The following is a 43,630-nucleotide window of genomic DNA, read 5'->3' on the forward strand; positions in this document are numbered from 1 at the left end:
CAGGGCTGTTTCATGTTTGAAAATTATAGCCTACTTTTGGGCCATAATTCTCAAACATGATAGCTATTTTCCGAATAATTAATATTTCATATAATTGCTATATTAATATTAATTATAGGAGATATCATCTAAGCAACATAAATATTCTTATTCCCTACGGAGTAAGACTTACATTCCCAACTTTTGTCTATTTTTCCTAAATTAATTGCTCTATTTTTTCGTTTTTAACTTTCGGATTAAGAGATGGCCACTAATTTCTCCCAATGATTTCCTAACCACCTTCTTCCCTCTGTTATTGACCAAAATCCTAAACCTCTGAAAATATTCAATCCTAGGGTGTTGAGCAGTGCCCAATTAGTCGCCGCTTGTACTTGATGAATTTTCATACTATCCTCTTTAAATAACACATCTTTTACCCAATGAACTTGATTCTCAATCCCCCAATGCCCTTTAATCTTTTGGGCAAAAAAATCTGCCTTTTCCCAGATACTACTTATATAATAAACCGTTTCTTTATAAGGCTTTTTTCCTCTATATCCCCACCGTTCTACCTGAATTATACTTTCAATATGTTCCCAAGGGCTTTCAAATTTTATTGATTTTTTAAACACTGATACCCGACGAGTTGTTTCTCGTCCATGACCCCGCTCTTTTTGAGTATCTATACTTTCAGCTTTCATCGTTTTTGTGATTTTTTCAATTTGATTATACAGTTTGATTTGATTCTTCTTAACCGCGATTAAATAATCGTTTTCACTCTGCATAATTTTTCGGGCTGTGGTGACATTACAATGTAACGCATCCGCAGTTATTAACTTTCCTTTTAGACCACATTCTCCTATTATACATTGGGCTACAGCTTGTTCTGACCCGGTTTTACTCTCGAACTTTTCCGTCGCTAATACTAATCCGGTTTCTTGACTAAATAGAGATACCATTATTACCATGTTTTGCTGCTGATTTCCTGGGTCTTTTACCGTACTTCTTAAACTTTTTCCATCTATTGCTAATCCCTCTATTCCCTTTAATTTAGGAGAATTCTCTCTTGACCATTCTTTTACTATTTTGCTTAAATCCTTCTCGTCTACTCCTCTCATCACTCTCCTTCTTGTTGAATAAGATGGCATTCCTTGGCTATAGATATTGAATGTTCTTTTCAGGATAACTTCGTTGGCTTTGACAAAATATTCCATCTCTCGATATCCTTGATGCCCTGACATCACCCCTAAAACTACTACTAATAGCACTTCCCATAAACTATACCTTTTTCCCTGACTTTTTCGGAAATCCTTGACTTCTTTTAAATTTTCTATTAAACTTGTTAGCATCTTTATTTTAGAAAAAAATGGCGATCGCTCTCCATTTTATCAGGTGGCGATCGCTCTTTCTTTACTCTTTTTCACCTGACTTTGAAACAGCCCTGCCCTGCCCCCTGCCTCCCCTGCCTCCCCTGCTTCCCCTGCTTCCCCTGCTTCCCCTGCTCCCCTACCTCCCCTGCCCCGACCTCCTCCAACTGTGTTATGCTCAGAAGATTGGAGTGTTGTTGAAGACGAGAGCAGCGTTATAAGCAGGTTCCTAACACCTTTATTTTTGTTTTTCTTTACTTTTTGCTATGGCTACTAAAAACCCGTCCTTTTCTCTTGATGATTTTGCCAAAGCCCTAGATCAACAGAATTATGATTTACATAAAGGGCAAATCGTTAAGGGTCAGGTAGAATCCTATACCAGTGATGGTGCTTACATTGATATTAAAGGAGCTAAATCTCCTGGTTTTATTCCTAAAAAAGAGATTTCAGTTGTAGAAGTTGAGGATATTTCTGAAATTCTTCCCTTAAAAGAGGAGCGAGATTTTTTAATTATTAGAGAACAAAATGCCGATGGTCAAATATTACTTTCCATCCGACAATTGGAAATGAAACAAATTTGGGATCAACTCCTAGATGCTCAAAATGGGGGTCAATCTTTACAAGCTAGAGTGACCGGAGTAAATCGAGGCGGTGTCACCGTTGAAGTTCATTCTTTACGAGGATTTATTCCCCGATCGCATCTTTTAGAAAAAGACGACCTAGACTCCTTAGTTGATCAATCTTTAAGTGTCAGTATTTTAGAATTAGATCCCGAACGAAATAAAATTGTTTTATCCCAAAGATTAGCCTCTCAATCCATCGGTTTTAGTCAATTAGAAGTCGGTCAACTGGTGGAAGGGAAAGTCATGGGTGTTAAACCCTTCGGCGTGTTTGTGGATATTGAAGGAGTAACCGGATTAATTCACATTAAAGAAGTCAGTCAGAAATATGTTGAGTCTTTACCCACCCTTTTCCCCGTTGGTCAAATTATTAAGGCGATGGTAATTAGTTTAGATGAAGGTCGCCATCGGATTTCCCTCTCTACCCGAATATTAGAAAATTATCCGGGTGAAGTAGTCGAGAAGTTATCAGAAGTGATGGAATCTGCTGAAGCTCGTTCAGAAAGAGCCAGAAAGCTAATTATTCTGTAACTTTAAATTTCCCCCTATTATTATTATTTTAGGGGGATTATTTTTGACAAAGACTAATCCAGCACACCTATATGGTAAAGTCTTTTCCGGTGTTCCGGTGTTCCGGTGTTCCCTACTATAATTTTAATTGTCAAACTTCTCATGATTCATGTTTTAGGGATTGATGGCGGCGGTTCTAAAACGGTTTGTGTGTTAATGAGTGCCGATGGTAAAATATTAGGATGGGGAAAAGCCGGGCCATCCAATTATCAAACAGTCGGAATTGATACAGCTAAAATCAATATTATTTCAGCCATTAAACAAGCAGTTGATCAGAGTTTTTTAGCCTTAGAAGGCTTAGTTCCCATTCAAGGAATTAGTTTAGGATTAGCGGGGGTAGGGCGTGCTGAAGATATTGATTTAATCCGCAATTTGATCCAAGAAATTCAAACTGATCCCGAATTATCTATTGACTGGAAATTAACCCCCAAAAATATTATTATTCATGGTGATAGTTTAATTGCTTTAGTCGGAGGTTTAGGTCACTCCGTCGGTATAGTTGTAATTGCCGGAACAGGTTCCCATATATTCGGAAAAAATAGTCAAGGAATCACAAAAAGAGTCGGTGGTTGGGGTTACATTTTAGGGGATGAAGGCAGTGGTTATGATATTGCAATTCAAGGGTTAAAAGCCGCCTTACGTTCCCATGATGGTCGCCTAGAATATACGAATTTAATTCCCCAATTTAAAGACAGTTTAAAGTTAAATTCCATTGAAGAATTAATTCCTATTATTTACCGTCAAGGATGGGATGTGAAAAAAATCGCCAGTTTAGCACCCCTTGTGGATCAAGTAGCCGCGGAGGGTGATTCGGTGGCTCAAAATATTATTAAAAATGCCGTTAATGAATTAGTATTAGCTACAGAAGTCGCCATCAATGCTTTATTTGAACCGACAGAATCCTTTGAAATTGTAGTGACTGGAGGAGTGTGGCAAGGATTAGCTAATTTTCGCCATCAATTTGAAGTTGAAGTTAATGCGATCGCTCCTTCAGCTAATATTATTTCTCCTCGTCATGAACCTGCCTATGGTGCGGGATTGTTGGCATTAGAATAGGCTAAAATCCAAAGATTCCTGATATCTGATATGATGAGCGCATAGTTTTTTGTTGTCATGAGGTAGTATTTACCGATGTCATGGAGTTCTCCAGTTTTTAGTGTTTGTCCATTGGGTAATTCTTGGTTATGGGCTGCATGGAGTAGTCCCCAAGATGCTTATGATTTTCTAAAAAAGCCTGACAAAGATTTAGCGATGGACTGTCTATTTCATGCAGAAGCATCTTCCAAGGAAGCTGCAATAAAAACGGCTAAAAATCTTTTAGGTGCTGACCTGAAAGAATTAGATAGTCAGTTTGCAGCAGCAGTTTGTCAGGAACTTGCTCAGAAATCTAAGATTGATTCTAATAAGATTGATTCTAATAATATTGATTCTAACGAACCTGAAATTGTTATTGATGATCTCAATGAATGTTTAAATAAACTTCAGGCACTAACTGGCTTGAGTGCAGTAAAATCCACTGTTCAGGAATTGGTCAATATTGCAAAAGTAGCCCAAATGAAGGCTAAAACGGGTATTAAAGCACCTGCAATTACCCGACATCTTGTATTCACAGGCAACCCCGGAACAGGTAAAACTACTGTAGCGAGAATTTTAGGAGAGATTTATAAAAATCTGGGTGTTTTATCAGAAGGGCATTTTATTGAAGTAGACCGCAGTGATTTAGTAGGAGAATATTTAGGACACACAGCACCCAAAACTACAAAAGTAGTTGAATCTGCGTTAGGGGGTATATTGTTTATTGATGAAGCTTATTCTCTAGTCCCAGAGGGTCGTCAAGATATTTTTGCTCAAGAAGCCATCAATACTCTCTTAAAAATGATGGAAGATCATCGAGACGATTTAGTAGTCATTGTTGCAGGATATAAAGGTGAGATGTCTCGATTTATTAACTCTAATCCTGGGCTAAAATCAAGATTTTCCAGATCAATTCATTTTGCAGATTATTCTCCTTCTGAGTTGACAGAAATTTTCAAACTCAACTGCGAACAGCATGATTATCTAATTTCAGATCAAACCCTAGAAGCATTCAATCATCTCATCAATCAGTTTGAGCATCAAATTGGAGAACTGGGAAATGGTCGATTTGTCAGAAATGTCTTTGATCGCTGTATTGCTATTCAATGTAATCGTTTAGCGGTATTATCTAAACCCTCAACGGAAGACTTAAAAACTTTTTTGCCCGATGATATTCCGACTAATGAGCAAATCGTTGAATCTCTCCTTTAAGGTTATTTGTTAACAGGAGCCTAACTCGGTAAAACTTAGTATCATAGGACTTACGCAAGCACGCTATATATAGCTTGTCAGAAGTATGCGATCGCATACCAATGATCATAGCAATCGCCCTAAAAAGTCCTAATTATTTATTTCCCCCCAATGTTGGGGGCTAGGGGGCTAGATGGCTTGTTCAAATGTATACTGTTTAGAATGATCAGGTTATAAAGGATTGAGCAGCAGTTTTAGAGACTATTTCTCAAGCAGCAATATTTGCCCCCTAAATCCCCCAAAATTGGGGGACTTTAAGAGGTTGTCCTGTTAAAACGATCTCGTTTGAGTTACGAGCGCGAGCGCTAACTCATTAGTACGCTACATATAGCGTAATTGCGTAAGTCCTGTATCATAGAAGCGATCGCATAAAATAAAACAAACTTCCGCTAATCATCTTGATCATCATCAGATAAAATATACTCATCCTCAAAAACCTCTGACCAAGAAAGGGAAGTCAAGTGACATTTAACTTTCTTCATTTCGATTTCAGCATCTTTCACCGCAGCTTGAAAACATTTATCCCAAATTGATTCAATAAAATCCCGATTCAAACTTGGAACTTCTTCCTGAATATCCTCTATTTCTCGACGAGCGGAACGAATACTCAAAGCCCAGCTATCAGTCCGTTTTTGAGGTTGACATTTCCATTTAATAACATGAAGCATTAAACGAATTAGCTGACTTTTTACGGCTCGTCGATCATTTCTTCCCATCGCTTCAATTAGAGATTCTAAGCCCTCGGTTGCTTCCATAGATTTTCCTTCCTTGAGAAGTGTATGGACTGTTACAGCCGTTTGATAATGAGAACATACTGCTAACCAGTCCCAATCTTGTTTAGTCAGCATTGTTAATTCCTTGATATTACTCTCGGCAGAATTGACTACTATAAAAACAAACCCCGCATCCATTTAAGTTTGCGAGGTCTATTTTTATCTAATTTGGTGGCGGGGAGGGGATTTGAACTCCTGACCTTCGGGTTATGAGCCCGACGAGCTACCAGACTGCTCTACCCCGCGTTGCTTTTCTTCCTTTTGTATTATAACCACAACCTTCTGGATTTGGCAACCCCTTTTGGAAAATATTTTTTTTGGGGGTAGGCACTTCGACCCTTCGGCAAGCTCAGGGCATCGCAGGCTCAGTGGCCGCAGGGAGGCAGGGGAGGCAGGGGAGGTATAAGGGGGAAGAAATAATAGCCCATTTTTAGGCGACAAAAGCAATCAAGAGTAGGGAAGTTACCAGGAGTGCAGCAGCAGCGGCTTGAAGTGCATAGCGACTTTGCTGTTCGGGTGAGGGGTACTCAGCAAAATAAAGTTTGGGTTCGGTAGCGTAGTTATTTAGGATGCCGTTTTCGTTGGTGGTTCTCATGGTGTTTTCCTGTACTTGGCTTATGTAAACAAATATAACGGAATGTTAAAGATTGTTACAGTGACTTGACTCAGGAACCTTGGTGATGTTCGTCACAGGGAATTTGACCATAATCTATTGATGGGGTAAAGATGAATTGATCAGGACTTACGCATCACCGCTATCAATAGCAGGGGGTTTTCATTTTCCCAAATGCGATCGCTATCTTCAAAAAAAATTATCAATTTTTCCGATCAAATTCTCTCTAATTTTCATCAGATAAGTGGGAAATATTAAGAATGAACAATTTTCATATTTATTAACAGCAAAAGATAGCCATTGTCTTGATTAATAAGACTTTATGACTATTTATTATTAAATATTTTGAATGTTTTTTTAGAAAAATAGTTTTAAAAACTTAATTAATTCAGGCGATCGCTAAAATCTTTTCCCAATTATTTCCCAACCATGACTGTCCCTCTTTTATTGAGCTAAAACCCAAACTTCTGTATATATTCAAAATTAATGTTACTAATAACGAGAATTTTCCGGCTACGTCTATGCCTTTTATTCTTGATTTATCTTCATTAAAATTCACATCTTTGACCCAATGTACTTGATTTTCAATTAACCAATGTGCTTTAATTTTTTCTGCAAATGTTTTCGCACTTAATTTCTGACTACTAATATAATATAAAGTCTCATTATATTCTTGATCACCCCGAAAACCCGTTCTTTCTACCTGAATAAAACTTTGAAGATGAGGATAATTTTTATGGTTGACATTTTGGCTATCAAATACTGATACTTTTCTGCTAATATTTCGCCCATGACTGACATCTTTTTCTTCATATACCGTTAAAGGTTTTTCGATTTCTGCTAAAATCTTGATCCGATTGTGCAATTTAATTTGATTCCCTTTTACCGTAATTAAATAATTATTTTTGCTCTCAATTATTGCCTGAGTTGTTTCCTTACTACAATGGAGAGCATCGAGGGTAAATACTTTATTTAATAACCCGCATTTTTCTATCATAGACAGAACTTTAGCGTTTTCAGAACTTTGTTTACTTTCAAAACTTTCCGATTTAATTACTAACTTTGTTTCTTGACTAAACCAAGATACCATAATTAACATATTTTGTTTCTGATTTTCATAGTTAGTCAGGGTGTTTTTTAAAGATTTTCCATCGATCGCAATCCAATCAACGCCTTCTTGTTGCCAATAATATTCCTGGACTATTGACTGAAAAACCAACTGAATTTCTATTGAATTTATTCCGAGCATTACTCGTCTTATGGTACTATAAGACGGCAATTTTTTAGTGTTAGTTTCTAATAATTTAATTAGCTTATTTTCTTCATTTTTTCTAAAATTATCTATTTGCTTATAAGTAACATTGCCAGTTAGCAGTGCTAAAACAATGATAGTCAACACTACCCATAATTCATGTCTTTTACCACGATTTTTCCGAAAATCCTTGACTAACTTCAGTTGTTCGATTATACTGTTTAACATAGTTTTTTAAAATCAAATAAAAGTGATCTTTCTTTGATTTTACCAAAAAAAGATCACTTTTATTTTCTTTTTTACCCCCGACAATGAAAACACCCTGCTATCAATAGTAGGGGTAATTCATGAATTACCCCTACATCTAGGGTTACATCCCCAAATTTGCGTAAGTCCTATTGATGCAAAAATCCAGGCAGTGTTTTTAATTCAAATTGGGCTGCAAGTACCAGAACCAGAGAAACCTCAGTTATAAGTTTAATGAAATCCGGTACAGGAATTGTCAATGAACCCTTAGACTGAAGTTTGACAAGCAACTCAATTGGAAGCTGAACGAATCTGCATGAGCAGCAAGTTAGGGCAATAATGGCGAAAACCAGTAATAGTAAAACCCAAGACAACGGAACCTTAGAGCAGAAGCTTTGGAAATCTGCCGACAAGCTGCGAAAAAATATGGATGCAGCCGAATATAAGCACGTTGTTTTAGGGTTGATTTTTCTTAAATATATTTCTGATTCCTTTGAAGAATTGCACCAACAATTAATTGATGGTGAGGAACAATACGCCGGAGCCGACCCCGAAGATAAGGACGAATATTTAGCGGAAAACGTCTTTTTTGTGCCTCTAAAAGCCCGTTGGTCATATCTACAAGCCCAAGCAAAACAGCCAGAAATCGGGAAATATGTTGATGAGGCGATGATTGCCATTGAACAGGAAAATCCTGGTTTAAGAGGGGTGTTGTCTAAGGTTTACGCTAAACAAAATTTAGATAAAACATCATTGGGCGGGTTGATTGATTTAATTGGTAGTTTTAAATTAGTTAGTGATAAGAAAACGTCATCCGAACAGTTAGAATTAGATTTGGAAGAGAATGTTAAAAAGCTACAACAAGCGGATGTTCTAGGGCGGGTTTATGAATATTTTTTAGGACAATTTGCCCTAGAAGAAGGCAAGAAAGGCGGACAGTTCTACACCCCTGAACCGATTGTTAAATTATTAGTAGAAATGTTGGAACCTTACAACGGACGGGTGTTTGACCCTTGCTGTGGTTCAGGTGGGATGTTTGTTCAAAGTGAAAAGTTTGTAGCCAATCATCAAGGGCGGTTAGATAATATTTCCATCTACGGTCAGGAAAGCAACGAAACTACTTATCGACTCTGTAAGATGAATTTAGCCATTAGGGGGATTGATTCATCTAATATTAGATGGAACAATGAGGGGTCTTTTCTCAATGATGCTCACCCAGATTTGAAAGCAGATTTTATTATCGCTAATCCCCCTTTTAATGATAGTGATTGGGGAGGAGAACTATTAAGAACGGATGGACGCTGGAAATATGGTGTTCCCCCAGTGGGTAACGCTAACTTTGCTTGGGTGCAACATTTTCTTTATCATCTCGCCCCATCGGGAAGCGCGGGGTTTGTGTTGTCGAATGGTTCCCTTTCTTCTAATACCAGTGGTGAGGGAGAGATTAGACAGAAGTTAGTCGAACAGGATTTAGTTGATTGTGTTGTCATGCTCCCAACACAGTTATTTTATAATACGGGAATCCCAGCTTGTTTATGGTTTTTGAGTCGTTATAAAAACGGTAATAAAAATCGCGATCGCAAAGGAGAAGTATTATTTATTGATGCTTCTGAATTGGGAGAAATGATTAACCGTAGAAATCGAACGTTAACGGATACTGATGTTAAGAATATTGCTACAACTTACCATGAATGGAAGCGGAAAAATGGCAATTATCAGGATATTAAGGGTTTCTGTAAATCAGCAACTTTAGAAGATATTGAAAAACACAAGTGGTTCTTCAGTATCTAGTATGCTAAAAATTTAGTTAAAATGCCAATTAAGTAAACATCTTGCTTGAAAGTTTTTAAAATTTCTGAATCAATAAGCCGAACGTTTAATCAGTTTCAGCTTGTTATTAATTCCCTCCACTACTCCACTGGTTGTTCTATGATCAAAGTACGCAATAATTTCATCTAGCCATCGAATAATTGTCTTTTGACTTTTCGGGAAATACTTTTTAGCTTCATCTAACCACATCCCCAATTGCCATAATCCCCCTAACCAATCATTTTTTTCCTCAAAAATTTGACGAATTTTTTCTTTGAATTCCTGCATACTTTTTAGGGTAGGAGAAACCTCTTTCACTTCCGCTAGTTTCCGGCTTTGTTGTTCATTCAAATCTTTTTCATTCTTCAAGAGAGCGTATTTACTCTTCTTCAATCCGGCTAAAACTTTTTCAGAATTGGCTTTTTCCGATTCGGACTTTGCTGTTTTTAGCAAATTTTCTTCCTTCCGCCTTTCTTGTTTTCTTTGCCAATCTAACTCCTGATTGATTTGTACCATCACATGAAATCTATCCGCTACAACTTGAGCATTTGGCATGATTTCTAAGACTAAACTTTTGTATCCTTTCCACAGATCTATGCTGACTTCTTCTATCTTTTCTAACACTTCTCTTCCCCACCCCATCAACACTTTTTTGATTTCTTCTTGTGTTCTTTTTTCGAGAATGGCAATTAATTCCGACTTCTCTAAATCTATTAAAACTGCACAATAATTTCCTTTTCCTTTAATCAATGCTATTTCATCAATTCCTAGCCTTTTTAAATGGGTGGGTTTAAAATTCGCCAATTCTGATGATGCGTCTTTTAACATCCTTTCTATTTCTTCTGTTGTGACTAACCCTTTTTTTGCCACACTGTTTATATCCTTTTCTAAAACTTCTTGTAGGATTCTATCAGCCAATCTTTTTGTATAAGTCCTTCTTTTTCCGACAAAATCTAAATCCTCACTAAATGGCTTTTTACATTTCTTACATTTGAACTGTCGTCTATTTATTTCCAAAAATACTGGAGATTCTCCCCAAGGTAAATCTTTAATTAGATATCGATGATTTTGATGTAATTTATGGCTTTTTTCCCCACAACGAGGACAGATACTTTCCTGATGGATTGTCTCTATCTCTAAAATTATTCCAATCCCTTTATGTTGATGGCGTGTTCCCACTTTTACTCCTTCTAGCCCCAGAAGTTCTGTGAGCATTTTAATTTCCCTGTTTGAAGCCATTGTTACCCCTTTACCCTGAATTTACTCTTTTTCTGATTTTAGTTAACACCACATATCGCTTAACTGTCAACCGGAAAAAGATTTTCAGCCATCGCCAGATATATTTTTTGTCTTTATTGATTTTATTAACTATGATTTTAGCATACTAGATACTGAAGAACCACACAAGTTTGTGTTAACTCCAGGGCGTTATGTAGGGATTCCTGATGAGGTGGAGGATGAGGTGAGCTTTGAGGATAGGATGAGTTATCTTACAATGGCTTTAGGTGAGCAAATGCGCGAGGGTCAGCTTTTAGATGAGGAGATTAAAAAGCAGTTAGCTAAGGTCGGGTTTGAGCTATGACTTTGATGAGGGCTATACCCGTATTTGCATCCAGCGAATATAATTCGTGGCTACACAGACAAAACCCGCCTACGCGGGTTAAAGACTATTAGTCCACGAAGGTGGACTTGGTTTGTGTAGCCACGATTTCTAATCGCTGGAATCACGATTTCTTGTGAGCAGATGTTAAAAAAACAAGGAGGTTTTATGACATTACAGGAAGTGCTAAAATCCGTTGATAATTTATCGATCGCGGATCAGGTTTTGTTATTGCAGCAGCTTAAGAAACGGTTTGCTCAGATTGAAGACTCTGATTCAGAAGTCATTAATCAAGCGCAGAAAGAAAAATGGGTTAAAAGTTTAAGAGGGATGGCTGCTAATTCTAGGTTGAATAGTGAGGATTTTGCCCAACAAAAGCAAGCAGAAATTTTTTTAGAGAAAGGAGGTTTTGGTGATGTTAGAAGTTGATCGCCAAGTTTCTTTAGCTTTTTATCAGCGCTTACAAAAGGTTGTTACGGTTTTGGAGATGAAAGTTTTTGGTTCCAGGGCGCGGGGTGATGCAACGAATGAGTCAGATTTAGATGTGTTTATTAAGGTTGATACGATGGATCGTTCTCTCAGGAAAAAAATTATCGATTTGGCTTGGGAGGTTGGGTTTGAATACGATCGCGTGATTTCAACTTTTATTGTGACGGAGCAACAGCTAAAAACTGGGGCTGTGGGTGCTAGTCCTTTGATGGCTAAAATTGCTCAAGAAGGTGTTAAAATATGATGTCTGAGCAATTACGGTTATTAGTTGAGTATCGTTTTTCGGAAGCAAAGCAAACTTTGGAAGAGGCTAGAATTTTAGTCAATAATTGCGCTTATCGGGGTAGTATTAATCGATCTTACTATGCGATGTTTTATGCGACAATGGGTTTGTTAAGTCTTAAAAATCTAGGCAGTTCTAAGCATAGTGGGGTTATTAGTTTTTTTGATCGGGAGTTTGTCAAAACAGGTGAGTTGTCTAAGGATTTATCGCGTAGTTTGCATCGTGCTTTTGAGGAACGCCAAATGAGTGATTATGGGGAAATGTTAGAACCTGATGAGTTGACCGCGAGGGAGTTGATAGATATGGCTGATGTTTTTATTTCTGCGATTGAGGAGTATATAAAAGTCAAGTTTTATTCTGAATAGATATAAACAATCGCTCTGATGATAAGGGTATAGCTTTAATCGCTACTAACTGTATTAGCAACGATCATGGAGAGAAATAAATAATTAAATTAACCGAAAGTGATCAACGCCTAACGGCATCAAAGGTAAAATCACGCAGTGTCAATTAACTTAAACGCATCGCACCAATCGTGATCAACGCCTAACGGCATCAAAGGTAAAATCACGGCGGGGGCTGTGTTGCCTTTATAGTATAGCCTCTGGAAAGACAATGCAAGCACCTCCACAAAAAACATAATCAACCTTTATACTTAACTGTTAGTGGGTTAGTTAAATGATATTAAGCGATGGGTTTTAGGGTATGGAAAAGGTGCTATAGTTAAGGAACTACCGGAATTAGTAGGTTTAGTTCAAACGGAAATAGAGGGGATGTTTAGTCATTATCTTGGACAGTGGGATTAACAATGATCACGATAGTTTGTATGATTGAGCTTCAACCTCAGATATTGTCTAAAGTCGATCCGTAAAATATATAAAATAGCCATGAGTAATATAGTCAATCTATCATTTCCGGTAACAGGAAAAATGTTACCAGCAGACCAGAATTATCGGTTATATGCTGCTCTTTGTAAACAATGTCCTCAACTCCATGACCTTCCGGGTTTTGCTATTAATACAATTTCGGGACTTCCTAGTCAATTGGGTAGAATTCAATTAACATCAAAATCTCGATTATTATTAAGATTACCCGTAGAAGCGATCGCTCTAGTATATCCTTTGACAGATCAAAATTTAGAAATTGGAGGTCATTTAATTCATTTAGGAAACCCTGAATTACAAACGATAAAACCCTGTGATAGCCTTAAAGCCAGGTTAGTCACAATTAAAGGATATCACGAACCGGAATCATTTTTAGCTGCCGCACAACGACAGTTAGAAGCATTAGAAATTAACGCTGATATTGGCATTCCAGCGAATGCTCAAGGAGAACCTAAACGGTTAACCCTAAAAATCAATAAAGAGAATCAAAAAGACGCTAGGACTTATACAATTGTTGGTTTTAGCGTTATAGTTTCTGATTTGGAGCTAGAGGATTCTATTAAATTACAAATTCAGGGTTTAGGAGGAAAAAGACGTTTAGGATGTGGTGTATTTTATCCCAATATTTCTGTCTATAAACATTTGGGAGGGATGCGTTATGCAGAAACCGCTATTAGCTAAAGGTCTTAAATATGGAGAACTCACCCTAGAACAGCATTTAAGAGATACTGAAGTAGCAGCAAGGGCAATTTTTAAAGGTCGGATTCTGCATAATTGGTGTCGCTTTTTTAAAGTTAAAGATAGCTCTCAATTCTTAACTCATCTGCAAATTTCTGCCCTATTTCATGATATGGGAAAAGCGAATGCAGAATTTGACGCTGCGGTCAGATCCCGTCAATTTATACAACAAGCATTACGTCATGAATGGTTAAGTGCTTTGATTTTGCATATACCCAGTGTCCGTCAATGGTTAACACCCTCTGGATTGGATTTAGAAATCATTACGGCGGCGGTGCTTTCCCATCATTTAAAAGCTCATCCCGAAGACTGGGGAAAACCTCGCAGGTTGATGAAACGAGGTGATGCTATTGAGTTGTTTTTGGATCACCCGCAAGTGATTAATACGTTAGAAAAAATTGCCAAACTTGCTAAAATTCAAGGATTACCAAAATTACCCCATCAATGGATAGCAGAAGATCGGTTTTGGCAAGATATTTATGAGAATGTCAGTGATACAGCATTTGATTTTGAAGGTGAAATTGCAGATAATTTAGAAAGGCGATCGCTACTTTTAGCAGTCAAAGCTGGATTAATTGCTTCAGACTCCGTTGCTTCGGGAATTTTTAGGGTTAAAAGTTCCCAAGAAATTGAACAATGGGTTGAAGAAATATTACACCAATCTGCTGTAATTACTGCGGAAGAAATTGAAACAAAAATCTTGCAACCTCGCTATACTCAAATTAGCCAGAAATCAGGGAAATCTTTTCAACTTAAATCCTTTCAAGAAGACGCATTAACTTTAGGCGATCGCGTACTTTTATTAAGTGGTTGTGGGACAGGAAAAACCCTCTTTGCTTATAAATGGCAACAAGCAATTGTTGACCGTTATTCAGTCAGTCATCTCATCTTCTTATATCCCACTCGTGGCACTGCTACCGAAGGATTTAAAGATTATGTTTCCTGGGCACCAGAGTCCGATGCCAGCTTATTAACTGGTACAGCAAAGTATGAATTACAAGCAATGAGAGACAACCCCCAAGAATCAGATAAAGACTTCACCACCGATGAACGATTATTTGCCCTAGGATTTTGGGGAAAACGCTTTTTTTCTGCTACGGTTGATCAATTTCTATCTTTTATAACCCACAGTTATAGTGGAATCTGTTTACTCCCTGTTTTAACAAATTCTGTAGTTGTTATTGATGAAATTCACAGTTTTAGTCGAGGAATGTTTGATCACCTTATTAGTTTACTAGAAAACTTTGATATTCCAGTTTTGTGTATGACTGCAACTTTACCCAAAACTCGAAAACAAGAACTAGAAAAACAGGGATTAAAAGTTTATTCCTCTGTTGCCGATCAAGAATTAGAAACAGAAGAAAAGCGTCCCCGATATTTGATTCATGCTAACTTAAACGAAACCCATGAAAATAGTTTGGCAACTGCTTATCAGCAAGTTCAAAAAAGTTATGCTGAAGGACATTGTATTTTATGGGTTGTGAATACCGTAGATCGCTGTCGTCAAATTGGAGCTAAATTAGAAAAAGATTTTGGTTTAGAAACCTTAATTTATCATAGTCGTTTCAAACTTTTAGATCGAAAAAATCGCCATGAAGAAACAATAAAATCTTTTGCATTTCAAAGGGAAAAACGAAAACCCATAATAGCGATAACAACCCAGGTTTGTGAAATGTCTTTAGACCTAGATGCAGATATTTTAATTACCGAATTAGCGCCCATTTCTTCCTTAGTTCAACGCTTTGGACGTTCCAACCGATCTTCTGAAAGATTAAAGGATTTTCGCTCTCAAATTTTTGTTTATGAACCGCCCAATATCAAACCCTATCAAAAGCAAGAATTAGAAGCAGCTAGAAAATTTATGGGTGAAGTTTGTGGAGAAGTCAGTCCTTGGAATTTAGCCGAAAAATTACTGCAATATTCTCCGTCTGAGCGTTTAGCAGATGGTGGTAGCAGTTTTGTTAATAGTGGTTATTATGCTGAATCAAAAAGTTTTCGAGGAGATGAGGAGGATTATTCTGTTAGTGCCATACTCAATAGTGATTTACAAGAAGTTAAGACTATTATAGATAATAAAGGTTCTTTGGAACCCTATATTTTACCCATTCCCAAGAAGTATAAATTGGATGAAAAACCAGCTTGGATGCCTCGTTATTTAGCTTTAGCAGATAGCCATTTTTACTGTCCTAAAAGGGGGTTTGGAGCATGAACGAAATCGAACTACATTATCAACTTTCCGAACTTCCCTCTCCTCAACATCGTGCAGGGTTAGCGGGGTTAATCTTGATGGTAAAAGAACTGCATCGCTATCCAGACTTTTCCGAACGGGAGGGAGTCTTAATCGAACTAAAACATGAATCCTACCAAGCAACCTTACAGATTAATTTAGAAGGGTTAAAGGCATTATTTGACTTCACCTATCAATCATTTGAAAATCGACGATGGACAGAAACAAAACCCAAAGAGTACCAAGAAATTAGAGAAATAGAAATTACCGACAAAAAAACCGGGAAAACAAAACAGATTAAACAATATGCTTATGATGTTGTTGTTCCTCAAGGAGCTTTTTTATCCGATTTTGATCAATCTAGTGATGATCCTGAACAAAAAATTTGGCTGAAGTTATGGCGGGATATGTTATGGAATATTATTAGAGGAGTTCCCACCACTCGCAACCCGTTTAAGCTGCGAGTCAATGGTCAATCTTACTCTAAAGATACAGAACAAATTTGGAAAGAATTGCAAAATCCTCAAAAATTGACTGGACAAACCGGGCAATACTTTTTAGGCGCAATGGCATCTAATCCTGAAAATATACCCATTAAAGATCAGGTTAAATATCAATTTTTACTGCATTTTTGGCCGTTTGTAGCTCAAGTTTATTGTCCAACTATTTTAGATAAAGATGGAAAACGAGACATTGCAGGTTATGTATTAGCTATTCCTGATATTGCCAATTTAAAAAACTTCTGCCGAGTATTTTTTAAGGTTTTAGAAGCTAGAAATTCAAAATTATGGCGGTATTTACCCCTGGAAGCAGTTATAGATTTACCCCAAGAAGGAGCTTTAGATTTATTGCGGTTATTACGCGATCACATCTCTCACGAAATCGGAGATCAACAAATCAGAAGAACAATTTTAGGGGTTGAAATCATCCACGCTGAAAAAGTCGGAAAAAGTGGCGTTAAAATTCGTTCTATCAGTTATGTTGAACCCATTTTAACACAAATTGATCGTTATCAAGATATCATTAAAAATTATTGGTGTCCTTGGTTTCGGAAGCAACGTTTACTGAATCTAATTAATTCTTTACCCGAATCAGATGCACCCGATGCACCCTTAGCAGAGTTGCCCCCTTGGATAGAATTTGATGCACTTTTGAGTCGCATTCCCCGAAAATGGTTAGAAGATCCCTATTTTAGCCATGATGCTCGTCAATTATTTGAACAGGAGGTTAATGTTAAAATGAAAAAAGAAATTCGAGATTACGCCCAAATTGTTTATCAAGTTTGCCAAAGTTATGTTTTAGGTAAACTGAGTTCTAAAGATGGCCTGGAATGGGATAAATGTAAAGGAAATCCCAAATTAGAAGACGAATATAATAAGAAAAAACACAAAATTGCTAATGAAGCATTTTTAGCCACACGCTCTCGGACTGAATCTCAAGCATTTATTGATTATTTTGTTTCTACTCTCTATCCATTTGTTCGGAAAGAAGAATTCACGGATTTTGCTGAAGCACTATTTCATAAAACCGATGAAATTCGCTCTTTAACTCTGTTAGCACTTTCGAGTCAATATCCCTTAAAACGTTCTGAAAACGATCAGAAACCGGGTGTCTAGCACGAAACATGGTTTCCTGATGCAACTTTCCCTCAGATGCCATTAGGCGAAATTGGTCACTATTTAATTATTCAAGGTTTCTATCATGACAAAACTCAATCTTTTTGCCACGGTCTTAACATATCCCGCTCCTGCTAGTAACTATCGCGGCGAATCAGAAGAAAATCGCACCGTCTTACAAAAAATTGTTAAAAACGGTCAGAAATATGCGATTGTTAGTCCTGAATCCATGCGTAATGCCTTACGCGAAACATTGATTTTAATGGATTTACCCCATAACCGAACTCGTTTACATAATGAAGATCAATTAGCAGTAGAATTTAAAGAATTTCCCAATTCTGATAAATATGCCGATGATTTTTTGTTTGGATTTATGGTGGCAAAACCCCCAGAAGACAAGAAAAAATCTACCCTCAAACGCGATAGTATTTTTCGCTGTAATATGGCAGTCGCTTTAAATCCTTATAAATATGATGCCGTATTTCATCAATCGCCCCTGAATGCCAAAACTAAAAACAATGAAAAAACCTACTGGAATAATGCCAAGACATCAGCATTATTGCATCGAGAAGTTACCCATACTGCCTTTCAATATCCCTTTGCTTTATCTCAACAAGATTGTTTAGAAAAACCAGAGTGGGCAAAAGCATTATTAAAAGCGATCGCCCAACTCAATAAAGTGGCTGGCGGTCATGCTAGGGCTTATTATGAATTTGCACCTCGCTCTGTTGTAGCACGATTAACACCTAAATTAGTCGCAGGTTATAATACTTACGGATTCGAGGAAACAGGTGAATTTCCTGAATTAATCCAACGCCTTTTAAACGCCGATCAAGAAATGGGTTATCTTCTCGGTCAGGAATTTTGGTTTGGGGGGGAAATTGTGCGAAATTTTGATCATGAAACAAAAACTCGTTTAGATGAAATGGGGGTACATCTTTATGCTAATCCTGAACAGCTTTTTGATAATTTATCCCTGCAATTTTTAGGCATTTAAAACAACAATAATATCGCCATTAAGCTAAGACATCAAAATAGATTTCCTTGGTGTCTTAGTGTCTTCGTGGTGATTTGTACATCAAAGCTTTGAAGAATTTATGAAAAAATCAAAAACAACTCAGATTCAAGAACAATATCTGACACTAAAAGCACCTTTTGCCGCTTTTCGTCCGTTTCAGTCCGGTCAATATCGTTCAACAACTCCCATTCCTTCCCCTTCAACTGTTTATGGATTACTGTTAAATTTAGCAGGAATTGAACAACGGTCTGAGTCAACATCACCTATTACTTTAATTAGAAATGATTTACCTGAAATAGAAATAGCGATCGCAATTCCAGCAAATACTAAATCAGAAACCGCTATTTTATCTCAACAATTACATCAATATTCGGTGGGAGAGTCTGATAAAGAACTTGCTAAAAAAACACACGGAGCTAAATCTTGGATTGCCCCTGTCCGTCGAGAAGTAATTGTTAATCTCAATCTAATTGTTGGTTTTAAAGCTGAATTAGAATTGCGCGATCGCATTCTTCAAGGATTAAATGGTCAACTCGATCAACCTCGCTATGGTTTACCCTTTGCCGGGGATAATAACTTTTTATTTGATGAAATTGAACCCCTAGAAACCCCTCCTTTAGCAAGATGGTATTATCCTTATGAAGATAACAGTATTCCTGCTTCTGGAGTTTGTCGGTTAACAATTTGGATTGATCGAGCAGATAATACAAAAACTCAAACTGCTGTTTTTATTCCTAGTCATTTTGTTAACTATCCTCCTGACCAAGCCTGGGTTAAAATTCCTATTGGTTAGGGATTTTGCAAGCATCTCTGACCGTTTGCATAATTTGGGGGTGGTTGGGACAGCAAACCCTTATCTGGCTTTGGTTTTGGCTCTTTGTTAGGGGTCGGAGGTGCTTGCATTTTTCCTAAACTACTACCAATAAAGGGTTTCAGCGTTTTTGAAGGGGTCAATTTTTCGAGTTTTGTTCTCTATTTTGGGGGTTGATCATGTTTTTTGTGGAGGTGCTTGTATTTTCTTTCGGGAGGCTATACGATAAAGGCAACACAGCCCCCGCCGTGATTTTACCTTTGATGCCGTTAGGCGTTGATCACTCGAGCATGGTCTGGGAACCCGCCGCGTTTGACACTGTGATTTTACCTTTGATGCCGTTAGGCGTTGATCACTGTTGATTAAGACGGATAAAGAGAACTCTAATCTAGTGATTTTACCTTTGATGCCGTTAGGCGTTGATCACAAATCCCCCTCACCCTTTGCTACCTATGCCAACGCCGTGATTTTACCTTTGATGCCGTTAGGCGTTGATCACTGAAATTTCTCTTGGGCGTTGGTTGTCGATTGGGAGTGATTTTACCTTTGATGCCGTTAGGCGTTGATCACGTGAGGTTGTCTCAACGGGTGCAGGGAGTCTAATCAAGGTGATTTTACCTTTGATGCCGTTAGGCGTTGATCACAGATGGGAGAAGAAATCTTCTCCCATCTTTTTAAACTGATTTTGCTCTTGATGCCGTTAGGCGTTGATTACTTACAGAAACGATAATTCCCCGATCACATCTAAACGTTTAAAGTCACTCAGCGCTAAGAATTTTTCCGAGAGGGTTTCCGCGATGGTGGGTGTAATCCAGCCCATTTGTTGCAATAGATGAATCGCCGTGGCGTATTTAGCCCGATGAGCCCCATCCATAACTTTAATTGCTAATCCCAAACCTTCGCCCACCCGTCCGACACACTGCACCCCTTCCGCCCCGGACTTGCTGACCAGTTCTCCTTCGGTTAAACGCATTAATTCCGTATCAAAATGTCCCTCTCCCGCCACCATTTCGGGATGATGGGTCATGGCCCGGACAATCCGTTCCCGGTCTAGGTTATCTCCAGAAGCCAATTGAGCATAGAGTATCCCCATTTGACCCAATTCCAGATAATAGGTGGGTGCGCCGCAGTCATCCCGAGCACCGAGGAACTCATCGGGGGGTAGTCCTAATAACTCCCCAACTTTACCAATAATCAGTTGTTGCAGAGGATGTTTCCGTTGTAAATAGCTTTCTAAGGGCCAATGACATTGTTGACAAACCGCTAACATTCCCGCGTGTTTTCCCGAACAGCCGTGTTGTAGGGGGCTATTTTTCCCGGCGGGAATCGGACACTGGAGTTGTACGGGTTCAACATCGGCCCGCCAGAGAATATTAAAAGCCTGTCGAGCTTGTTCAACGGTTCCTTGATGGGAACTACAAATAATTGCTAAATCAATATCAGTTAAATCATATCGTTCCAGTGTGCCCGTGGTGGTCACGGCTAAGGCCTGAAAGGGTTTTAAGGCTGAACGGATAAAGGTGGCGGTGTCGGAGTTTCCGGCAACGGATAACACCCGTCCTCGGTGATCACAGACGGTCGCTTGTACCCGGTGGGTAGACTCAACCAGCCCTTCCCGTAGGAGTCTGACTTCCAGTTCTTTTGCTTGTGTTCGTTTTCCCCGTGTCATATTTAAAAATTTAGAGTTTATATTGGATAAGGTCGGTAACTGTTCACAATAAGACCCAGATTAATCCTCCTCCGAGCAACAATCCGGCTAAACCATAATAGGTTTGTCGTAATCGAGTTAGAATTGGTTGCACTTGATGGGTGAGAATTAACTGATCTTGGACTAAAAATTCCGGGGTTTTCAGCCAGGTTTGGCCGTCATACCATCCTGATTCTTCGTAGAAAATCCTAGGACTGAGTAAGCGCGATCTAATATAGTACCAGCCTAAAGATAACCGAATCACGACTAAGCTTAAAATAAAACTTGCTCCCCCGGCGGCGCCGAGAATTAATTGACCCAGATATTTGCTGGGTGTAAAACTCGCGGCGGCTACGGGGCAAAAAATCACCCAGCTAATTAACCACACCCAGAATAATTTTCTCAAATATTGGGGCCAGTTGAGTGTCACCCAGCTAAAAAACCAAGATTCTTTGAGTTCTTGATATTCATTAACAGGACGTTGTTCAGGGGGAACCGGACAGATGGATACTGAAACGTCTCTCATATAAGAAATTTGAGATTTTCTAGGATGTTGCTCTTGATTTTATGTTTTATCCAAATATCATAGCGATTTGTCGGGCTAATTGTTTTCCGCATCGGGCCGATAACTTGGATCTAAAACTTACCCCTGAGTAAAAGGACAGTCTTGGAGAAAAGCCTCGATAGTCGATGGGTTTCCAGGGAAGCCTTAATAGGAGTTTACTGATGATGGTGTTCAAAAGTGTAGGACTAACGATAAAATCTTGATTAATCCTATGACAAAAACAATGATTCGACCTCTATTTTCTCTGGCAATCTTAACTGTATTACTCCCCATCAGTTTATCAGCAAATGCCCAAACTTGCACCCCTTTAGCGGTTGTTAAAGGTGACGGAACAAGTGTTACAAAACAAGTATCTGCCCCCAATGTGGGAACTATTCCTCGCATTCCCGTGGGTTATCGAGGCAACTGGGACACGGATTTTGTGGTTCCTAACAATGCCAACTTTACCGAGTATGTTGCAACGATTCAATCTTTATCTAATGACCCAGGAATATTTAAAATTAAAATGTACCTAAAATACGCAGATGATACTGCGGATCAAGTCTTTGAAGGCGATGTTCCCCTTGACCAAAATCAATCACAACAAATTAGTGGTACTCCCCGATCAGATAGTCAACCCTATCAAGTTAATCTGAATGTCGGAGGAATTAAAGTCTTGGGATATAGTTACACCCTTTCTGTCCAAGGATGCCAATAAGAAGTAGTGAACTGCGGCTGATCGGTTTAATTCTCAAGGGTTAACCGGAAGATAGGGGGGCCTAGTTCCCCCTCAACACAGGAAAATTAAGTCACAATAGAAAAAGTTAAGTTTTGAAGATATAAAGTATGGCCACTGCAACCGAACTTCCCCCTTTAATTCCCCGGGATCTGCTATTTGGCAACCCCGAACGTACTAGCCCCAGTTTGTCCCCCGAAGGCAAATATTTGGCCTATATTGCCCCCGATGAAAAGAATATTTTACAGGTTTGGTTAAAAACCGTTGGACAAGAGGAAACCCAAGCTTTAACCCGTGATCCGAAACGGGGAATTCGATTTTTTTTCTGGACTTATAACCCGGATCAACTGATTTATGTTCAGGACTCCGATGGCGATGAAAACTGGCATTTATATTTAGTTAATGTCCAAACCCACGTTGTCCGCGACTTAACTCCGTTTCAAGGAGTGCGGGCGCAAGTTGTTAATTTAGATCACAATTTTCCCGAGCAAATTTTAGTCGGAATGAACCTGAGAGACCCGCAGGTTTTTGACGTTTATCAGGTCAATTTAAAAAATGGCGCCGTTGATTTTCATACAGAAAATCCGGGGAATATTGTTAGTTGGACGGCTGATGCTCAGTTTAAAATTCGGGCGGCGAGTTCTAGCACCGATGATGGTGGGTTTGATTTATTATATCGAGAAACCCCCGAACATCCTTGGGAAACCCTACGCCATTGGGGGCCCGATGAAGAAGGCGGGGCGGCTTTCTTTTCCAATGATGGCAAAATTTTATATATGGTGGGTAACCATGATGCCAATGCTGAACGATTAATTGCACTGGATTTATCCACCCGTGAAGAAACCGTAATTGCTGAAGATCCTGAATATGATATTGGGGGATTATTAGCCCATCCTACCACCCGAAATATTGAGGCGGTTTCTTTTTATAAAGATAAGGAAGAATGGCAAATTATTGACCCTATTATTGCCGAAGATATCGAGGCAATTAAACAAATTCGTCCGGGGGAATTTGGGATTAGTCGAACATTATCCGATGAAAAATGGTTAATTAGTTTTGTCACCGATGACGGCCCAGTTTATTTTTACGTTTACGATCGCCCAACCAAAACTCACAGCTTTTTATTCAGTAATAAACCGAAATTAGAAGGCTTATCTTTAGCCGCCATGGAGCCCATTTCTTACACCGCAATTGATGGGTTAACTATTCATGGTTATTTAACCAAACCCGTCGGCGTTGCCCTGCCCGCCCCAACGGTGCTATTGGTTCATGGTGGCCCCTGGGCGCGAGATACCTGGGGTTATGACTCCCAAGCCCAATGGTTAGCTAACCGGGGTTACGCGGTCTTACAGGTCAATTTCCGGGGATCAACCGGGTATGGGAAAGCCTTTCTGAATGCCGCCAACCGGGAATGGGCGGGAAAAATGCACCAGGACTTAATTGATGGGGTGAATTGGTTAGTTGAAAAAGGCATTTCCCAACCGGATAAAATTGCCATTATGGGCGGGTCTTATGGGGGCTATGCGACCTTAGTTGGGTTAACATTTACTCCCGAAGTTTTTGCCTGTGGTGTGGATATTGTCGGGCCGAGTAATATTATTACTTTGATGCAAAGTATTCCGCCCTATTGGGAACCAATTCGCAAGAATTTCTATCATCGGGTCGGGAATTTAGACACGGAACCGGAATTTTTAAAAGAGCGCTCACCTTTATTTTTTGTTGACCGAATTGAGAAACCTTTATTGATTGGTCAAGGAGCTAATGATCCTCGGGTTAAGCAAGCGGAAAGTGAGCAGATTTTTGAAGCGATGAAACAAGCCGGGAAACCCGTAGAATACGCTTTATATAGCGATGAAGGACATGGTTTTGCCCGTCCTGAAAATCGCTTACATTTCTATGGAGTAGCTGAGGAATTTCTGGCTAAATATTTAGGGGGACGCTTTGAACCCCTGGGAGAAATGACCGGACATTCTGGCGTGATTCAATCCTCAAACTAAAGTTTAAAATTCCCCCTGAAAAAAGGGGGATTATGGACAGTTTAGCTCAAGATTATGCTAAAATTAAGTACGGTTACTCCCGAATTCAATTATAATTTTTTTAAAAAATTATGTTACAGTACATTTTGGGTATTTTATTTCCCATTATCATTGGATTTACGCTCAATTCTTCGGTGAAGGTGATTAGTACCAGTGACCAAGCCATTGTTGAACGATTAGGTAAATATAAACGGACTCTAAAACCAGGACTGCAATTTATTATTCCTGTGGCAGAAAAAATTGTTTATTATGATACTAACCGTGAACGTTTATTAGATATTGACCCTCAAGAAGTGATTACAAAAGATCAAATCACTCTCAGAATTAATGCGGCGGTTTTTTGGAAAATTGAAGACTTAAAAAATTTTTATTATAACGTTGAAACTGATAAAACTAAAGAAGCGATTTCTAATTTAGTTTTAACCACACTTCGCGCAGAAATCGGGTTAACGAATCTGGAAGAATTATTAGCTAAAATTAAAGACATTAACCGAAGACTATTATATGCTTTAGCAGAAGGAACTAAGACCTGGGGAATTATTATTATTCGGGTTGATATTCAAAATATTACTCCTCCTAAATCTATCCAAGAGTCCATGGAACGCAAACGGGTTGCGGAGAGTCAAAAACAGGCAGAAATTTTAGAAGCTCAAGGACAAGCGCAATCAATTCGAGTGTTAGCAGATACTTTAGGATTAAAAACTAATAGTCAGGAATTTTTAAGATTTTTAATTACCAAACAATATGTTGACGCGAATCAACAATTAAGTGAAAGTCCCAATTCAAAAATTATTTTTATGAACCCCAATCAATTAACAGAACCGATTACTCATCTCATGGAAAGTGTTTCAGAAAATCCAAATCCTCCAGTTTCTCCGATTATTTTACCCGATTTACAAGAAGTTCAAGTTCCTAAAGTTCAACAAGTTCAACCTAATCCTAATATTCAAAAAACCTAGAATAATGGGGAATTACGAATTACGAATTACGAATTACGAATGGGAAATATTTTACTTCCCCTGCCTCCCCTTCCTCCCCTGCTCCCCCTGTCACCAGTTTGTCACTATTCTATGACAAATTGAGGTTAGTTTCAAATCAATCACAAAGGAATCAACCTATGAATACCAACAAAACCAACGGTTTATCTACTCGTACTAAGATTTGGATGGGAGTCGGTGCTTATATTTTAACGGCCGGATTGGGCAATGTTGCTAATGCTTCTACCACGCAATCCCTATCTAATTCTATTCCAGAAATTGCCTCTGGAATTGCAACTTCTGGGGATACTTTTACCTCCCGCGATATGTTGCAAGCCTCTACTGATGGCGACACAGATAGTACAAAAGATGACGATAAAAAAGATGAAGGCGGAGAAAGTGGTGAAGGTGGAGAAGGCTAAAATCCGATGATTCTATGTATTACTGATGTTCTCACACCCGAAGAACTAGAAACAACTTTAACGCTACTAGAACAAGCTGAGTTTGTAGATGGAAAAACAACGGCTGGTAAGTACGTAAAATCCGTTAAAAATAATCAACAAATCAAAACCGATACTGAGGTTACTTCTGACCTGAGAAATATTGTTCTCGAAGCTTTAAAACGTAACGAACTGTTTAAAGTAGCGGTGCGTCCTAAAATAATCCGCCCGATGATTTTCAGTCGTTATGATGTGGGAATGTATTATGGTTCCCATTTTGATAATGCGATTATGGGGGATGAATCTATTTCTCGAACCGATGTTTCATTAACTCTATTTCTCTCTGACCCTAACACCTATCAAGGGGGAGAATTAGTCATCGAAACTTCACTAGGGGAACAAAGTTTTAAGTTAGATGCAGGTTCGGCAATTGTTTATCCGTCTTCGACTTTGCATCGTGTGGAAACGGTGACTGAAGGGACTCGGTGGGCGGCGGTTACTTGGATTCAAAGTTTAGTGCGTGACCCATCTCAACGAGAAATATTGTTTGATTTAGATACCGCCCGTAGAAGTATTTTCAAACAATATGGCAAAACCATAGAATTTGACTTAATTGCTAAAAGTCACGCCAATTTATTGCGAAAATGGGCTGATATTTAACCCAAATTTAATTAATTAAAATGTAGGGACATTTTATCAAACCTCTCTACACATCAGGGCTTTATTCTCAAAATCTCGAATATTTTTGATTTAAACGTAACAGGAGAAAAAATCATGAGTCTGTATGAATCTAACGATGAAAATAGCGGTTCTGATAATAGCTGGGACAATAATAGTTACGATGATTATTATCAACAAATTCCGGTAACTGGTGTTAACCCAACAATCGCTGGTCGTCCTGATAATAGTTGGGATAATAGTTCTGATAATAGCTGGGATAATAATAGTTCCGATAATTATTATCCACCAATTCCCGTAACTGGTGTTAATCCAATAACGGGTGTTTCTGATAATAATGGTTGGGATAAGCTGACCGGAACCCATTGGGATGATGTCTTAAAAAATCCTCAATATCAACAGAATTTAACTGAGATGTTTGATGAGGAATATTATCGTAACACTAATCCTGATATCAATACCGCTATCTCTCAAGGAACCTTATCTTCTGGTTTACAACAGTATCTTAAATCGGGAGAAACAGAAGGACGTTCACCCAATGAATTCTATGATGAATCCTACTACTTAAATACAAATCCAGATGTGGCTAATGCTGTCCAAGCGGGTGCATTTAATTCGGGTTTTGAACATTTTGTCATGTCGGGGGCTGAAGAAGGACGAAACCCCAGCAGCCAGTTTAACACAGGAGCTTATTTAGGGCATAATCCTGATGTGGCACAGGCTATTAATAGTGGAGCTTTTACCAGTGCGTTCTCCCATTATACCCAATATGGTCACTTGGAAGGTCGGATTGCACACTGATTTAAACAATAATTGAATCCATAGCAATCCTATATAGATAGGGTTGCTCATCTTTCTCCTTTGACTCTTAGAGTTATTTCTAGCATAATTTTTTCAAGGGAATGGGGAATAAATAGCAAATGGGCAAATAGCGCCCTACTGCTGAAATAGGTTTTGGAATGGTTCTGTATTCTTCCAGCGATAGGTATTGAAGTCTCGATGGTCAACAGAAAGAATCCGACCGTGACCAAGTTCTTCAGCAAGAATAACTAGGGAAGCATCGGCTAAATCCATTGGTAAATCTCTATATTTCTGCATTAGTTGTTCGATACGCAAACAATGACTTTGCTTGAGATCAAATACTTGCAATATTCCCGTATAAATTTTGCGAATAAAAAGTTTTGGAGCATCTATACCTACTCTTTTTTGTAGTAGATAACAGGTTTCCGTAACTACACACCAAGTTGTGATAAATTTCTCGTTTTCTAATTTCTGAAATAAGGTTTTTGCGGCTGGATGGGCTGAATCATTTTTATTAGCAAGAGTAAACCAGAAACCTGTGTCAACGATGATCATATTTTTCCTCAAGTTCACTACTCAAATAGGTTTTATAATTTCTCGATAAGTCGGCTTCTGCTTCTATACAACCGATGAAGTCTGACCAGTCTTGGGTTTTGCTTTCTGGAATTTCTGGCTGGTTCGGGAAGTAACTTTTTTTGAGGACACAGACAAGTTCAAAGATAACTTGTTGTGCATCGGGGGGAAGGGATGCTATGTCTTGCTGGATAGTATCTAGGTTAATCATATTTGTTGATTTTCTCTTATTATTGGTTGTATCATAATTATTCAAAAGATTCTGAAAGGATGAAAACTGGTTTTTCAACTTTTATCTTTTGTCATTAATGAGTTCGCCTGGTTGTCGAACGTTGATATAATCAAGCCTATTTTATTTACCCATGATATAGAATCTGGGAAAAAGATTAATTATTATAGTTTCTATTCTCGCCCTAGATTCTGCTTAGATTCTTGCTCAAACCATTGAATTAACTGTTTAACTGTTAAATCTTGAATAGGAATATTTTCAGATTGAGACGCTTGTTTTAAAGGCTTTAATGAAGAAATTACTAATTGACTAAAAAACTGATGAAAATTTCCATCTAATTCTAATTTTTCTTTAAAACTATCATCATTTTTAACCCAGGATTGAACTTGTTCGGGTTTAATATCTTCAATTTTAATATCTTCAGTTTCAGCAATTTGTTTTAAACACCGTAACGCATAAATCCCTAACCGCGTCGAAAACTTCTCCTTAGAAGATAATAACGCCGCATCAACTTGAATCGCCTCATCCTCAGTTAAAAATTCCATAGTTTTACTTAATTATTTAATATAGCAATTGTGGCAACACAGTTAGGATAAAGACTGATTTATTAAACCCCGGCTTGTGTCTATCTTTTCCTCCGGTGTTACCTGTTCCGGTGTTCCCTGTTGCCTCCGATAATTAAATACCCACAACGATGTTCACCATTTACAATCCAATGGGTTCTTTCCACCGTACAATCTGCTAAGATTTCCCCAAACATTTCTAACTCATGGCCACAAACACTGGGAAAAGATTCCGCCACATTAGAAATAGCACAATGATGTTCGGTTAATATATAACGTTCATGATTATTGGTATCCAAGGGTTCCGACTCCACCGAATACCATTCGGCCATATACCCTTCAGTTTTTCTTAATTCGACTAATTTTTCTACCCGTTCTTTGAGGGAACCCGTGCCCACTTTTTCTCGATATTCTATGGCTTTGCGTTGCCATTGTTTCTGTAAAATTTGACTTACCTGTTCATGTCCGACGGTTTGCGCTAAAGTATCCAGAAAGGAAATGGCAAACTCATCATAACGGTTAGGAAAACCTTCCCGGCCTTGAGTCGTCAGTTCATAAACGTGCTGAGGGCGTCCCATGCCCACCTGCACCGAGTTATAGGCAATTAACCCATCCATTTCCAAATCTTTGAGATGGCGACGAATGGCTTGGGGACTAATATCAAGGGTTTCCGCCAACTCCTGGGCCGTCGCCTGGGCTTGCTTTAGGAGAAGTTGCAGAATATCGTGTTTCGTGGACTGGTGTTGTGTGGTGGCCATCGTCTTAACAAAAATTAATGAATTTGGACTTTGACAATACACTTATTGTTAATGTAGCTTAAAATAGACTTAAGTAACAAATCTGTTGTTTAAGTCAACAGCCTACCACCCGTCTGCCATCCTTTGAGAACCGTCGAACACTAAATTTAAGCTTATGAGTGCTTCCGTTAAAACCCTGGTCAACCAACCGTACAAATACGGCTTTGTCACCGATATTGAGTCAGATACCATTCCTCGGGGACTGAGTGAGGACGTTGTGCGCCTGATTTCGGCTAAAAAAAACGAGCCGGAGTTTATGCTCAACTTCCGTCTGCGAGCCTATCAGCAATGGCTGAAGATGGAGGAACCCACCTGGCCCCATGTCCACTATCCCGCCCTTGACTATCAATCTATTATCTACTATTCCGCGCCCAAAGTTGAAAAGAAAAAAACCAGTTTAGAAGAAGTTGACCCGACTCTATTAGAAACGTTTGAAAAATTAGGCATCCCTTTAAACGAACAAAAACGCCTGTCTAATGTAGCCGTTGATGCGGTTTTTGATAGTGTTTCAATTGCCACCACCTTTAAGGAAAAATTAGCCGAAGATGGGGTAATTTTCTGTTCCATTTCTGAAGCCGTTAAAGAACATCCTGAACTGATTGAAAAATATTTAGGTAGTGTGGTTCCCGTTGCTGATAATTTCTTCGCAGCGTTGAATTCTGCGGTGTTTAGTGATGGGTCATTTGTTTATATTCCGAAAGGGGTACAATGTCCGATGGATTTGTCTACCTATTTTCGGATTAATAACGGTGATTCAGGACAGTTTGAACGCACTTTAATTGTGGCGGAGGAAGGCAGTTCTGTCACCTATTTAGAAGGCTGTACCGCCCCGATGTTTGATACGAACCAACTGCACGCCGCTGTAGTGGAATTGGTGACTTTAGATAATGCCGAAATCAAATATTCAACGGTGCAAAATTGGTACGCCGGAGATGAAGAAGGCAAGGGCGGAATTTACAACTTTGTGACTAAACGGGGATTATGTAAAGGCGTCAATTCTAAGATTTCTTGGACTCAAGTAGAAACCGGGTCTGCTATTACTTGGAAATATCCCAGTTGTCTATTAGTTGGGGATAATTCCGTGGGTGAATTCTATTCCGTTGCCCTAACGAATAATAAACAACAGGCAGACACCGGAACCAAAATGATTCATATTGGGAAAAATACCCGGAGCACAATTATTTCTAAAGGAATTTCTGCCGGGAAATCCTCCAATAGTTATCGCGGTTTAGTCAAAATGGGGCCAAAAGCAGCCGGGGCGAGAAATTATTCTCAATGTGATTCCATGTTAATTGGCGATAGAGCTCAAGCCAATACTTTTCCCTATATTCAAGTGGAAAATAATAGTGCAAAAGTTGAACATGAAGCTTCTACTTCTAAAATAGGAGAAGACCAACTGTTCTATTTTTCTCAACGGGGCATTTCTGCTGAAGATGCTATATCAATGATGATTAGCGGTTTCTGTAAAGATGTGTTCAGTAAATTGCCGATGGAATTTGCCGTCGAAGCCGATAAATTATTGAGCTTAAAATTAGAAGGAACCGTGGGTTAATCAGTTATCAGTTATCAGTTATCAGTTATCCCCCTCGTTTCTAGGTTCTACCTAGAAATGAAAACTAGAGGCTCTGCCTCTGGTCAAAACATACATTCCCTTTAGTTAAAACGGAGGCGGAGCCTCCTAAATACATTCCCTGGTTCTACCAGGGAACGAGGGGAAAAATTCCTAAATTCAACAACTTACAACCATGATTAAAGACAACAGCAAAGTGATTCTATCCGTTAAAAATTTAACGGCTAATATTGACGATAAAGAAATCCTCAAAGGCTTTAATTTAGAAGTCAAAGCCGGAGAAATCCATGCCATTATGGGTTTAAATGGTTCGGGGAAAAGCACCTTTTCCAAGGTATTGAGTGGGCATCCTAGCTACCAAGTTACCGGAGGGGAAATCACCTTTCTAGGGCAAGATTTATTAGAATTAGCACCGGAAGAACGGGCTTTAGCGGGGATTTTCTTGGCGTTTCAATATCCGATTGAAATTCCGGGGGTGAGTAATTTAGACTTTTTGAGAGTTGCCTATAATGCCCATCAAAAACACAAAGGACTTGAAGAATTAGACGCTTTTGATTTTGATGAATTAGTCCGAGAAAAACTAGATATCGTGAAAATGCGGGATGAATTTTTAGAACGTAGTGTTAACGAAGGTTTTTCTGGGGGAGAGAAAAAACGCAATGAAATTTTACAAATGGCGTTATTAGAACCTAAATTAGCGATTTTAGATGAAACTGATTCTGGTTTAGATATTGATGCGTTGCGAATTGTTGCCAGTGGAGTTAATCAATTAGCCAATGAAAATAACGCCCTAGTGTTGATTACCCATTATCAAAGATTACTGGATTATATTGTACCGGATTTTGTTCATGTTGTATCGGACGGACGAATTATTAAAACCGGGACAAAAGAACTGGCTTTAGAGTTAGAAGAACAGGGTTATGATGATGTTGTGGCTGCGTCCATGGTGGGGGTTTAATGACTAATAATACCATCACAGAAACACAGGAAGTGTCCTATTTAAACCATCTGTTAGAACAAGTTAAAGGCGGAGTTTCTGAACCGCCACTTACTTCTCAAATGTCCGGTCAATTGCAAGAAATTCGAGATCATGCTTTAACTTGGATTAAGGAATTAGAAATCCCGACAAAACGGGATGAAGAATGGCGGTTTACCGATTTATCCCCTTTATTAGCCCATCGCTTTCAATCGGCTCATTTTGTTCCGTTAGAAAATCAAGCGATCGCTTCTTTAATCTTACCCGAATCTGAACACAAACGGATAGTATTTGTTAATGGCATTTATGCCCCCCATCTGTCTGATATTACAGAAATTCCCGAGGGTATTTTTATTGGGAATTTAGCAGAACTTCCCGAAAATTTTAGAGATCGTCTTCCCCAGTATCTCAGTCAACAACAAGGAAATCAAGACGTTTTTGCTACTCTCAATTCCACCGGATTAAAGGATGCAGCAGTCATCTGGGTAGAAAAAAATCAAATCATTGAAGACCCGATTCATTTATTATTTATTGCCCTACCGGATAATATTCCGGTAATCAATCAACCCCGTGGCCTAATTATCGCAGAAACTGGCAGTTCAATCACTTTAATTGAACATTATGCCACGGCCGAGATTTTCGGATGTTCTGATCGGGTAAAAGTTCAACCCTATTTTACTAATGCGGTGACAGAAATTTACCTAGAAGAAAATGCCCAAGTCAATCATACCCGCTTACAACGGGGGTCTGGGTCGGCATTTCATATTGGTAAAAATGCGATTTTTCAAGCTCGAAATAGTCGGTATACTTGCCATGCAATTAGTTTGGGATCTAAACTATCTCGCCATAATTTAGAGGTTTATCAACGGGGAGAAGGGACGGAAACGACTCTAAATGGATTAACCTTAATTGGGAGTCAACAGTTAGCTGATACCCACAGTTCCATGATGCTCAATCATCAGCACGGTACATTTAATCAAGTTCATAAATGTATTATTGACGACAAGGCTCATGGAATTTTCAATGGTAAAGTATTTGTACCTCAAACGGCACAGTTTACGAATGCCAATCAACTGAGTCGGAATTTATTGCTATCTTCAAAAGGAAGAATAGACACTAAACCCCAGTTAGAAATTGTGGCGGATAATGTTAAATGTTCCCATGGTGCCACCGTCAGTCAATTAGAAGAAGATGAAGTTTTCTATTTGCGGAGTCGGGGGTTAAGTGAACAGATGAGTCGTCACCTTTTAATTGATGCTTTTGCGGCAGAAATTTTAGGCAAATTACCATCACCCACATTAACACAGGTATTATCCCGTTGCGTTTCCTGTCGCACTGACTTCAGTTAACTGTTGTTGGGTTTTAACCCTAAAAAGAGCGGGCTAAAGCCCAACAACATAAAGAGCGGGCTAAAGCCCAACAACGAAAGGCTTTATTAATTTTATTAAAGGATATTGAAAATGATGTTAACTCAAGAAAAAACCCTCGCTGAAATTGTTCGTCAAGATTTCCCTATTTTGCATCAGGAAGTCAACGGTCATCCTTTAGTATATTTAGATAATGCGGCAACTTCTCAAAAACCCTTGGCGGTATTAAATGCCCTGCAAGACTATTATCGCAATTATAATTCTAATGTACATCGAGGGGTTCATGCGTTAAGTGCAAAAGCGACGGATACCTACGAAGCTGCCCGGTTAAAAGTTGCCCAATTTATTAAGGCTAAATCCTATAAAGAAATTGTTTATACTCGTAACGCTAGTGAAGCTATTAATATTGTAGCCTATTCCTGGGGTTTAAATACCTTAAAAGCAGGAGATGAAATTATTCTCAGTGTCATGGAACATCATAGTAATTTAGTTCCTTGGCAAATGGTCGCCCAAAAAACCGGAGCGCTGATTAAATTTGTTGAGCTAACAGCAACTCAAGAATTTGATTTAGAACAATTTAAAACCCTAATTTCAGATAAAACTAAATTAGTTTCGGTTGTTCATATTTCTAATACATTAGGGTGTATTAATCCAATTGAAGAAATTACTCAAATTGCCCATCAATACGGGGCTAAAGTCTTAATTGATGCCTGCCAAAGTGCGCCCCATACCGCCCTAGATGTGCAGAAAATTGATTGTGATTGGTTGGTGGCATCGGGTCATAAAATGTGTGCGCCAACGGGGATTGGTTTTTTATATGGCAAATTAGAGGTATTAGAAGCCATGCCGCCCTTTTTTGGGGGGGGAGAAATGATTGATGAGGTATTTTTAGATCATTTCACCGTGGGGGAATTACCCCATAAATTTGAAGCCGGAACTCCGGCGATTGGAGAAGCGATCGCTTTAGGGGCAGCTATTGATTATTTAACGTCAATTGGTATGGATAAAATCACTAATTATGAACACGAATTAACGGCTTATTTATTTGAAAGATTGCAAGAAATTCCCGAATTAAAAATTTATGGCCCCCAACCCAATGCTAAGGGAGAAGGGAGAGCCGCCTTAGCTTCTTTTAGTGTGGATGGAATTCATGCCAATGATTTATCAACCCTTTTAGATGATGGCGGGGTGGCGATTCGTTCAGGACATCATTGCACCCAACCCTTACACCGTTATTTAGGCTTAAATTCCACCGCCCGAGCTAGTTTATATTTCTACAATACTAAACAAGAAATTGATGTTTTTATTGTGGCTTTAAAAGAAGCGATCGCATTCTTTCTTTAAATAAATAATGAATTAATCAATAATAATTTGTGGGATTGTGTGGAGCTTCCGCACCCTACAAATTTCTTTTGTTTTTTGTTTTTATATGTCCCCAAACTGATAACATAGCGCTACGCCTTACGATTTTGGTACTTCTAAATCCTATTCCCTATTCCCTTGTTACTGAGCGAAGTCGAAGTATTCCCTGTTCCCTGTTCCCTCTCCCCTAACGATTTATACTAAGTTTTCAATTAACTATTGATGAGAAAAATTTCATAAAACAGAAATCAATAATTAGGGAACCTCCATCTAGGGGATAGACGGATTGTTGCTTCCCTAAAAATAGCCTAGGCTAACCGAATTTACTTGATCACTTCTTGAGAAAGAACAATTTTTTCCATGGGCATTGGAGAGCCTAATCCCGTTAAGGACATTGGTTTAGAGCCGAACCAGTTCACACTCACTTGCAAATGTAGGGACAACGTAATAAAGGCTGCCAAAAATAGTTTTTCTAACATAATTAACTCCCACCTCAAAAAAAATCTGGCCGCACCCTACTTTGTATCTGTATCTATATTAATGAGACGACGTTTCTTTTCCGTATGATTCTCTACAATGTATATAAGTGATAAAATTCACATGGGATTGATGATCCAAATCACAAACCGTGAAGGGCTAATCTCAACACCTCAATGGCTAACCGTCAACCGTTAACGGTAAAATAACGGAATAGAGGTTTTTTGATAGATTGAGAGGGAAAAATGCTGGCATATATTCTGGCGATCGCTGTGGGTTTAGCAAGTTTTGGCCTTTATATGGCCGCCTTCTTTTTTCCAGAGGTTCATCGCAAAAGTGATTTCGTCTGGAGTGGAGTCGGATTGTTTTATGGCCTGATTCTGTGGGCCTGTGCAGGACGAATTACTGGGGCCGTACTTTTAGGTCAGGTGGCGAGCGTGTCCCTGTTGGTTTGGTTTGGCTGGGAAGCCCTGACCCTACGACGAACCGCAACCCCCGTCACGGCACAAACTCCGATTCCGGCGAAGGTGAAACAACGACTGAATGGATTGCTTGGGGGTCAGTCCCCGGTGGTTTTCAGTGAACCTGTACCGGATATTGTAACGACCAGTGAACCCGTCCCCCAGAACAACTCAGTCAGGGATAAAGCCCCTGTAGAAACCCCGGTACAACCCGAACCCGAGGCTATTTCCCTATCTCCAGAAATTGTCGAGGAACCTGCGATCCCTCCCCTAACTCCAGAACAGAATCTACCGGAAGTCGCAGAAACACCATCGGTGACTCAACCCACCCCCCCGATTTCCGACACCCCCATCAAAACACCCCAGGTCAAAGCGGCAAAACCCGCCGTCACTCCCAAGGTTAAGACTCCAAAAACCGATTCTAAATCCAAAAAATCTATACCAGCGATCGCTGGAACCCTATCGGGTTTAATTGGCAATTTAACGGGTTTATTTAATAAAAAACCCAAAAAATCCCCAGAACCTACAACCGTCTCCCCCGTTTTAACGGTTGTAGAGGATAGTCAGACGGTGGCCACGGATGGGGAATTTGCTGGATTTGAGGATCTCGAAACAACAGTTGTTGAGAATATTTCTACTCCCGAAAATGTTGTTAGTGAACCTGAAACCCCGGAAGAAATTGAAAAATCTGCCGCTTCACCCTTTGAACAAATTATTACTCCCCAGGTTGAAGTTGTTGTGGAAATAATCACAGAAGAGGTTAATCCTATAGTTGAGGAAATTCAGGACTCTGTGACAGAAAAAATCTCCTCTGAAACTAATAATTTAGAATCGGAAACGGTTGAGGAAGTTATTGCAATTTCTGAAATTGAAACCCCTTCCGAGGAAATCATCTCTCCCCCATCCGTTACACCTGATGCGTCTGATCCTGAGCAAAAATAAGCCCGAATCTAAACCCGAATCATGACCACTTGGCTTTGTATCAAAAACTGTGGGGCGTGCTGTCATCTTGACCCCAGTGAACGTCCCGAATTAGATCAATATTTGGCCCCAGAAGACCTAAAACTCTATTTAAGTTTAGTCGGGGAAGATGGATGGTGTATTAATTTTGATTCTGAAACCAAAGAATGCAAAATTTATGATCAGCGACCTCGATTTTGTCGGGTAGAACCGGAGGTTTTTCAAGAATTATATGGAATTGAACCGGAAGAATTAAACGATTTTGCCATTGATTGTTGTCAACAACAAATTGAAGGGGTTTATGGGGACGATTCCCCGGAAATCGAGCGTTTTAATCAATTGGTTGGGTATGAATCCTAGGGAATGTCCTAGTTTTTTATTGCGGATGGGGTGAAATATGAAAAGATTATGATATAGTTTTAGTATTACCCCACCCGTCAACCAATGAGTTCACCCCAAACCCTTATTGAAGTTCAGGAAGATACCGCTAGTCATGTATCGGCGATGGCGCCAGCCGCGCCGCTGCGCATCGCTAATCAACAGGAACATTCAGCAAAACCGAATACTTGGAAAATTTTCGTCTCCACATTCATTACCATTTTTCTAGCTGAAATTGGAGATAAAACCCAACTCACTACTCTATTAATAACCGCCGAATCCCATAATCCTTGGATAGTTTTTGCCGGGGCGGGAAGCGCATTAATTTTAACCAGTTTTTTAGGGGTTTTAGTCGGACAATGGTTAGCCTCTCGGATTTCACCTCGAACCTTAGAAATCGCTGCGGGTAGCAGTTTATTGTTGATTTCTGTTCTATTGTTTTGGGAAGTTCTACACTAAATTAGTCAGGATTAAATCTATGGATTTTCAACTTTTGGGATTGACTTTTGTGACGGTTTTTCTATCGGAATTAGGAGATAAAAGTCAAGTAGCCGCGATCGCCCTCAGTGGCACAACTAAATCCCCTCGGGCGATCTTTTTCGGTACGGCCGCAGCCTTATTATTAGCCAGTTTCCTGGGCGTCATAATTGGACAAGGGGTGGCAGAAGTTCTACCCACCCATCTAGTTAAAATAGCAGCCGCCATCGGTTTTGCCGTGTTAGGAATTCGGTTATTATGGTTTACTCAAAAAGATAGTTCACAAACGCAATAATTCAGAGTCAAGATTTCTTTAATATTGCCATCATAGAACGATGGGGCAGCTTTCCTACACCAAAGCCGAAAAATATCCTGAATTATCGAAAATTGCAGTGCAAAATCAAAAAGCCTAATTAATGATTTTCACTTAAAATTTTTGCCCTATGTTTAACAAAATTATTAACTTCGTTAGCAATGTTGTTTTTCCCATTGCTAAACCAGTTGTTTTTACCTTTTTTCCCCAGTATGAACCCCTATTTAACACGATTCTCCCCATTGCCGAACCTTGGGTAAGTAAATTATTAGAACAAAACCCCCAAATCACCCTCAACACCGCCCCCACCCTGGAGGTAAAACCGAGTTTAATTCTCGAAGATATTAATAGTTTAAGTAGTTATAAAACCTTAACGGAGTTATCGGGAAAATCTTCTCAATTATTTGTTTTAACCGATGATATTGATATCTTAGCACCCACCAATTTTTTGACTATTTCCCAACAACCCACCGGGTTAGTTTTACCCGAATGGACAATAGAATATCGAGCAGGAATTCTCGCTTTAGCTGGGGATGATATTTTAGTGGGTTCTAATCAAACCGATGTTATGAATGGGAATACCGGAAATGATCAATTATCCGGTGCCGAAGGAATTGATTTACTCCGAGGCGGTCAGGAAAATGATACCCTGAATGGCGATGGGGGAAATGATGTAATTAATGGGAATCGTGACGATGATTTATTAATCGGAGGAGATGGAGATGACCTACTCCGAGGAGGCAGAGGAAAAGATGTTTTAACCGGGAGTAATGGACGGGATATTTTAATAGGAGATTTAGACTTTGATCAGCTTACGGGGGGTGCTGATGCGGATACCTTTATTTTAGGTGCAAATGCTTCAGAAGTTCCCCTGAACGTCACAGAAGCCGATTTGATCACGGATTTCAACCCCACCGAAGGGGATAAAATTGTGATTATTGCTAACTTTAATTCACAGGAATTAACCTTAGAATCTTTTGATCAAACGGCTAATTTACAACTCGCAACTGGAGCATCTCAAGGAACAATTATTCGTCAAACGACAACGGGAAATATTTTAGGAGTCGTGGCTAATATTATGGATATTGATACGGTTAAAAATGGTATTTCGATCATTAATATTAGTGACCCTCTGCTGGGAATTGGATAAAAGGTTGTTAAACTCAAGAGATTAAAAGGGCGAGAAAACCGGGCTCCTAGGATTAAGAAACTTAAACTCCCCGTAATCAAGCAGGATTTAGAAGGATTTGATCAACAGTTAGCGAATTTCAGGTACAATCAATCAGGATATCTGAGGATCACTATGAATTGGATGCGCTACATTGCTGTTGCTTTAATTAATGCTTTGGGTGTAGTCGTTGGAATTATCCTGGTTCCCGCCCCTTCCACTTTAGCCCAATCTTCACCAACCGATCTGAATTTAGAGTATCGGATTAATGACTCGGGTTTACAACTCCAAGGGTTTGAAGCCAATCCTCAGAGCTTAGAAACCACAGAAGTTACACCCAAATCCCTAGAGGAATTATATCAATTACAGGATTTGATCAAAGCAGAATTAAAGAAAGTTTCCAGTCCTCCTGATATTAATAGTAATTTAGAAGCGTGGCAATATCAACTGCAACTTAAACAATATGAAATATTAGTCAAAGCTAATCGCCAAGTTGAAGCCCAAATTAAATTTGAAGAAAAAACCTTAGAAACTTGGAATCAAGTGGTAAAAATAGCCACAGAAGCCTCAAATTTTGGTCAACAATCTGAAACTAATACCATAGAAGATTGGGAAACTGCACAACAATTATGGATTCAAGCCATTGATACCCTACGGAAAATTCCTCAAGAGTCTTTTCTGAATGCTAAAGCCATTGATAAAACCGTAGAATATCAAGGTTATTTAGCGATCGCTACCTATAAAAAAGCCTTAGCCCAACAGTCCCAAGAACAACAACCCGAAAAACCCCAAACCCTCTCACCCGTTTCCGTTGCTAATCCCCAATTTCCAGGGTTTGAACTCTATGGAGATACTAACCGAGATGGAATTGTGGATGAACAAGATCAACAACGCCCGGAACAATGGTCTTTATCCGTAGGGCCGTTAATTCTATTTAATAATAATGATAATAATGGGGATGGATTACCCGATTGGCGAGATAAAATCGTGAATGGGGTGGAAGATGAAAAGGATTTGGCTTTAGTTCATTTTAAACTTGATCAAGAGTATCAAGGTTCAGAATTATTAATTACCGTTGATGAAGCGTCCCAACCCTATATTAATATTTTCCAGAAAACCTCAACCGGGTGGAAATCTATTGATTTATCCGGTGCCACCCCTTTAGAATTTAGTTCAGATATTATTTTAGGAGTCGAAGCCAAACAATTTGCTAATAGTAATTGGTCGGGGTTGGTAAATCTCAAAGCCCTTGCCCGTAAACAAGGAATTGTGATGGCAACGGATACAATTTCTATGGGAGTTGCCCCTTGGATTATGTCTGCTAATACGGAATCGGTTTCTGAAGTTCATATTAGCGATCGCGGTGATAATCAAACTATTATTAAAGATGTAAAAACCATTGTGGAAAAAACCGGGGCAAAGGTGAAAGTCACCCCCGGCGCCACCCTCTGGATGCGAGGTACTCAAGAAATCGGCTATGTTCAGTTTCCCAAACCCGAAGGATTAGAGCAATATCCAGTAGTTTTAAAAGGCAATCGAACTGCGGAAAGTGACGATTATTCTCAATCCTTAATGAATCAAAATTTCGGCTGGTTTGAAGTAGGTAAACCTCGGGAATTAGATGTTTTTAATCAATGGGCAGATTGGTATAATAATTTAGCCGTAACCCCGGCTTTACCCGATTATCCCTTGGGCAGAATTTATTATGGAACCGCCGATAATGTCAGTTTAAATCCCCAGGTGGTGGAGTTTTTAAAAGCCCAAAAAGTTCAGGGTGATCCCGTTGCCATTGATACGTCTTGGTTAATGTTGCGTCATGTCGATGAAATTATTAATTTTATTCCTAGTGCTTCCGGTGAACATTTAATGTTAATTGCCAGTCCAGAGGAAGGAGTTGAACTCTTAAAAGAACTGGAAAAACAAGGCTATGAAGGAGCGGCAATTAATCGCGGATTAAGCACTCAAACCACCGTCAGAGCTACTTTAAATAATCAATTATTAATCCAACATAATCTGAATTTACAAAAACAGAAAATCGAACCCCTAATTAATCAACTCAAAACAGAATTTAATCTCAGAAATGATCAAATTATTAGAGTTCCGGCTTTATTTAGTTATAGTGGGTATGCTTGGTGGCCGAATTTAATTAATTCGGTTTATGTGAATGGGGAATTATTAGTCTCTAATCCGAAAGGAGCATTAATTGAGGGACGAGATTACACCCAAGAAGACTTTAAACGCCGGGTTGCGGTTTCGGGAATTAATGTTAATTTCTTAGAGGATGACTATTATCAAGAATTACAGGGCAATATTTACAGTGCTACCAACATGACTCATATCGGCAATGAGCAACCCTTCTGGCAAGATTTACCCTAGGGAAAAACAGAAAAATGTCTAAAAACGATCCCTCTCACCTGAGAACCCTATGCGCTTGTTAACCGCTCGAGCTTGGATCGCGTTAAAAAGCTTGGTTTATCAACGAATTATCCTTCTACTCACCGTTTTGTTTTGTGTCGGTGTGGGAGTAGCGATGGCAAATATGTCCCATTTGTCTTCCGATATTATTGAGTCCCAAGCCCTTCAGAGTGCGACTCTCTACGCTCAAGCGATGAAAGAAGCTCGCACCCTTTATAGTTCAAAGGTGGTGAGCAACCTCAAAGAACTAGACAATATTACCGTTACCCATGACTATGCTTTGGGAAAAGGGGCTATTCCTCTGCCCGCAACTTTTTTAATAGAGCTTGGACAGCATATTAGTCGAAATCATGCAGAAATATCTGTCCGTCTCTATAGTGACTACCCCTTTCCTTGGCGGCAGGCTGAAGGAGGCCCTCGGGATGATTTTGAGCAGGAGGCACTCAATTATTTAAAAGCAAATCCCAATGGCTCTTTTTTCCGCACCGAAAACCAGCAGGGGAAATCCTCTTTTCGTTATGCAGAAGCTGATTTAATGAAGCCTAGTTGTGTGACTTGCCATAATACCCATGCCGATAGTCCTAAAACCGACTGGAAGGAAGGAGATGTGCGGGGAATTTTAGAGATTACTCAACCGCTCCAGAGTATTACTCAACAAACTCAGAAAGGGCTACAACAACTTTTAATGTTACTGGTCGGAATTTCTGTTTTAGGGCTTTCTGGACTGGCGATCGCCATTCACCGTTTACGCAATAATGCTAAGGATTTAGAACAACGGGTGAAAGAGCGGACATTTCAACTTCAAGAAGCTAATCAAGAACTGATAATAGAACAGGAAAAATCTGAAAATTTATTGCTGAATATATTGCCACCAACGATTGCAGAAAAGTTAAAAGAAGGTCACAGTAATATTGCCGATGGTTTTGCAGAAGTGACGATTTTATTTGCGGATATTGTGGGTTTTACCGATCTTTCAAAGCGCATTCCCCCAGCGGAATTAGTCAAAATGCTGAATCACATTTTTTCAGGCTTTGACGAGTTAACCGAAAGGCATAGTTTAGAAAAAATTAAAACCATTGGTGATGCTTATATGGTGGTTGGCGGTTTGCCCACCCTCAGACCCGACCATGCAGAAACTGTTGCAGAAATGGCACTTGATATGCTCCATGAAATGAATCAATTTAATGAAAAATATGGAACTGCGATTAACCTCCGCATCGGGATTAATACCGGGCCAGCCGTCGCCGGAGTCATCGGCACTAAAAAATTTATTTATGACCTCTGGGGTGATGCGGTTAATACAGCATCCCGCATGGAATCCCACGGCATTCCAGGAGCGATTCAAGTCACCCAGGAAACCTATGAAATCCTAAAACATAAATATGTTCTTCAACACCGGGGCATCATTCATGTGAAGGGAAAAGGAGACATGACCACCTATTTTCTATTGGATAGATTGGTTTGTAACATATAGGATACCCATTAGCGATAACTGATCACTGATAGAGACGCGCCATGGCACGTCTCTACACTGATGACTGATTCACATAAATACCCGATGTTGCAGACTCGGCATTTGTCGCCGAACTTGTTCAAGACGGGCAGGATTAATTTCTGCGATCGCAATTCCTGGCTTATCACCTGCATCGGCTAAAACCACCCCCCAAGGGTCAAGAATCATTGCATGACCATGGGTATATCGACGCCCATAATGACACCCGGTTTGAGCCGGTGCGATCACATAACAGGTATTTTCAATCGCCCTAGCTTTGAGTAGAACTTCCCAATGATCCTTACCCGTATAGGCCGTAAAAGCCGCGGGGACAAATAAAATTTCTGATCCTTTTTCGGATAAATGACGATAGAGTTCGGGAAATCGAACATCGTAACAAACTGATAGTCCCAGGTTGCCCAACTCTGGATGATGATAAACCGGAGGTAAAACCGTCCCGGCCATCACCGTATTCGATTCCCGATAAGTATTACCATCGGGCAAATTCACATCAAACAGATGAACTTTTTGATAACGGGCTAATTCTTGACCATTCGCATCAATTAACACCGCCGTATTATAAACTTTCCCATCACTAGCTGGAACGGGAAACCCTCCAGCCAATAGAGTAATTTGAAACTTTTGGGTAATGGTTTTTAGAAATTTTTCCGTAGTTTGAGCAATAGTTTCAGCTTGAGCCATTTTCTCAGATTCTTCACCCATAAACGGAAAATTCTCAGGTAAGCTAACTAACTCAGCCCCCTGACGAACTGCTAAATCAATCAATTCTTCAGCCTCCGCTAGATTTTTGTCTAACCAAGGTGTACTGGTCATTTGAATAGCCGCAGCAAGATAGGATTTCATCGATAAAAATATATTTAGAGGTTAAAAGCCGGGGGGCAGGGGCAGGGGCAGGGAGGCAGGGGGAGCCGG

42 protein-coding genes, 1 tRNA gene and 1 CRISPR repeat array are annotated in these 43,630 nt (G+C 39.3%); of the genes, 29 read left to right on the top strand and 14 right to left on the bottom strand.

Features of this window, described 5'->3' with window-relative positions; translation table 11 throughout:
• Positions 1-236 precede the first annotated feature (236 nt).
• Complete coding sequence (locus PL9631_RS21765) at positions 237-1,328, bottom strand: ISAs1 family transposase (protein ID WP_083623584.1); 1,092 nt, start codon at positions 1,326-1,328, stop codon at positions 237-239.
• A gap of 284 nt (positions 1,329-1,612) precedes the next feature.
• Here PL9631_RS21765 and PL9631_RS21770 point away from each other — a divergent pair, with 284 nt between their 5' ends.
• The 3 genes from PL9631_RS21770 to PL9631_RS21780 all read left to right on the top strand — a co-directional run bounded on the left by PL9631_RS21770 (position 1,613) and on the right by PL9631_RS21780 (position 4,822).
• Positions 1,613-2,497: a S1 RNA-binding domain-containing protein gene (locus tag PL9631_RS21770; protein WP_083623586.1), complete on the top strand. Its 885-nt coding sequence runs from the start codon at positions 1,613-1,615 to the stop codon at positions 2,495-2,497.
• A gap of 141 nt (positions 2,498-2,638) precedes the next feature.
• Entirely contained in the window at positions 2,639-3,592 is a 954-nt protein-coding gene (locus PL9631_RS21775) for a BadF/BadG/BcrA/BcrD ATPase family protein (protein WP_083623589.1), read from the top strand.
• Between the two features lie 75 nt (positions 3,593-3,667).
• Positions 3,668-4,822 carry an AAA family ATPase gene (locus PL9631_RS21780; RefSeq protein WP_083623591.1) on the top strand — a complete coding sequence of 385 codons (1,155 nt, stop codon included), beginning with the start codon at positions 3,668-3,670 and terminating at the stop codon, positions 4,820-4,822.
• A 428-nt stretch (positions 4,823-5,250) separates the two neighbouring features.
• On the opposite strand, the gene PL9631_RS21785 is transcribed toward PL9631_RS21780, so the two are convergent.
• From PL9631_RS21785 to PL9631_RS21800, 4 genes are all read right to left on the bottom strand, one after another.
• Complete coding sequence (locus PL9631_RS21785; protein ID WP_083624304.1) at positions 5,251-5,709, bottom strand: DUF29 domain-containing protein; 459 nt, start codon at positions 5,707-5,709, stop codon at positions 5,251-5,253.
• Positions 5,710-5,803: 94 nt separating this feature from the next.
• A tRNA-Met gene (locus PL9631_RS21790) sits at positions 5,804-5,880 on the bottom strand.
• 184 nt (positions 5,881-6,064) lie between these two features.
• Positions 6,065-6,229 (bottom strand): photosystem II assembly protein Psb34, encoded by a 165-nt coding sequence (gene psb34 / locus PL9631_RS21795; RefSeq protein ID WP_156090653.1) that lies wholly within the window; start codon positions 6,227-6,229, stop codon positions 6,065-6,067.
• Positions 6,230-6,635: 406 nt separating this feature from the next.
• Positions 6,636-7,727: an ISAs1 family transposase gene (locus PL9631_RS21800; protein WP_083616174.1), complete on the bottom strand. Its 1,092-nt coding sequence runs from the start codon at positions 7,725-7,727 to the stop codon at positions 6,636-6,638.
• A gap of 357 nt (positions 7,728-8,084) precedes the next feature.
• On the opposite strand from PL9631_RS21800, the gene PL9631_RS21805 reads away from it, so the two are divergent.
• Positions 8,085-9,536, top strand: a complete 1,452-nt coding sequence (locus PL9631_RS21805) for a type I restriction-modification system subunit M (RefSeq protein WP_083623593.1) — start codon at positions 8,085-8,087, stop codon at positions 9,534-9,536.
• A gap of 69 nt (positions 9,537-9,605) precedes the next feature.
• Here the strand turns inward: PL9631_RS21805 and PL9631_RS21810 are convergent, their stop codons facing one another.
• Positions 9,606-10,793, bottom strand: coding sequence for an ISL3 family transposase (locus PL9631_RS21810; RefSeq protein WP_083620425.1), 1,188 nt, complete (start codon positions 10,791-10,793; stop codon positions 9,606-9,608).
• A 505-nt stretch (positions 10,794-11,298) separates the two neighbouring features.
• Between PL9631_RS21810 and PL9631_RS21820 the strand changes: the two genes are divergently transcribed.
• The 8 genes from PL9631_RS21820 to cas5 all read left to right on the top strand — a co-directional run bounded on the left by PL9631_RS21820 (position 11,299) and on the right by cas5 (position 19,202).
• Complete coding sequence (locus PL9631_RS21820; RefSeq protein WP_083623594.1) at positions 11,299-11,583, top strand: hypothetical protein; 285 nt, start codon at positions 11,299-11,301, stop codon at positions 11,581-11,583.
• Entirely contained in the window at positions 11,570-11,887 is a 318-nt protein-coding gene (locus tag PL9631_RS21825) for a nucleotidyltransferase domain-containing protein (RefSeq protein ID WP_083623596.1), read from the top strand. The genes PL9631_RS21820 and PL9631_RS21825 overlap by 14 nt, the downstream gene beginning before the upstream one ends.
• The gene (locus PL9631_RS21830; protein WP_083623599.1) at positions 11,884-12,291 is read left to right on the top strand and encodes a HEPN domain-containing protein; all 408 of its coding nucleotides are present in this window, start codon (positions 11,884-11,886) and stop codon (positions 12,289-12,291) included. Before PL9631_RS21825 ends, PL9631_RS21830 begins: the two co-directional genes overlap by 4 nt.
• A 522-nt stretch (positions 12,292-12,813) precedes the next feature.
• Positions 12,814-13,491, top strand: a complete 678-nt coding sequence (gene cas6, locus PL9631_RS21835; protein WP_083623601.1) for a type I-MYXAN CRISPR-associated protein Cas6/Cmx6 — start codon at positions 12,814-12,816, stop codon at positions 13,489-13,491.
• Positions 13,469-15,757, top strand: coding sequence for a CRISPR-associated helicase Cas3' (gene cas3, locus PL9631_RS21840; protein WP_083623603.1), 2,289 nt, complete (start codon positions 13,469-13,471; stop codon positions 15,755-15,757). Before cas6 ends, cas3 begins: the two co-directional genes overlap by 23 nt.
• Positions 15,754-17,391 (top strand): type I-MYXAN CRISPR-associated protein Cmx8, encoded by a 1,638-nt coding sequence (gene cmx8 / locus PL9631_RS21845; protein WP_083623605.1) that lies wholly within the window; start codon positions 15,754-15,756, stop codon positions 17,389-17,391. The genes cas3 and cmx8 overlap by 4 nt, the downstream gene beginning before the upstream one ends.
• A gap of 85 nt (positions 17,392-17,476) precedes the next feature.
• Positions 17,477-18,388 (top strand): type I-B CRISPR-associated protein Cas7/Cst2/DevR, encoded by a 912-nt coding sequence (gene cas7i / locus PL9631_RS21850; protein WP_083623608.1) that lies wholly within the window; start codon positions 17,477-17,479, stop codon positions 18,386-18,388.
• Positions 18,389-18,488: 100 nt separating this feature from the next.
• Positions 18,489-19,202 (top strand): type I-MYXAN CRISPR-associated protein Cas5/Cmx5/DevS, encoded by a 714-nt coding sequence (gene cas5, locus PL9631_RS21855; protein ID WP_083623610.1) that lies wholly within the window; start codon positions 18,489-18,491, stop codon positions 19,200-19,202.
• A gap of 266 nt (positions 19,203-19,468) precedes the next feature.
• Positions 19,469-19,935: a CRISPR direct-repeat array (repeat unit 36 nt; unit sequence GTGATTTTACCTTTGATGCCGTTAGGCGTTGATCAC).
• Here cas5 and PL9631_RS21860 read toward each other — a convergent pair.
• Together PL9631_RS21860 and PL9631_RS21865 are read right to left on the bottom strand one after the other, a co-directional pair.
• Positions 19,936-20,889 (bottom strand): asparaginase, encoded by a 954-nt coding sequence (locus PL9631_RS21860; RefSeq protein WP_083623613.1) that lies wholly within the window; start codon positions 20,887-20,889, stop codon positions 19,936-19,938. It lies immediately after the preceding feature.
• Positions 20,890-20,932: 43 nt separating this feature from the next.
• Positions 20,933-21,433: a CGLD27 family protein gene (locus tag PL9631_RS21865; protein WP_083623615.1), complete on the bottom strand. Its 501-nt coding sequence runs from the start codon at positions 21,431-21,433 to the stop codon at positions 20,933-20,935.
• 250 nt (positions 21,434-21,683) lie between these two features.
• Between PL9631_RS21865 and PL9631_RS21870 the strand changes: the two genes are divergently transcribed.
• From PL9631_RS21870 to PL9631_RS21895, 6 genes are all read left to right on the top strand, one after another.
• A complete protein-coding gene (locus tag PL9631_RS21870; RefSeq protein WP_197046465.1) occupies positions 21,684-22,169 on the top strand; it encodes a hypothetical protein in 486 nt (161 codons plus the stop codon).
• Positions 22,170-22,297: 128 nt separating this feature from the next.
• Positions 22,298-24,184: a S9 family peptidase gene (locus tag PL9631_RS21875; protein WP_083623617.1), complete on the top strand. Its 1,887-nt coding sequence runs from the start codon at positions 22,298-22,300 to the stop codon at positions 24,182-24,184.
• Positions 24,185-24,294: 110 nt separating this feature from the next.
• Positions 24,295-25,182 (top strand): SPFH domain-containing protein, encoded by an 888-nt coding sequence (locus PL9631_RS21880; RefSeq protein WP_083623619.1) that lies wholly within the window; start codon positions 24,295-24,297, stop codon positions 25,180-25,182.
• 158 nt (positions 25,183-25,340) lie between these two features.
• Complete coding sequence (locus tag PL9631_RS21885) at positions 25,341-25,622, top strand: hypothetical protein (protein WP_083623622.1); 282 nt, start codon at positions 25,341-25,343, stop codon at positions 25,620-25,622.
• Positions 25,623-25,628: 6 nt separating this feature from the next.
• Positions 25,629-26,300 carry a Fe2+-dependent dioxygenase gene (locus tag PL9631_RS21890; RefSeq protein WP_083623625.1) on the top strand — a complete coding sequence of 224 codons (672 nt, stop codon included), beginning with the start codon at positions 25,629-25,631 and terminating at the stop codon, positions 26,298-26,300.
• A gap of 114 nt (positions 26,301-26,414) precedes the next feature.
• Positions 26,415-27,119, top strand: coding sequence for a hypothetical protein (locus PL9631_RS21895; protein ID WP_083623627.1), 705 nt, complete (start codon positions 26,415-26,417; stop codon positions 27,117-27,119).
• Positions 27,120-27,254: 135 nt separating this feature from the next.
• Here the strand turns inward: PL9631_RS21895 and PL9631_RS21900 are convergent, their stop codons facing one another.
• From PL9631_RS21900 to sufR, 4 genes are all read right to left on the bottom strand, one after another.
• Positions 27,255-27,674, bottom strand: coding sequence for a type II toxin-antitoxin system VapC family toxin (locus tag PL9631_RS21900; protein ID WP_083623629.1), 420 nt, complete (start codon positions 27,672-27,674; stop codon positions 27,255-27,257).
• Positions 27,661-27,903 carry a hypothetical protein gene (locus tag PL9631_RS21905; protein ID WP_197046466.1) on the bottom strand — a complete coding sequence of 81 codons (243 nt, stop codon included), beginning with the start codon at positions 27,901-27,903 and terminating at the stop codon, positions 27,661-27,663. Before PL9631_RS21905 ends, PL9631_RS21900 begins: the two co-directional genes overlap by 14 nt.
• A 191-nt stretch (positions 27,904-28,094) precedes the next feature.
• Positions 28,095-28,466, bottom strand: coding sequence for a hypothetical protein (locus PL9631_RS21910; protein WP_083623632.1), 372 nt, complete (start codon positions 28,464-28,466; stop codon positions 28,095-28,097).
• Between the two features lie 98 nt (positions 28,467-28,564).
• Complete coding sequence (gene sufR / locus PL9631_RS21915) at positions 28,565-29,242, bottom strand: iron-sulfur cluster biosynthesis transcriptional regulator SufR (RefSeq protein ID WP_083623634.1); 678 nt, start codon at positions 29,240-29,242, stop codon at positions 28,565-28,567.
• 154 nt (positions 29,243-29,396) lie between these two features.
• Here sufR and sufB point away from each other — a divergent pair, with 154 nt between their 5' ends.
• The 4 genes from sufB (at position 29,397) to PL9631_RS21935 (ending at position 34,538) form a co-directional block, all read left to right on the top strand.
• Complete coding sequence (gene sufB / locus PL9631_RS21920) at positions 29,397-30,833, top strand: Fe-S cluster assembly protein SufB (protein ID WP_083623635.1); 1,437 nt, start codon at positions 29,397-29,399, stop codon at positions 30,831-30,833.
• A 193-nt stretch (positions 30,834-31,026) separates the two neighbouring features.
• Positions 31,027-31,809: a Fe-S cluster assembly ATPase SufC gene (gene sufC, locus PL9631_RS21925; protein ID WP_083623638.1), complete on the top strand. Its 783-nt coding sequence runs from the start codon at positions 31,027-31,029 to the stop codon at positions 31,807-31,809.
• Positions 31,809-33,176: a Fe-S cluster assembly protein SufD gene (gene sufD / locus PL9631_RS21930; protein WP_083623641.1), complete on the top strand. Its 1,368-nt coding sequence runs from the start codon at positions 31,809-31,811 to the stop codon at positions 33,174-33,176. The genes sufC and sufD overlap by 1 nt, the downstream gene beginning before the upstream one ends.
• Positions 33,177-33,287: 111 nt before the next feature.
• Entirely contained in the window at positions 33,288-34,538 is a 1,251-nt protein-coding gene (locus PL9631_RS21935; protein ID WP_083623643.1) for a SufS family cysteine desulfurase, read from the top strand.
• 341 nt (positions 34,539-34,879) lie between these two features.
• On the opposite strand, the gene PL9631_RS21940 is transcribed toward PL9631_RS21935, so the two are convergent.
• Complete coding sequence (locus tag PL9631_RS21940) at positions 34,880-35,035, bottom strand: hypothetical protein (protein ID WP_156090654.1); 156 nt, start codon at positions 35,033-35,035, stop codon at positions 34,880-34,882.
• Between the two features lie 243 nt (positions 35,036-35,278).
• Between PL9631_RS21940 and PL9631_RS21945 the strand changes: the two genes are divergently transcribed.
• The 7 genes from PL9631_RS21945 to PL9631_RS21975 all read left to right on the top strand — a co-directional run bounded on the left by PL9631_RS21945 (position 35,279) and on the right by PL9631_RS21975 (position 42,679).
• Entirely contained in the window at positions 35,279-36,436 is a 1,158-nt protein-coding gene (locus tag PL9631_RS21945; protein WP_083623646.1) for a Ycf66 family protein, read from the top strand.
• A gap of 21 nt (positions 36,437-36,457) precedes the next feature.
• Positions 36,458-36,814 (top strand): YkgJ family cysteine cluster protein, encoded by a 357-nt coding sequence (locus tag PL9631_RS21950; RefSeq protein WP_083623647.1) that lies wholly within the window; start codon positions 36,458-36,460, stop codon positions 36,812-36,814.
• Positions 36,815-36,898: 84 nt separating this feature from the next.
• Positions 36,899-37,291 (top strand): TMEM165/GDT1 family protein, encoded by a 393-nt coding sequence (locus tag PL9631_RS21955; protein WP_083623649.1) that lies wholly within the window; start codon positions 36,899-36,901, stop codon positions 37,289-37,291.
• A gap of 19 nt (positions 37,292-37,310) precedes the next feature.
• Positions 37,311-37,604 carry a TMEM165/GDT1 family protein gene (locus PL9631_RS21960; RefSeq protein WP_083623650.1) on the top strand — a complete coding sequence of 98 codons (294 nt, stop codon included), beginning with the start codon at positions 37,311-37,313 and terminating at the stop codon, positions 37,602-37,604.
• A 148-nt stretch (positions 37,605-37,752) separates the two neighbouring features.
• The gene (locus PL9631_RS21965; protein ID WP_083623652.1) at positions 37,753-38,772 is read left to right on the top strand and encodes a calcium-binding protein; all 1,020 of its coding nucleotides are present in this window, start codon (positions 37,753-37,755) and stop codon (positions 38,770-38,772) included.
• A 153-nt stretch (positions 38,773-38,925) separates the two neighbouring features.
• A complete protein-coding gene (locus PL9631_RS21970; RefSeq protein ID WP_083623653.1) occupies positions 38,926-41,166 on the top strand; it encodes a protein-arginine deiminase family protein in 2,241 nt (746 codons plus the stop codon).
• Positions 41,167-41,215: 49 nt separating this feature from the next.
• Complete coding sequence (locus tag PL9631_RS21975; RefSeq protein WP_083623655.1) at positions 41,216-42,679, top strand: adenylate/guanylate cyclase domain-containing protein; 1,464 nt, start codon at positions 41,216-41,218, stop codon at positions 42,677-42,679.
• 69 nt (positions 42,680-42,748) lie between these two features.
• On the opposite strand, the gene PL9631_RS21980 is transcribed toward PL9631_RS21975, so the two are convergent.
• Positions 42,749-43,561 carry a carbon-nitrogen hydrolase family protein gene (locus tag PL9631_RS21980; RefSeq protein WP_083623656.1) on the bottom strand — a complete coding sequence of 271 codons (813 nt, stop codon included), beginning with the start codon at positions 43,559-43,561 and terminating at the stop codon, positions 42,749-42,751.
• Positions 43,562-43,630 lie beyond the last annotated feature (69 nt).

Source organism: Planktothrix paucivesiculata PCC 9631 (genome assembly GCF_900009265.2).
Taxonomy (GTDB): domain Bacteria; phylum Cyanobacteriota; class Cyanobacteriia; order Cyanobacteriales; family Microcoleaceae; genus Planktothrix; species Planktothrix paucivesiculata.

Excerpts from the sequence above, each read along its gene's own strand:
- cas7i (WP_083623608.1), top strand. The coding sequence starts at position 17,477 with ATGACAAAACTCAATCTTTTTGCCACGGTCTTAACATATCCCGCTCCT.
- PL9631_RS21950 (WP_083623647.1), top strand. The coding sequence starts at position 36,458 with ATGACCACTTGGCTTTGTATCAAAAACTGTGGGGCGTGCTGTCATCTT.
- PL9631_RS21900 (WP_083623629.1), bottom strand. The coding sequence starts at position 27,674 with ATGATCATCGTTGACACAGGTTTCTGGTTTACTCTTGCTAATAAAAAT.
- PL9631_RS21935 (WP_083623643.1), top strand. The coding sequence starts at position 33,288 with ATGATGTTAACTCAAGAAAAAACCCTCGCTGAAATTGTTCGTCAAGAT.
- PL9631_RS21960 (WP_083623650.1), top strand. The coding sequence starts at position 37,311 with ATGGATTTTCAACTTTTGGGATTGACTTTTGTGACGGTTTTTCTATCG.
- PL9631_RS21975 (WP_083623655.1), top strand. The coding sequence starts at position 41,216 with ATGCGCTTGTTAACCGCTCGAGCTTGGATCGCGTTAAAAAGCTTGGTT.
- PL9631_RS21860 (WP_083623613.1), bottom strand. The coding sequence starts at position 20,889 with ATGACACGGGGAAAACGAACACAAGCAAAAGAACTGGAAGTCAGACTC.
- psb34 (WP_156090653.1), bottom strand. The coding sequence starts at position 6,229 with ATGAGAACCACCAACGAAAACGGCATCCTAAATAACTACGCTACCGAA.
- PL9631_RS21775 (WP_083623589.1), top strand. The coding sequence starts at position 2,639 with ATGATTCATGTTTTAGGGATTGATGGCGGCGGTTCTAAAACGGTTTGT.
- sufC (WP_083623638.1), top strand. The coding sequence starts at position 31,027 with ATGATTAAAGACAACAGCAAAGTGATTCTATCCGTTAAAAATTTAACG.
- PL9631_RS21765 (WP_083623584.1), bottom strand. The coding sequence starts at position 1,328 with ATGCTAACAAGTTTAATAGAAAATTTAAAAGAAGTCAAGGATTTCCGA.
- PL9631_RS21825 (WP_083623596.1), top strand. The coding sequence starts at position 11,570 with ATGTTAGAAGTTGATCGCCAAGTTTCTTTAGCTTTTTATCAGCGCTTA.
- PL9631_RS21770 (WP_083623586.1), top strand. The coding sequence starts at position 1,613 with ATGGCTACTAAAAACCCGTCCTTTTCTCTTGATGATTTTGCCAAAGCC.
- PL9631_RS21885 (WP_083623622.1), top strand. The coding sequence starts at position 25,341 with ATGAATACCAACAAAACCAACGGTTTATCTACTCGTACTAAGATTTGG.
- PL9631_RS21970 (WP_083623653.1), top strand. The coding sequence starts at position 38,926 with ATGAATTGGATGCGCTACATTGCTGTTGCTTTAATTAATGCTTTGGGT.
- PL9631_RS21870 (WP_197046465.1), top strand. The coding sequence starts at position 21,684 with ATGACAAAAACAATGATTCGACCTCTATTTTCTCTGGCAATCTTAACT.
- cas6 (WP_083623601.1), top strand. The coding sequence starts at position 12,814 with ATGAGTAATATAGTCAATCTATCATTTCCGGTAACAGGAAAAATGTTA.
- sufD (WP_083623641.1), top strand. The coding sequence starts at position 31,809 with ATGACTAATAATACCATCACAGAAACACAGGAAGTGTCCTATTTAAAC.
- PL9631_RS21780 (WP_083623591.1), top strand. The coding sequence starts at position 3,668 with ATGTCATGGAGTTCTCCAGTTTTTAGTGTTTGTCCATTGGGTAATTCT.
- PL9631_RS21875 (WP_083623617.1), top strand. The coding sequence starts at position 22,298 with ATGGCCACTGCAACCGAACTTCCCCCTTTAATTCCCCGGGATCTGCTA.
- sufB (WP_083623635.1), top strand. The coding sequence starts at position 29,397 with ATGAGTGCTTCCGTTAAAACCCTGGTCAACCAACCGTACAAATACGGC.
- PL9631_RS21805 (WP_083623593.1), top strand. The coding sequence starts at position 8,085 with ATGGCGAAAACCAGTAATAGTAAAACCCAAGACAACGGAACCTTAGAG.
- PL9631_RS21810 (WP_083620425.1), bottom strand. The coding sequence starts at position 10,793 with ATGGCTTCAAACAGGGAAATTAAAATGCTCACAGAACTTCTGGGGCTA.
- PL9631_RS21830 (WP_083623599.1), top strand. The coding sequence starts at position 11,884 with ATGATGTCTGAGCAATTACGGTTATTAGTTGAGTATCGTTTTTCGGAA.
- PL9631_RS21895 (WP_083623627.1), top strand. The coding sequence starts at position 26,415 with ATGAGTCTGTATGAATCTAACGATGAAAATAGCGGTTCTGATAATAGC.
- PL9631_RS21940 (WP_156090654.1), bottom strand. The coding sequence starts at position 35,035 with ATGTTAGAAAAACTATTTTTGGCAGCCTTTATTACGTTGTCCCTACAT.
- PL9631_RS21800 (WP_083616174.1), bottom strand. The coding sequence starts at position 7,727 with ATGTTAAACAGTATAATCGAACAACTGAAGTTAGTCAAGGATTTTCGG.
- PL9631_RS21980 (WP_083623656.1), bottom strand. The coding sequence starts at position 43,561 with ATGAAATCCTATCTTGCTGCGGCTATTCAAATGACCAGTACACCTTGG.
- PL9631_RS21785 (WP_083624304.1), bottom strand. The coding sequence starts at position 5,709 with ATGCTGACTAAACAAGATTGGGACTGGTTAGCAGTATGTTCTCATTAT.
- PL9631_RS21910 (WP_083623632.1), bottom strand. The coding sequence starts at position 28,466 with ATGGAATTTTTAACTGAGGATGAGGCGATTCAAGTTGATGCGGCGTTA.
- PL9631_RS21905 (WP_197046466.1), bottom strand. The coding sequence starts at position 27,903 with ATGATTAACCTAGATACTATCCAGCAAGACATAGCATCCCTTCCCCCC.
- cas3 (WP_083623603.1), top strand. The coding sequence starts at position 13,469 with ATGCAGAAACCGCTATTAGCTAAAGGTCTTAAATATGGAGAACTCACC.
- PL9631_RS21945 (WP_083623646.1), top strand. The coding sequence starts at position 35,279 with ATGCTGGCATATATTCTGGCGATCGCTGTGGGTTTAGCAAGTTTTGGC.
- cmx8 (WP_083623605.1), top strand. The coding sequence starts at position 15,754 with ATGAACGAAATCGAACTACATTATCAACTTTCCGAACTTCCCTCTCCT.
- PL9631_RS21820 (WP_083623594.1), top strand. The coding sequence starts at position 11,299 with ATGTTAAAAAAACAAGGAGGTTTTATGACATTACAGGAAGTGCTAAAA.
- PL9631_RS21965 (WP_083623652.1), top strand. The coding sequence starts at position 37,753 with ATGTTTAACAAAATTATTAACTTCGTTAGCAATGTTGTTTTTCCCATT.
- PL9631_RS21890 (WP_083623625.1), top strand. The coding sequence starts at position 25,629 with ATGATTCTATGTATTACTGATGTTCTCACACCCGAAGAACTAGAAACA.
- sufR (WP_083623634.1), bottom strand. The coding sequence starts at position 29,242 with ATGGCCACCACACAACACCAGTCCACGAAACACGATATTCTGCAACTT.
- PL9631_RS21865 (WP_083623615.1), bottom strand. The coding sequence starts at position 21,433 with ATGAGAGACGTTTCAGTATCCATCTGTCCGGTTCCCCCTGAACAACGT.
- PL9631_RS21955 (WP_083623649.1), top strand. The coding sequence starts at position 36,899 with ATGAGTTCACCCCAAACCCTTATTGAAGTTCAGGAAGATACCGCTAGT.
- cas5 (WP_083623610.1), top strand. The coding sequence starts at position 18,489 with ATGAAAAAATCAAAAACAACTCAGATTCAAGAACAATATCTGACACTA.
- PL9631_RS21880 (WP_083623619.1), top strand. The coding sequence starts at position 24,295 with ATGTTACAGTACATTTTGGGTATTTTATTTCCCATTATCATTGGATTT.